Here is a 56,807-nt window from a genome sequence, read left to right as displayed (position 1 = left end):
GCCGTCACTCGATATACCCGTCGACACCCTCATCCTGCCCGGCCTCAACGGTTCGCCGGAAACGCACTGGCAGCGCCATTGGGCACGGGACAATCCGGATAGCCGGGTCGTCGATCAGCACGACTGGACCTGCCCCAGACGCGAACAGTGGCTTACGGAACTGGAGCGGCAGGTCGAGATGGTAGGAAGGGACGTCTGGCTGGTGGGGCACAGCCTCGGCTGTGTCCTGGCGGCGCATTTCGCCGAAAGCCGGCTCGCCTCGCGCATCCGCGGCGCGCTGCTCGTCGCTCCCTGCGATCTCGATGCGACCGAAACCTTGCATCCCTGCATCGTCAGGTTCGGCGCCATGCCGGACACGCATCTGCCGTTTCCCTCCCTCGTCGTCGGCAGCCTCAACGACCCCTATATGCCGCTCGACCGGCTGCGCCGGACGGCGCATGCCTGGGGCAGCGGCCTCGTCGATATCGGCGCGGCGGGCCATATCAACGTCGCGAGCGGCTTCGGCCGCTGGACCGCCGGCTATGACTTCCTGGAGATCCTGAAAGACCGCGCGTCGCAAGCCGAGACGCCGGACCGCCGCCTCTTCACCGCGGCCGTCGCCCATTCCGGGTTGGCGCTCACTTGAATATCCTCGCGGGCTCTCAGAACCGGTAGTGGAGCCTGACGCACCCCTTGTCCAACGCCTGCGCGCTGACGAGCGTCGGGCAGGGCGTCCACGCCTCCACAAACGTCGGGCGGGGAATGGAGGCGCGCTGCGAAATCTGCTATGGCTCTTGCCAGCGGTCCGTGCCTGCGACGATAGTGTCCGGCGGAACGGTTTGGGAGGTCTGATGGCGCTGGATGTTCGGACATCGAAGGAGATAAGCGGAGCGGCGGCGCCCAAGGCGTTGCGCGTCGGCTTCATCCTGTCGAAGAGCTTCACCCTCTCGGCCTTCGCGCTGTTCGTGGATACCCTGCGCCTTGCCAGCGACAGCGAGGACCGTTCCCGCCGCGTCAACTGCGATTGGGACGTCATCAGCAGCACGCGCAACTTCATCTCCTCGTCGGGCGGCATCCAGGTCGCCCCGACCGCGCCCTTCGCCGATCCGTCCTGTTTCGACTATATCGCCGTCGTCGGCGGCCTCCTGAGCGTCGACGAACCGATCGACAGCTATGCGACGGCCTATCTGCGCAAGGCGGCCAATGCCGGCGTCGGACTGATCGGGCTGTGTACCGGCAGTTTCATCCTCGCCGAAGCCGGGCTGCTCAAGGGCCATACGGCCTGCGTGAGCTGGCTGCACCACCGCGAATTCCGCGGGCGCTACCCCGACATCGATGCGACCTCGGAGCAGATTTTCCGCTTCGACGGCAAGGTCGCCACCTGTGCCGGCGGCAGCAGCGTCGCCGATCTTGCCGCGACACTCGTGCGCCATCATGTCGGCGAGGCGGCCGAGCGCAATGCGCTGGAAATCCTTCAGATCCGCCACCGGCGCGACGCCACCGACCTCCAGCCGCGCAATCCGCTCGGCCTCGAAGCACGCGACCGCCGCGTGCATCTCGCCATCATGATGATGGAGCAGCACACGGAAGACCTGCTCTCCATCGACAGCATCGCCACCATGACCAACGTCTCCCGCCGTCAGCTGGAGCGGCTGTTCGAGAGCGACATGGGGGCCTCGCCGAGCGCGATCTACATGAAGATCCGCATGGCCGCCGCGTACAACATGGTGGTGCGCACCAACAAGCCGCTGATCGAGATCGCGCTGGAAACCGGTTTCGAGAGCCTCTCGCACTTCACTCGCCGCTTCCGCGCCGCCTTCGGCGACACGCCCTCGCAAATCCGCCGCGACGGGCGCCGCCAGGCGGGCTGATCGCGTTTCTTACCGCCGCTTGGAACCAAGCTGCCTGCCATCCGTTCGGTCTTGATTGCAGACAAGGAGACCGCAATGGCAAGCACTGACGTTCAATCCCAGATTTCCGCCCTGCGCGCCGAAATCGCCCAGCTCCAAAAGGATATCGGCGACAAGGGCACCGAGGCCTACGAGACGATCCGCGACCGCGCCGGCAATGCCATGGAGGCCGCCCGCCCCGCCGTGCGCTCTGCAAGCAAATATGTCCGCAACGAAGGCGCCGCCGTCGCCCAGGCCGCACGCGAGCATCCGGCCGCCCTTTCGACGGTCGTGCTTACGGCCGGACTTGCCGGCATCGTCATCGGCTATCTGCTCGGCTCGCTCGAAAGCGAACCGCCCCGCCGCCAGCGCTGGTTCTGACACGCAAGAAAGCCCGGCATTGCCGGGCTTTTTCATGGCATGATGGGCAAGGCTCTACCGGTGGCGAAGGCCGAAGAGGTAGCCGATGAAGGCGGCGCTGGCGAGGGTGGCGAGCGGGTTGGCCTGAATGGTCTGGCGCAGTTCTTCGCGCAGCGATTCCGCCTTGGCGACCGCCAGGTTGCCCGTGCCCTCGGCGATCAGGCCCGCGGATTCCTTCAGCCGGCTGATTTCCGATTTCAGCGCCTCGATCTGTTCGCTGACCGTGGCTTCCGCGGCCGCGGCGCGGGCTTCCTCAGAGATGTTGTCGCGACCTTCAACGACGCCGAGCGTGCGCTTGCCGGTGCTTTTTTCGTCAGCCATGGACATGTCTCCTGAATTTGATGACCAGAATTTGCTGGAATGGCGTGAGGGAGAACTTCCGCCGCGCCCGTTGGTTCCCGAGGATGATTCAAACTGTGATCTTTCCGGCGATTGACTCTGGGGAAGAATGAGAACAAATAAAGAACATTCATTCTTCGACCAGGAGCCCGCCAGCCGATGTCCGCCTCCGCCAATGCCGTTGTCGCCGACCTGCGCGACCGCATCCGGCAGTTCGACGGCCGCGCCCTGCGCGACCGGGCGGTGCTGCCCTTCGGCGTGCCGGAAATCGACAGCCGGCTGCCCGGCGGCGGGCTGGCGCTGGCCAGCCTGCACGAGGTCTGCGGCGGCGGCAACGATGCCGTCGAGGGCGCGGCCGCCATGCTTTTTGCCGCCGGCATTGCCGCCCGCACCAGGGGACAGGTGCTCTGGTGCCTGACGCGGCCCGATCTCTTCGCCCCCGCGATGGCGCAGGCAGGGCTCGCCCCCGGGCGCGTCCTCTATGTGGAAGCGGGCGACGAGAAGAGCCTTCTCCTCTGTTTCGAGGAGGGGCTGCGCCATGGCGGGCTGGGCGCGGTGGTGGCGGAGGTCGCGCGCCTGTCGATGACGGCCTCGCGCCGCCTGCAGCTTGCTGCGGAAGCCGGGGGCACGCTCGGCATCGCCGTGCGCCGCTTCAGGCATAGGCGGGAAGCCGGGGCTTTCCTGCTGCCCACGGCCGCCGTCACGCGCTGGCAGGTTTCCGTGCGGCCGTCCGTGCCGCTTCCCGTGCCGGGCGTCGGCCGGGCGCAATGGCTGCTGGAACTCACCCGCTGCCGCTCCGGCGAGACGGCGCAATTCGAAGTGGAGGCATCCGATGCCGAGGGTCGTATCGCTTTTTCTTCCCGGCTGGCCGATCGATCGCCTGCGACGGTCCCTTGGCGCTTCGGCGCCTCCGCCTGACCGGCGGCTCGTTCTGGTCGGCAAGGAGGGTTCGCGCCGCATCGTGACGGCGGTGAGCCGGCCGGCCGAGCAGGCGGGCCTTCGCGTCGGCATGCCGCTCACCAAGGCCCATGCGCTGCTGCCCGATGTCCTGACCATGCCCGCCGACCCCGCGGCCGATGCGGCGGCGCTCCGGCGCCTTGCTCTCTGGGCCCTGCAGCACTACGCCCCCATCGTCGCGCCGGACCCGCCGGACGGGCTCGTCATCGACACGACCGGCGCAGACCACCTGCACGGCGGCGAGGCACGCATGCTGACCGGCCTCGTCAACCGCCTCGGCGCCTCCGGCATTTTCGCCCGCGCGGCCATTGCCGATAGCTGGGGGGCGGCCTATGCCGCCGCCCGTTTCCATGCCGATCCGGTCTGCATCATTCCGCCCGGCGCGGCGGGGGAGGCCGTCGCGCCGCTGCCGATCCCCGGCCTGCGCATCGCGCCGGAAACCGTGACGGGCCTGCATGTGCTCGGCTTTGCCACGATCGGCGACGTGCTCGCCGTGCCGCGCGCGCCGCTCGTGCTGCGCTTCGGCCCGCTCCTCGGCCGCCGGCTCGACCAGATCGAGGGCAGGATTTCCGAACCCGTCGATCCGCTGCGCGATCCGGAGCTCGCCACGGTGCGAAAGGTCTTCGGCGAACCGATCGGCGCACCGGAGACTATCGCCCGCTATACGGCCGGCCTCGTGCACGATCTCTGTCACGCACTGGAAAAGCGCGGCCTCGGCGCGCGCCGGCTCGATCTTCTCTTCCACCGCGTCGACAATTCCCTGCAGGCGATCCGGGTCGGGACGGCACGCGCCGTGCGCGATGAAAAGCGGCTCATCCGGCTGCTCTGCGACCGGATCGAGACGATTGATCCGGGTTTCGGCATCGAGATCATGGATCTGACCGCGACGCTTGCCGAACCGCTTGTCCTGCAGCAGGCCGCGTCTTCGCTGATAGAGGAGGAGCAGGCCGACCTTGCCGGCCTCGTTGACGTCATCGCCAACCGCATCGGCGCCGCACGCCTATACCGTATCGCCCCGGTCGAAAGCGACGTGCCGGAGCGGTCCTTCCGCCGCATTCCGCCCCTGGCGCCCGATGTCGGGACGAGCTGGCAGGAGGGCTGGCCGCGCCCGGCGCGCCTACTTGCCCGGCCGGAGCCGATCGAGGTCATGGCGCTCCTGCCGGACCACCCGCCGGCGTCCTTCACATGGCGCGGCGTGCGGCGGCTGGTGAAACGGGCGGACGGCCCGGAGCGCATCTTCGGCGAATGGTGGAAGCGCGACGCCGAGCTTGCCGCCGTGCGCGACTATTTCCAGGTCGAGGATGCGGAGGGCGAGCGCTTCTGGCTCTTCCGCTCGGGCAACGAGGCCGAGGCGGCAAGCGGGGCCGGCCGCTGGTTCCTGCACGGGATATTCGCATGAAACCGCGTTATGCCGAGCTTCAGGTGACCTCCCATTTCTCGTTCCTGCGCGGGGCGAGCGGCTGTGCAGAACTGGTCGCGCAGGCCGGCGCGCTCGGCATCGAAGCTCTCGCCGTCGTCGATCGCAACAGCCTCGCCGGCATCGTGCAGGCCCACAGGGCGGTGAAGGAACTGCCGGAAGGGGAGACAATGCGTCTCGTCGTCGGCTGCCGGCTGGACCTTGCCGATGGCATGTCGATGCTCGCCTATCCGACGGATCGCGCCGCCTATGCCCGCCTCTGCCGCCTGCTGACCATCGGCAAGAAGAAGGCCGGCAAGGGCAAGTGCCATCTCGACTGGGCCGACGTCGTCGAATGGAACGAGGGGCTGCTTGCCGTGCTGGTGCCGGACGAGGCGGACGAAACCACCGCCTTTCATCTCCGCCGCCTCAAGGAAACCTTCCGCGACCGCAGCTACCTCGCTCTCACGCTGCGCCGCCGGCCGAACGACCAGCTCCGCCTCTGGCAGCTCTCCAATCTTGCCGCCCAATACCGCGTGCCGACCGTCGTCACCAACGATGTGCTCTACCACGAGCCCACCCGGCGCATGCTGCAGGATATCGTCACCTGCATCCGCCACAATGTCGTCATCGACAATGCCGGTTTCCTGCGCGAGCGCCACGCCGACCGCTACCTGAAGCCACCAGAGGAGATGCACCGCCTCTTCACCCGTTATCCGGAAGCGCTTCGCCGTACGCTGGAGATCGTGGAGCGCTGCCGGTTTTCGCTAGACGAGCTGCAATACCAATATCCCGACGAGAAGGAATATGCCGACCTCACGCCGCAAGAGGCCTTGGAGAAATATACGTGGGAGGGGGCGGCCGTGCGGTATCAGGACGGCGTGCCGGAGGTGGTGCGTAAGAAGCTGCGTTATGAGCTGCGGCTCATCGAGAAGATGAAATACGCCCCCTACTTCCTGACGGTGAACTCGATCGTCCGGGAGGCGCGCGAGATGAAGATTCTCTGCCAGGGGCGCGGGTCGGCGGCAAACAGCGCGGTGTGCTACGTGCTGGGAATCACCGCCGTCGATCCTCAGGACAACGGCCTCCTTTTCGAGCGCTTCGTCTCCGAACAGCGCGGCGAGCCACCCGATATCGACGTCGACTTCGAGCACGAGCGCCGGGAGGAGGTGATCCAGTGGATTTACAATACGTATGGGACGGATCGGTCGGCGCTTTGCGCGACAGTCATCCGCTACCGCTCGCGCGCGGCCATGCGCGATGTCGGCCGGGCGCTCGGCATGCCGGAGGATGTGCTGAAGGCACTGTCCTCGCAGGTTTGGGGCTGGTCAAACGACGTTCCGCAAAGCCATGCCCAATCGGCGGGCCTCAATGTGGACGACCGGCGCATAAAGCTGCTGCTCGAACTGGCCCGCCAGTTGATCGGCGCACCCCGTCATCTTTCGCAGCATCCCGGCGGCTTCGTGCTGACGCGTGACCGGCTGGACGACTTGGTGCCCATCGAGCCCGCGGCCATGGACGGCCGGCAGGTGATCGAATGGGACAAGGACGACATCGAATCCCTGCATTTCATGAAGGTGGACGTGCTGGCGCTCGGCATGCTCACCTGCATGCGCCGCGCCTTCGACTTCCTGAAGGAACACAAGGATGAGGTCTACGAACTCGCCACCATTCCGCAAGGGGACGATGAAACCTACGAGATGATCTCGAAGGCCGACACGATCGGCACGTTCCAGATCGAGAGTCGGGCGCAGATGTCCATGCTGCCACGCCTCAAGCCGAAGGAATTTTACGACATCGTCATTCAGGTGGCGATCGTGCGGCCGGGGCCGATCCAGGGGGACATGGTGCATCCTTATCTGCGGCGGCGGCAGGGGCTCGAAAAGGTCGAGTATCCCAAACCGGAATTCGAGATGGTGCTGAAGCGAACGCTCGGCGTGCCTTTGTTCCAGGAACAGGCGATGCAGGTGGCGATCGAATGCGCCGGTTTCACGCCGGGGCGAGCCGACCAGTTACGCCGGGCGATGGCCACGTTCAAGCAGACGGGCGGCGTGGACAAGTTCCGGGACGAACTGCGCGATGGCATGGTCGAAAGAGGTTATGCCCGGGAATTCGCCGAACGCATGTGCCGCCAGCTCGAGGGCTTCGGCTCCTACGGCTTCCCGGAGAGCCACGCCTATAGCTTCGCCATCGTCGCCTATGCTTCCGCCTGGATGAAATGCCATCATCCGGATGTCTTCTGCGCCGCCCTGCTCAATTCCCAGCCGATGGGTTTTTACGCCCCGGCACAGATCGTGCGCGACGCACGCGACCATGGCGTGGAGGTGCGGCCGGTCTGCATCAACCAGAGCCGGTGGGACTGCACGCTGGAGCCGACGGACGACAAGGGGCGGTTTGCCGTGCGTCTCGGCCTCAGGATGGTCAAGGGATTGAAGAACCGGGAGGGCAGCGACCTCGTTTCGGCTCGGGCGGACGAGCCCTTTGGCTCCGTCGACGATTTCTGGCGTCGCGCCGGCCTTTCGGTCGAAACACTTGTCCGCCTTGCCGATGCGGATGCCTTCCTGCCGTCGCTCGGGCTTTCCCGCCGCGCGGCCTTGTGGGCGATCCGCGGCCTGCGGGACGAGCCCCTGCCGCTCTTCACGGCGGCGGCGAAGCGGGAGGCGGCGCTGGTGCCGGAATTGAGCGAGCCGGCCGTGGCGCTGCGCCCCATGGCGACGGGCGGCGAGGTAGTGGAGGATTACGGCCATGTCGGCCTGACGCTGCGCGCCCACCCGGTGAGCTTCCTGCGGGAAAGCCTTACGCGCCGCCGTATCCTCACCTGCGCCGAGGCGACGCGGCTGAAGGACCGGCAGAAGGTCGAGACGGCCGGCATCGTGCTCGTGCGCCAGCAGCCGGGCTCGGCCAAGGGCGTCATCTTCGTGACGATCGAGGACGAGACGGGCATCGCCAATCTCGTCGTCTGGCGCAAGATTTTCCTCGCCTATCGCCCCATCGTGATGGGCGCGCCGATGCTCGGCGTCAAAGGCTATGTCCAGCGCGAGGGCGAGGTGGTGCATCTCGTCGTGCAGCACCTCACCGACCTTTCCGCCGACTTCTCCACCATCGGCCGGCGTGGAGGCCTTTCAGGACAGGAGGACGCGGGCCGCATCGAGGCGATCCGCGTCAAATCCCGCGACTTCCACTGATCCGCCGGCATTCCTACATGAAGTCGCGCGGGATCGTCTTTTCGAACGTCTTCTCGAAGACCTGCTGCTCGCCCTCGAAGGCGCGGATGGAGGCGGAGATCAGCCAGTCCGTCGCGGTGCAGGCGATGGTCGCGGTCGAGACCGTGCGCACGAACCAGCCGGGGCGCTGCATGTCGCAGGTCCAGACGGCCGTGCCGGTCATCGACAACGGATCGTTTTCGGCGATCGACCAGAGTTCGTCCCGCACCTGCCGCGTGGCGAGCCCCGTGCCGGGATGCTCGTTGAGGCCGGTATCCTCGTAGATCGAGTATTCGGTCAGGCCATTCGTCAGGTCGCGCTCCACACCGCGGGCCGTCTCTCCCTCTGTCAGCACCGTATATTTCGGCAGCGGATCGGGATTTTCCGGCTCCGGCAGCGAGACGACCTTATGGGCGCCGAGCTTGGGCAGCGAGAAGCCGAGCGAGGCGAGATCGATGGTCACGCCTGCATCCACCGGCGGCGGCAGAACCATCGGCCAGTAGGCGGTCGACAGCGACAGGCGGATGCGATGGCCGGCCTGGAAGCGGTAACCCATCGCATCGAGCACCAGGCGGATACGCGTCTTCCGGCCCTTCGGCATGGCCCTCGGCGCGGCATTGCCCTCGCGATGCGCAAGGTTCACGACGCCGAAGGTGACGCGCGTCGCCGTACCATCAGGGTGGATGTCGACCAGGCGGGCGCAGAGATTGGCGATATCGGCATCCGTCGCGACATCGAGTTCCAGCACGGGCTGTCCGAGGAAATCCTGGGCCTCATCGAGCGGCGCCGTCTCGACGACCAGCGAGCCGGCATCGTCGAGGCGCTGGTCGAGCGCCATTTCCGCATCCGGTTTCAGGGTGAACCACTCGCCGGCCATGGTGCCGGTATCGAGCGGGGATTTGAGGTAGCGGTCATTGCCCGAGGCGCCGGCTATCGGCATGCCGGGCACCAGCGCGCCGTACTGCTCGACATAGAAGGTCGCCATCTCGGGCGTTTCCCAACTGTCCTTGGCGATCCAGAAGCCGGGGTCGGCCTCGCGGCGCAGAGACGGACGGGCGGCGTCCTGGATATAGGCGCGCACTTGCGGGATCTTCTCCGCGCCGTTCTCCTCGCCGCGCAGCCAGCGGTTCCACCAGGCGATGGCCTCGGCGTGGAAATCCATTCGAGGCTTCGGCCAGGCGAAGTGCGGGTATTTGTGCACCCAGGGGCCGATCAGAGCCTTGGCCCTGTCGCCGAGCCCTTCGACGGCCTTCAGCGGCGTGCTGCGATAGCCGTCCGCCCAGCCGGCGATGACGAGGGCGGGAATGGGAAAGCCGCCGAAATCCTCGCAGATCGAGCCGTGCTTCCAGAAAGCGTCGCGGCGCTGGTGCTGCAGCCATTCCTCCATGAAGAAGGGTTCGTTCTCCAACCGCTCCAGCCACATGGCCTTCCAGCGGTCGCCGACGATCTCCGGGTCCGGCGAACGGGACTGGTAGGCGAGCATGGTCGCGGCCCAGGAGAGCTGGGCGGAAAGATGCGTGCCGTTCTTGTAATGGATGTCGTCGTTGTAGCGGTCGACGGTGGAGGCGATGGAGATGACGGCCTTCAGCGCCGGAGGCTTGAGGGCGGCGACCTGCAGGCAGTTGAAGCCGCCCCAGGAGATGCCCATCATGCCGACCGAACCGTTCGACCAGGGCTGGGCGGCGATCCATTCGATGAGTTCGCAGGCGTTCGCCAGCTCCAGCGGCGTGTATTCGCCGTCGATCACGCCGTCGGATTCGCCCGAGCCGCGGATATCGACACGCACGCCGGCAATGCCGGCGGCGGCGAAGACGGGATAGGTCGATTCATCGCGAACGCTCGTCCCGTCGCGCTTGCGGTAAGGTAGGAATTCGAGCACGGCGGGCACGGGATCGCTCTCCGCCCCGTCCGGCATCCAGATGCGGGCGGCAAGCCGCGTGCCGTCGGCAAGCGTGATCCATTCGTTTTCGATGACGGTGAAGGCGCGAGACATGAGAAGGTCCGTTCAGCAGGAGGCGGATTTGACCGGACGCGGCGCGACGGGCCGCTTCCGGTCAGGAACATGGAGCCGGGGCGTCAGGCGTCAAGCCAGACACGGCTGGCGACGTAACCGTTGGAGACGTCGTTGCCGATGTCGTGCACATAGCCCTTCACCTGCTTGGAGCAGGCGTTGAGGTAGTCGTTGAAGACGGGCAGGATCAGGCCGCCCTCGTCGCGCACGATGAGCGCCATGGTCTTGTAGAGTTCGCGGCGCTTGGTTTCGTCGAGCTCGGCCCTTGCCTGGAGAACCAGCTTGTCGAAATCCTCGCGCTTGAAACGCGTGTCGTTCCACTCGGCATTGGAGACATAGGAGGTGGAATAGCGCGAATCCTGCGTCGGGCGCCCGCCCCAGTAGGAAGCGCAGAAGGGCTGGACGTTCCAGACATTCGTCCAGTAGCCGTCATCCGGCTCGCGCTTGACATCGATGGCGATGCCCGCCTTCTTGGCGCTTTCCTGGAAGAGCACGGCGGCATCCACCGCACCGGGGAAGGCGGCTTCTGCTGTGCGCAGGACGACCGGGCCGGAATGGCCGGATTTCTTGTAGTGGAAGGCAGCCTTGTCCGGATCGAAGGCGCGCTGCTCGATGCCCTCGGGGGCAAGCGCATAGGCCGCGTTGACCGGATAGTCGTTGCCGAGCGTGCCGTAGCCGCTGAGCGCCCGGTCGAGGATTTCCTGACGGTCGACGGCATATTTCAGCGCGAGGCGCAGGTCGTTGTTGTCGAACGGCGCCGTGTCGCAATGCATCAGGAAGCTGTAGAAGCCCTTGCCGCCGGTCTGGAGGATTTCGACGATCGGCGCGCGCTTCAGGAGCTCCACGGTCTTCGGCTCGACCGAACTGATGAAGTGGACCTGGCCGGAGGAGAGCGCCGCGATGCGCGCGGTCGTATCGTTCATGACGATGATCTCGACGCTGTCGACGAAGCCGCGGTCGGAACGCCAGTCGTTCGGGTTCTTCTCGAAGGTGGTGCGCACGCCGGCCTCGAAGGAGGTCAGTTTGTAGGGGCCGGTGCCGACCGCCGCGTTCGGGTTCTCCACGCCGCCGGCGGGCTGAATGACGAGATGGTAGTCGGACAGGATCAGCGGAAGGTCGGCATTGCCTTCGGCCAGCGTGATCACGAGATCGCCGGCCTTGTCCTCGAAGCTCTTGATCGAGCCGAGAAGGCCGAGCGCGCCCGACTTGGAGTTCGCATCCGAATGCCGCTTCAGCGTGGCGAGCACGTCGGCGATCGTCATCGGGCTGCCGTCGTGGAACTGCACGCCCTTGCGGATCTTGAAGGTCCAGGTCGCGGCGTCGGCGGATGCCTCCCAGGATTCGGCGAGCGCCGGAACGGCGACGCCCGTATCGGGATGGGATTCGACCAGCGTATCGCCCCAGCAGCGGCCGGTCACGAAAGCGACGCCGGCGCTGTAGCCGGCGGGGTCCAGCGTGTCCGTCGCCGCGCCGCCCTTCAGGCCAAGCTTCAGGTGCCCGCCGCGCTTCGGCTCCTGGGCGGATGCGCGGCCCGGGGCAAAGGTCGTCGCCGTTGCGGCCAGCACACCGAAGGCGGCGGCGCTGCCGAGGAATTCCCGGCGGTTGAGGCCGCCGGCGGAATTTACATCAGGCTTCCAAATACGCGTCATGTCGTTGGTTCCCCATTTTTGCACCCCGGAGACGACCGGAGCCGTATGACAAGTCGTAGCGAACATATGGCCGGGTGAGAATTTCACGACTTGACGCGGATTTACGCTGCTTTACGCTCTCCTCCATTCTGGAGTGAGCCATGCAATCGACGCCCTTTTCCATCAATCTCCGGCACGCCTGCAGCATGCGCAAGTCGGTGTCGGAAATCTGCCGCCAGCTCGGCATCAACCGGCAGCAGTTCAACCGCTATGTGAACGGCGAGGCGGCGCCTTCGCCGCACAACCTGGCGCGGATCGCCGCCTTCTTCGGCGTCCGGCCGGCGGATTTCTCGCTCGACCCGGCATTGTTCGAGCAGCACCTGGTGAACGCGGCGGGCGGGTCTTTCGGGACGGACGTGCTGCACGCCTGCTTTCCCGGCAACCTGCAATCCCTGCGCCGGCATCTCGGCTACTACCAGACCTATCATGTCTCCCTGTCGTGGCCGGGCATGATCGTCTGTTCGTGCGCCCGGCTGGACGAGCATGAAGGCGCGGTGCGCGTGAAATCGATCGAACGCATCCAGGACCGGCCGCACGAAATCCGCCAGTTCTCGAAATATGTCGGGCTCGCCTCCTTTCTTCGCAATCGCATCTTTATCGTCGAGCGCAGCACCGGGCCGGAGCCGATGATCGCGCAGACGATCCTGACGCCGTTCGAAACGCACCAGCGCCTCTACCTGAAGGGCATGACGCTCGGCGTTTCCTGGCGAAAGCAGAACCTTCCCTATGCATCGCGCGTCATCTGGCGCCATCTCGGCACGGATACCGACCGGCGGCAGCTGCTTTCCCGCTGCGGCGTGCTGCAGCCGGGCTCGCGGCAGCTTCCCCCGACGGTGCGCGAATTCCTCGACATGAGCGAAAACCCGGCGGCCTCCATTCCCTTCAGCGACGCATAGGCCGCCGGCACGCCGCTTGCCGGTCCCGGAAAACTCGCCTACGAAAGAACGAGCAGGGAGGGGCGCCATGCAGGATCGAGAAGCGGCTTCGGACGATGCGGCACGGCCGGAGGATCCGCAACGCGCCTATAAGGTGCTGATCGCCGACCTTGTCGGCCTGCGGTTCGATCCGGAGGGCAAGCCGGACCCCGGCGAGGTGCGGGCGCATATCGAGGCGCGGGGCGGGACGTTCCATGAGGGCGCGTACGAGAAGGAAGAGCTGCCGCCGGGCATCCATTTCTTCTACCAACCCGATCTCAGCGCCGAGGCCGAGATCATCGCGCAGACGGCCGACGGCCGCTACGACGCGCTGATCGCGGCCGCGACCTTCATCCCCAAACAGGCGATCTTCCCGCTCGGCGGCGTGCGCATCGGCGCGGGCACCGGCAATATGGGCTCGGCCTCCTGGGGCGGCGGCGACGGAGAGGGCGGCGCGGCGCCGCTGATGAACACGCCCGGCATTAACAGCCGCGCGACGGCGCAGATGGTGATGAAGGCGATGCTGAAGGTGACGCCCGACCTGCCGGTCGATCTCCTGCACCAGCGCGTCGCGGCCGGCGATTTCGATACGGGCCGCGACCTCAAGTCCTATCCGACCGCCAAGCTCGAGGGCATGCGGATGGCGGTGCTCGGCTACGGCAATATCGGCCGCGAGGTGGCGAAACTCGCGCACGCCTTCGGCATGCGGGTGGTGGTCCATGCCCGCCCGGGACATCGGCAATGGATCGAGGCGGAGGGCTTCGACTATGCCGAAACGCCGCTGGAGGCGGCGTCGGGCGCCGATGTGCTCTCCGTGCATGTCGGCCTCGGCCGGCTGGATGAAGCGACGCGGCGCTATGCCAATGCGGGCATTGTCGATGAAACCGTGCTTTCGGCAATGAACCGCGGCGCGGTCGTCGTCAACTACGATCGCGGCGAGGTGGTGGATGTGCCCGCGCTCGACCGGGCGCTGACCTCGGGGCAGGTGCGCCATGCGGCCATCGATGCCGACCTCTTCAAGAGCGCGGCGAGCGGCGTGCTCAGCGGGCCGATGCTGCCCTATCTGAAGCTCGCCGAGCAGCATCCGGGCAAACTGGAGCTGCTGCCGCATGCGGCGGCCGATACGGACCATCCCTCCCGCGTCGCGGGCGCCTGCCAGGCGGTGGACCAGATCATCGACGTGATCCTTCATCGCCGCGTCACCAATCTCAAGGGCGACCTGCCGGAGGGTTATGCCGATGCCGGCCCGAAGGTGCCGCAAGGTATCGGCCGGGTGAGCATCGCGACGCTGGCCGCGGCCGCCGTCGATCCACGCTTTATCGAACTGCATGCGCTTTCCCGCGAGATATCCGATACGCTCGAGGCGATCGTGGAAGCGGTCGCGGAGGGCATGACGCACCAGCCGGCAAAGGGCGACGTCGCCTCGCTCACCCATCTCCTGCTGCGACAGCGCCGTCTCATCGAAGCACTGGGGCTGGACGGGCCGGCGGAGGCGTGAGCGCGGGAACTTTCATGCCGACCGCAAGTTCCTTCCCTGACACGATCTTCAGGGAGTTCAGCCATGACCCACCAGCAGGACGAACGCGGCGATCCGCTGACCCGCACCCATGAACCGGCCCGCAAGGACTATGCGGCGCGGGAAACCCGGCAGGGCGGCCTCGGCCGGCCGGTGCTGAAAGTTCTCGGCATCAGTCTCGCCCTTGCCTTCCTCGTCTGGGGGGCCGTCGAAATCTGGGGCGAGCGGGTCGATCCCACCAGTCCGGTCGACAGCTCGCAAACCTCCTCGACCACGAACGGCACCCAGACGCCGACCCAGGATACGATCGACGACAGCGTACCGGGCGGCGGCCAGACGGTGCCGACGGACCGTGATCCCACGCAGCAGTCCGGCACCGGCGGCGACAGCCAGCGCGTGACGCCTGACGGCACCGCGAACTGACGACGCCTGCGGCCGGTCCTAAAGGCGCCGGCCGTATTGCTGCATGACGGCCATCAGCGCGTCATGCCTGATGGCATCAACGCGCAGACGGTCATGCGGTGTGCCGCCGGCATCTTCCGCCGCCAGCATCGCATTCACCACGGCCTCCTCGACGCTCTCCACCGCCGCCAGATAGGCCGGATCGAGATATTCGTCGTTGACCATTTCAAGCCTGAGCATTTCCGGCGCGCGATGGGGTATCGGCTGCGGATTGGCGGTGGAGAAGGCGAGGAAGATGTCGCCGGAATTGTTGCCGCCCGGCGTGCCGCCCCGGCCGATGCCGATGGCGGCGCGGCGGGCAAGGCGTTTCAACTGGTGGGGCGCCATCGGGAGGTCCGTGGCCATGACGACGATGATCGATCCGCGTTCCTTGAGCTGGCTTTGCGGTGTGTTGTCCTGCAGGTGCTTGCCGACGGGAACGCCGCAGATCGTCAGCCAATCGCGCTGGCCATGGTTGGCCTGGACGAGCGTTCCGATCGTATAGTCCTTACCAGCATAGGTGACGACGCGGGAGGAGGTCCCGGTGCCGCCCTTGAAGCCATAGGCGATCATGCCGGTGCCGCCGCCGCAATTGCCTTCCGAAACGGGACCACGCGAAAGGTTTTCGAGCGCCGCGCGCGCATCCGCTTCCGTCACCGGCATGCCGTTGATGTCGCTGAGCGCCCCGTCATAGGTTTCGGCAATGACGGGCATCAACCAGAGGTGGTCGCCGACCTCGTAGGTCGAGGCGTAGCGCTCCAGCATCCAGCGGATCGTCGCGTGATGGGTGATGCCGACGCCGTGGGTGTTGGTGATCATGACCGGCCCGAGGAAGGTGCCGCCGTCCTCGATCCAGTGCGTGCCGGTCATCTCGCCGTTGCCGTTGAAGCGGTGCACGCCGGCATAGACGGGCACGGGCGTTTCGCACCCGCTGTGCGGCAGGATGGCGGTGACGCCGGTGCGCACCGGCAGCTTGCGGCCGGGGCGCGGGGTCTCTTCCTGGAGGGTGCGGAAGCCGACGGCGATGCCCTCGACATCGGTGATGGCGTTGAGGGGGCCGGTGGGTCCGGTGAAGGGCAGGCCGAGATCGCGGGCGCGGGGTTTTGTCTTTTGGGTCATGTCATTTCTGCCGGGAGCGAAGGTAGAGGCCGAGCGAGGCGACGACGAAGGAGAAGGTCAGCATCATCACGGCGATGGCGTTGATCTCCGGCTTGATGCCGCGCCGAAGCATGGCGAAGATGAACATCGGCAGGGTCGTGACGTCGACGCCGGCGATGAAATAGGTGATGACGAGATCGTCCATCGAGATGATGAAGGCGAGCAGCGCGCCGCCGATTATGCCGGGCAGGAGCTGCGGAAAGACCACCCTGCGGAAGGTCGTCCATTCGTTGGCGCCGAGATCCGCCGAAGCGTGCTCCAGCGTGCGGTCCATGCCGGCAAGCCGCGCGGTGACGACGATGAAGACATAGGACGTCAGGAAGGTGCACTGGCCGATGATAATCGTACCGATGCCGAGGCTGACGCCGGCATTAACGAAGAAGATCAGGAGCGCGATGCCGAGCACGATATCCGGCATCAGCATCGGCATGAACATGACAACGCGGTAGAAGCGCCGGCCGAAGAAATCGAAACGGTAGAGGGCGATCGCCATTGCCGTGCCGAGCACGGTGGCGATGGCGGTGGTGGAGGCGGCGATCCTCACGCTGTTCCACACGGCCTGAACGAGCTGGTCGGTGGATTCGAGATAAAGCGCGTTTTCCGAGATCTTCGTCTTGAAGCCGAGGACCTGGGCGTACCAGTCCGTGGTGAACCCGGTCCAGGTCATCATGTTGACCGGGTTTGCATTGAACGAATAGACCGCGATCAGCGCCAGCGGGATATAAATGAAGGCGAAGAACAGAGCGGTATAGGCAAGGAGGCTACCGCGGGCGAGGGTGGCGAAAATCTTCATGGCCCTCTCCTCAGCGACCGGGCGCGGCGTCGAGGCCGCGGCGGCCGGAAACGACCACATAGATGAAGAGAAGCACCAGCATGACGCTCATCACCATCATGGCGAGCGCCGAGCCGAAGGGCCAGTTGCGCGCGGCAAGGAACTGCTGCTCGATGAGGTTGCCGAGCATCATCACCTTGGCGCCGCCGAGGATGGTCGGGACGATGAAATTGCCGAGCGCGGGAATGAAGACGATGACCGCCCCGCCGGCAATGCCCGGCGCCGTCAGCGGCAGGATGATGCGCCAGAAGGTGCGGACCGGCCCCGCGCCGAGATCGAGCGAGGCACGCACCAGCGTCCAGTCGAGCTTTTCGACGCTGGCATAAACTGGCATGAACATGAAGGGAATGAAGACATAGACCATGCCGAGGATGATCGCGCCCTCGGTATAGATGAGGTCGAGCGGCCGGGCGATGAGGCCGGTCTTCAAAAGCACACCGTTGGCAAGCCCGGTCTGGCGCAGGATCAGCACCCAGACGAAGAGCCGCACGATGAGGCTGGCGAAGAAGGGCAGCGTGATGAGGAAGAGGCAGAAGTTCTTCCAGCGCTCAGAAAGACGGCTGATACAGAAGGCGGCCGGGTAGCAGACGAGAAGCGTTGCGACCACCGTCAGCGCCGCGATCCGCAGCGAGCGGAGGAAAATCGCGATATAGACCGGGTCGAAATCCTCGAACATGGGATCGGCAAAGCCGAGGATGCGGCCGTAGTTATGCGGATACCAGACCCATTCCACGCCGCCGTAAAGGCCGGGCGCGAGGAAGCTCGTCACGATCATGATGGAGAGCGGGCCGAGGAAGAAGACCGCGAGGAAAAGCGAGACCGGCCCGAGCAGGACGGCAAGCTGGGCACGGCGGCGGGAGGCGATGGACGACATGTCAGGCAGCCTCCGCCGGAATGAGGTGCACGGCCGCCGGATCGTAGGCAAGGCGCGCGCGGCGCGACTGCTCGACCGCGCCGACGAGGCCGCGGCGCGCGGCGGGAATTTCCGCGATGACGCGCCGGCCCGTCGCCGTGCGACCGAAAAGCTCGAAGGTCGAGCCGACGAAGACGATCTGCTCCAGGTCGACATCGAGCGCCGGCGTGTCGCCGGCCGTCTCGGTGAGGAAGAACTGTTCCGGGCGGATGAGCGCGGTCGCGGCACCGGTCGCGCCGGGGCAGCCGTGGGCGATGGCGATGCCGTCCTGCGTCAGGAGCTGTCCGTCGCTGACCTCTCCCTCGAAGAGATTGCTGGCGCCGACGAAGTTGGCGACGAAGCTGTTCCTCGGCTGGTCGTAGATGGCGCGCGGCGTGTCGAGCTGCTGGATGCGCCCGCCCGAGAGAACGGCGACGCGGTCCGACATGGTCAGCGCCTCCTGCTGGTCGTGGGTGACGAAGATGAAGGAGATGCCGAGCTCGTTCTGCAATGTCTTCAATTCGATCTGCATGGCCTGGCGCAGGTTCTTGTCGAGCGCCGAAAGCGGTTCGTCGAGCAGGAGCAGTTTCGGGCGGGCGATGATGGCGCGGGCGAGCGCCACGCGCTGCTGCTGGCCGCCGGAAAGCTGGCGCGGCTTGCGGCTTTCCAGCCCTTCCAGGCCGACCATCGCGAGCGCATCAGCCACGCGCCTCATCCGCTCGGGCTTGGCGACGCCGGCGACTTCCAGCGCATAGCCGGTGTTCTCGCCCACCGTCATATGCGGGAAGAGCGCATAGTTCTGGAACACCGTGTTGACAGGGCGGCGATAAGGCGGCCGGTCCGTCATGTCCTCGCCGTCGATCAGGATGCGGCCGGAATCGAGTTCCACGAAACCGCTGATCGCCTGGAGCAGGGTGGTCTTGCCGCAGCCCGACGGCCCCAGCAGGGTCAGGAATTCGTTGCGCCGGACGTCGAGGTCGATGGCGTCGAGCGCCGTCACCGCCTGTCCCTCAGGCGTGGCAAAGACCTTCGCCGCCTTCTCCAGGCGGACTATGGATTCTCGCATCGTCGTTCCCCAATTTGTTATAAAAATAACGCTTGTGCGATTTAGATATGTGGATACCATTTACCCATCCAAGTCAACGGCCGAAAGAAGCCGGGACGGGAACAGGCGGCGCAAAGGAAAGCGCCGGGGCCAGAACGGCCGAACCACCAGAGGAGAGTATTCAATGACGAAATCAGATCGTGCCGGCGCATCCGGCCTTCGCGCCTTGACGCGCCGCACCGCCCTTTCCCTCGCCGCCCTCCTGGCGGCCGCCGGTGTCGCCGGCGCCAGCGAGCTCAACGTCTACAACTGGGGTGAATACATCAATCCGGAAGTGCTGAAGAAATTCGAGGAGGAGACCAAGATCAAGGTCAACCTCTCGACCTATTCCTCCAACGAGGAGATGCTGGCGAAGATCCAGGGCGGCGCGACGGGCTATGACGTGGTCTTCCCGTCCGTGCACATGCAGGACATCATGGCCAAGCTCGACCTCCTCGAAAAGACCGACATCAATACCTATGAGGGCTTCAAGAACATCGATCCGGCCTTCCTGCGCGCAAAGAGCGACCCGAACGGCGAATATTGCCTGCCCTATGCGTGGGGTTCTGTGGGCATCATGTATAACCGCAAGATCCTCGGCAAGGACATCACCGGCTGGAAGGACCTGATCGAGACGGTCAAGGCCAAGGGGCTGAAGTTCACCCTGCTCGACGACATGCGCGAAGTGCTGGCCGTCGGCCTCATCCTCAACGGCCACAAGATCAACTCGACCGATCCGGCCGAACTCCAGCAGGCCGCCGATACGATCATCGCCATGAAACCCGACATCGCGGCCTTCACCTATGACGAACGGCCTATGGTGCAGGCGGGCGACGTAGCCGCCGGCCACGCCTTCGTCGGCGCCATGATCGACGTCTTCGGCAACGAGAAGGACCTCGGCTACGTGATCCCCGAGGAGGGCGCGACCATGTACCAGGAGGACATCTGCGTGCTGAAGAGCGCGCCGAACAAGGAGAACGCCATCAAGTTCCTCCAGTTCTATACGCGTCCGGAAATCGTCGCCCTCAACGTCTCGCAGCAGACCAACGGCACGGCCAATGTGCCGGCGCGGGAATTGACCGTCGAAAAGATCAAGAATAGCAAGGAAATCAACCCGCCGGCCGAGACGATGGCGCGTCTCCAGATATTCGAGGATCTGGGTCCGGCGCTGCGTCAGGTGGACCGCGTGTGGACGCGGGTCAAGACGGCCCAGTGAGCGCGGTGTGAGCGCGGTTGATCCCCGCCCGTCTCCGGACGGGCGGGAGCTTGAAGAGAGGGGCGACGTGTCGAAACGCATTGTGAAGCTCGTTCAGTCCGACGACCTCCGGCGGTCGAAATCCGACAAGCTGATCGCCCATTACATCGAGCGCAACCTCGCCGAGCTTCCCTTCGAGACGGCGCGCTCCATCGCCCAGCGGCTCCAGCTCTCGCCGATGACCATCGGCCGGTATCTGCGCCGCATGGGCTTCGACGGCCTCGACGAATTGAAGAACGAGTTGCGCCACGGCAGTTCCAATCCCGCCTGGCAGGTCAAGGGCCAGGTCGATCGGCTGGAGCAGGACCGCAAGGAAGGCAAGCTGCTCGCCGGCCTCATCCAGCAGCAGATCGACAATCTCGGCCAAATCTACGCCATCACCAATGCGCCCGAATGGCAGCAGACGATCGACGCGCTGATCGGGGCAAGCGAAGTCTATGTCGCCGCATACCAGAACGTGCGCGGCATCGCGCAGTATTTCGCCAGCCAGCTTTCCTACACCCGCCCGCGCGTGCAGTTCGTCGATGGCCTCAACGGCACCTATGCCGAGCTTCTCGACGGCTCCGTCGACGGGCGTCTGCTGTTCCTGCACGATGTGCGCCGCTTCGCCGCAAAGGCCCGGCCGCTGGCGCTGGAGGCGCGGCGCGCCGGCGTCAAGGTCGTGCTGCTGACCGACGAATTCTGCCCCTGGGGACCCGAAGTCTCCGACATCTGCCTGATCGTGCCCGGCTCGCACGGCCCGCTCTGGGACGGCGCCGCCACCATGACGGCCGTCATGGACCTGATGCTCAGCAATGTCATCGTCGTCATGGGGGACGCCGTCAGTGAGCGCGTCGATACGCTGACGCGCCTGCAGGACGTCTTCGGCGATTTCGAGACCTGATCGCCATCCCTGCCTTGACGCTGCCGCGCGGCGCGGACTAAGGATGGGCCGACGGTTCCCTGAAGGATGACTCCCAGGGGATTAATAGGGAACACGGTGCGGACGACCCAACAGGGACCCATTCCGTGGCTGCCCCCGCAACTGTAGGCGGATTGCCGCCTGTCCTTGGACGCGTTCGGCGTCATGCCACTGCGGTTTCCGCGGGAAGGCAGACAGGTCGCAGATATCCGTGAGCCAGGAGACCTGCCGTCAGAGCAACAATCCCAGTCACGGGCGGGGATGCCCGGAACAGGAGACGCCATGACGATTCCGGCTGCCGCCTACGGCAGGCTTCCCTTCGTTTTCTCCCGACCGAACGCGCCTGGCCCTTCGCGGCCTGTCGCCTGAGCCCGCACGCTTTCATCTTTCCGGGAGAAATCCATGACCATGTTCCCCGCGGCCACTCGCGCCGCATCCTTCCTTTCCGCTCTTGCCGGCGCCGCCGCCCTTCTTGCAGCCGGCGCGGCCCAGGCCGCCGAGACGCAGTATCCGCTGACATTCGAAAATTGCGGCCGCCCGGTCACCTTCCAGAAGGCGCCGACGCAGACCGTTTCGATCGGCCAGAGCTCCACCGAAATCCTCTATATGCTCGGCCTTGCCGACAAGGTCGTGGGCACGGCCCTCTGGGTCGGGCCGGTGCTCAAGGGCTATGAGGAGGTCAACGCCAAGATCGACCGCCTCGCCGACAACGAGCCGAGCTTCGAAAGCGTGCTCGCCAAGAACCCCGATATCGTCACCGTGCAGTTCCAGTGGCAGATCGGGCCGGAAGGCGTCGTCGCCAAGCCCGAGCAGTTCGAGGAACTCGGCATCCCCGTCTATACCTCGCCGTCCGATTGCGTCGGCAAGGAGAACAGCGCGGCAAGCGATGGCGTGCGCCACCAGGTCTTCACCATGGAGCTCGTCTATCAGGAGGTCCGCGAGCTGGCCGCGATCTACAACGTCAAGGAAAAGGGCGAAGAGGTCGTCGCGGCGCTGAAAAAGCGCGAGGAGGCGGCCCGGACGAAGGTTGCCGCTGCCGGCGGCAAGCTTTCGGCCGTCTTCTGGTTCTCCAGCGCCGCCGATGCCGATCCCTATGTCGCCGGAAAGAACGGCGCGCCGGGCTACATCATGTCGGCGCTCGGCATCGAGAACATCATCAAGACCGACGACGAATGGCCGACCGTCGGCTGGGAGACCATCGCCAAGGCGTCCCCGACGATGATCGTCGCCGGCTCGATGGAACGCCGCCGCTATCCGCTCGACAGCCTCGAAGCCAAGCTCGACTTCCTGAAGACCGACCCGGTCGCAAGCCTGATGCCGGCCGTCACGAACGGCCATGTCTTCGACATGGACGCGCAGGCGATGAACCCGACGATCCGCACGATCGAGGGCATCGAGCTTCTTGCCGATGCGATCGAGAAGGCTGGCCTCGCAAAGTGACCGCCGATCACCCCCTTCTGCTCCGCACGGGCGCCGCTTCCGCGGCGCTCGTGCTGCTGCTTTTCGCGCTCGGCATCGGAGCGGCAGTGGGCGAGACGGCGATACCGCTCGACGTGGTGGGAAAGACGGTGGCCAACCGCCTCTGGCATGCCGGCTATCCGCTGGAGCCCATCGACGAGGGCATCATCTGGAACTACCGGCTGAGCCGGGCGGTGGTGGCGGCCTGCTGCGGCTCCGCGCTCGCGCTGTGCGGCGTCGTGCTGCAATCGCTCCTGCGCAATGCGCTCGCCGATCCCTATATCCTCGGCATCTCGGCAGGCGCCTCTACGGGCGCGGTCAGCGTCGCGATCCTCGGCGTCGGGGCCGGCGCGCTGACGCTGCCTGCCGGGGCGTTCGTCGGCGCGCTGGTCGCTTTCGGCCTCGTCAGCGCGCTTGCCGTCCGCGCGGGGCGGGGAACGGGCGCGATCATCCTTGCCGGCATCGCGGGCTCGCAGCTCTTCAACGCGCTCACCTCCTTCATCGTCACCAAGGCGGCGAGCGCGGAACAGGCGCGCGGCATCATGTTCTGGCTGCTCGGCAATCTCTCCGGCGTGCGCTGGCCGGATGTCTGGCTGGCGCTTCCCGTCGCAATCGCCGGCCTCATCGTCTGCCTCTGGCATGCGCGCGCGCTCGATGCCTTCACCTTCGGCGCGGAATCGGCCGCCTCGCTCGGCATCCCGGTGCGCCGCGTCTATGTCGTGCTGATCGCCATCTCCGCGCTGATGACCGCGACCATGGTCTCCATCGTCGGCTCGATCGGCTTCGTCGGCCTCGTCATTCCCCATGCCGCGCGCATGGTGGTCGGCGTCCGGCATGGGCTCCTGCTGCCCGCTTCCGCCCTGATCGGCGCCATCTTCATGATCGCCGCGGACGTCCTGTCGCGCGTCATCATCCCGGGCCAGGTGCTTCCGATCGGCGTCATCACGGCGCTGTTCGGCGCACCGGCCTTCGCACTCATCCTCAGCCAGAGGAGAACGGCGCGATGACGCTTCTGGCAACGGGTCTCCACTGGTCGGCCGGCGGCACGACGATCCTGTCGGATGTGTCGCTCGACGTGCGCCCCGGCGAATTCCTCGGCATCATCGGCCCGAACGGTTCCGGCAAGACCAGCCTGATGTCGCTGCTGGCCGGCATCCGCAAGCCGCAGGCCGGCGCGGTGACGCTCGACGGTGAGCCCTTGTCCGTTCACGGCCGGCAGGCGATCGCCCGGCGCATCGCCTTCGTGGAGCAGCAGGCCGAGACCACCGAGCGCATCACGGCAAGGCAGGCGGTCGAACTCGGCCGCACGCCGCATCTCGGCGCGCTGACGCCCTGGTCGCGGACGGACGACGCCATCGTCGACCGCGCCCTCGAAGAGGTCGACATGGCGCATTTCGCCGGGCGGCTCTGGCACACTCTCTCCGGCGGCGAGCGGCAGCGGCTGCACATCGCCCGAGCGCTCGCCCAGCAGGCGCCGATCCTGCTGCTCGACGAGCCGACCAACCACCTCGACATCGGCCACCAGCTCGGCCTGCTCCAGCTCGTGCGCGAACAGAACCTTACCGTCGTCGCCGCCCTGCACGACCTCAACCACGCCGCCATGTTTTGCGACCGCATCGCCGTCATGCGCGGCGGGCGCATCGTCGCCCTCGGCGCACCCGCCAAGGTGCTGGAGCCCCAGCGATTGCAGGAGGTCTTCGGCGTCACGGTCGATGTCGAGCGGGACGGCGCGGGCGGCTGCTTCATCCGCTATCGCCGGCCGGAACCGCGGCCGCCTCGGCTGAAGCTCGTCGCGAACGAGGGGAAATGATGCACGGCCGGCTTTCCAACAGCCATCTCAAGGAAGACATCCGCGACTACTGGTCTAGCCGGTCCGAAACCTTCGACCTCGCCTTCGGTCACCGCATTCCGCAAGGCCCGGAATTCGACGCCTGGGCGGCAGCGATCCGCGAGCGCCTCGGCCCCGAGCCGCGCCGGGTGCTGGAGCTTGCCTGCGGCACGGGGGAGGTGACGCGGCTGCTGCTCTCACTTGGCCATGATGTGACGGCGCTCGATTTTTCAGAGGCGATGCTGGCGGTCGCACGCCGAAAGCATGCCGGGGCGAGGGGACTTCGTTTCGTGCTTGCCGATGCGGAAAACCCGATGGAGCCGGACGAGAGCTACGACGCCATCGTCTGCCGCCATCTCGTCTGGACGCTGACGACGCCGGAGCAGGCATTCCGCGAGTGGCATCGCATGCTGAAGCCCGGCGGCACACTGCTGTTCTTCGATGGCGACTGGGCCGCACCCACCCGGCTCGGCCGGCTGGCCAGCCGCGCGATCGCGGTCGTCGACAGGTTCATCGGCACCGATCCGCATTATGACGGCGCGATGAGCGATCGCCACGCCAGCATCATGGAGCGTCTGCCCTTCGGCGAGGGGCTGACGGTCGAGCGCGTGCTGCCGCTGCTCGAAGCAGCCGGCTTCCGGGACATGACGATCGGCTCGCATGCGCCGATTGCGGCCGCGCAGCGCCGCACGGCGGATCTGCGCAACAAGCTGCGCACGCTGCTCTATCGCCGCTTCATCCTGTGCTGCCGGAAATAGCCTCTGCTTCCGGCTCGACCGTCAGCTTGACCCGGTCGGCGGCAAAGCGCGTGCGGGAGAACTGGATCGGCGTGCCGTCGAGATCGGTGTTCACCGCCGCCGCGACGAGAATGATCGCGCCCGGCGAAAGCTTCAGGTGCCGCATGTCTTCGCCCTCGGCGTGAATGGCCGATATCTCCGTCGACCGGCGCACATAGTCCGGCACGCCGAGTTCGCGGAAGGAGGCGGTGATCGATCGCGTCCGGTCGTAAACGGCGGCGATGTCGCCGAAGCGCTCGGCCGGAAAGTAGTGCGTCCCGCAGGATATCGGCCGCTTGTCGGCGCTGTTGACCGTTTCGAGGCGCACGCAAAGCGAACCTGTCGCCAACCCGAGCGCTTCCGCCACGAGGGCAGGCGCAACCTCCGTCGCCGACCCCAGCAACTTGCCTTCGAGGTCGCGCGTCTGGTTGCCGAGGCCCTGCGAGAAGCGGGTACGGCGCGAGATGGGAAAGCGCAGGCGGTCGCGGCGCTCGATGCGCGTGCCGATGCCCTGGATGGGCCGGACGATTCCTTCCTCCGCCAGCGCCGCCATGGCGCTGCGCACCGTATGGCGGTTGACGCCGAAGCGGCTGGCCAGCGCCATTTCCGGCGGCATCATGCCCGTCTGGTCGAAATCGCCATTGTTTATCGCAAGGCGCATGCGGTCCGCGATCTGCCGCCAGAGCGCCACGCCCGATTGCCGTTCCACCATTTTCGCCCCCGCGATTGCCCTCTGTCACACCCTTGTCATCCCGACCGATTAAGACCAGACTTAGATGTTTAGTTGTCTAGACTAATAGACATTTGGAGATGAGGCAATGACATCCTTTCAAAAAACTGCCGAAGCGGCCGCGGCGAGTGCGGCTACCGACCGGCAGAAGGCGATGGGCCTGCTGGCGAAGGCGAGCCGGGCCGAATTGCAGGCGGCGTGGGACGCGCTCGGCGACAAGCCGACAGTGCAGCCCGTGCGCGGACCGGAAACGGGCCTCGTCATGGTGCGCGGCCGCATCGGCGGCGGCGGTGCGCCGTTCAACCTCGGCGAGGCGACGGTGAGCCGCGCCAGCATCCGCCTGGAGGACGGCACGGTCGGTCATGGCCAAGCGCTCGGCACGGACGGCGCCAAGGCGAGGCTGGCGGCGATCTTCGACGCGCTGTTCCAGCGGCCGGACAGCAAGGCCGCGGTGGAAACCCTGCTTGGCGCCATCGCCACGCGCGTAGCGGAAGAGGATGCGGCCACGGCCCGCCAGACGGCCGCCACCCGCGTCGATTTCTTCACCATGGTTCGCGGAGAGGACTGATGACAGACACACTTGCCTTTGCCGGCGGTTTCCAGGAGCCGGTGTTCGAGGCCCAGGCGGTCTTCCGCACGCTGATGGACTGCATGGCCCGCCCCGGCACGGTCGGCCACGTAACCGCAAGCGTCCTGCCGCCCAAGCCGCTAAGCCCGGCCGCCGGCGCAGTCGCGCTGACGCTCTGCGATCATGACACGCCGGTCTGGCTGACTCCGGCGCTCGCCGCCTCGGCACTGCCCGGCTGGCTTGCCTTCAATGCCGGTTCGCCCGTCACCGACGAGCGCCAGAACGCCCGCTTCGCCTTCGTGGAGCAGGGCGCGATGTTGCCCAATCTCTGCCTCTTCGCGCAGGGCACGCAGGAATATCCGGATCGCTCGACGACGCTAATCGTCGAGATCGCCTCCTTCGAGGGCGGGCGTCCGCTGGTCCTGACCGGGCCCGGCATCCGCAGCCAGGAGGAGATCGCACCCGTCGGCCTGCCGGACATGTTCGCGCATTTCTGGTCGGAGAACCACCAGAGCTTCCCGCGCGGCGTCGATCTGATCCTCGTTGCCGGCGACAATATCCTGTGCCTGCCGCGTACCACCGTTCTTCGCGTGAAGGAGGCCTGACCATGTATGTTGCCGTCAAGGGTGGCGAAGCCGCCATCTCCAACGCCCACCGCCTTCTCGCCGACCGCCGGCGCGGCGACCGCTCGCTGCCGGCCATCGGCATCGAGCAGATCGTCGCCCAGCTCGGCCTTGCCGTCGACCGCGTGATGGCGGAAGCCTCGCTCTATGACCGCGCGCTCGCGGCGCTTGCCGTCCGGCAGGCGCGCGGCGACATGATCGAGGCGATCTTCATCCTGCGTGCCTACCGCACGACGCTGCCGCGTTTCGGCTATTCCAAACCGGTCGAGACCGGCGCGATGCTGGTCGAGCGCCGCGTGTCCGCGACCTACAAGGACCTGCCGGGCGGCCAGCTTCTCGGGCCGACCTTCGACTATACCCACCGCCTGCTCGACCCGTCGCTGCTGACGGACGAGGCGGTCGATGCACCGCTGGAGCGCGGCGAGGCCGGCGAGCCGGTCATGCGCGTTTCCGACATTCTCGCCGGCGAAGGCCTTGTCGAGGACGATGGCAGCATGCCCGAGGGCCATATCGCTGGGGATATCACGCGCGAGCCGCTGGAATTCCCGATGGCGCGGGACTTGCGCCTGCAGGCGCTTGCCCGCGGCGACGAGGGCTTCCTGCTGGCGCTCGGCTATTCCACCCAGCGCGGCTACGCCCGCACCCATCCCTTCGTCGGCGAAGTGCGCATCGGTGAGGTCGAGGTGGAGCTGGACATGCCGGAACTCGGCTTTTCCGTCTCGCTCGGCCGCATCCAGGTCACTGAATGCCAGATGATCGCCCAGTTCAAGGGCTCGGCGAAGAACCCGCCGCAGTTCACCCGCGGCTATGGCCTCGTCTTCGGCCAAAGCGAGCGCAAGGCCATGGCCATGTCGCTGGTCGACCGGGCGCTACGCGCGGAGGAATTCGGCGAGGACGTCGTGGCGCCTGCGCAGGACGAGGAATTCGTCATCTCCCATTCCGACAACGTGCAGGCGACCGGCTTCGTCGAGCACCTGAAGCTGCCGCACTACGTGGATTTCCAGGCCGAGCTCGACCTCGTGCGCCGCATGCGCCGCGAATACGAGGTCGCACAGAATATCGAACTTCCGGAGGCCGCAGAATGAGCACGGCAGAACTGGCGACCTACAACTTCGCCTATCTCGACGAACAGACGAAACGCATGATCCGCCGCGCGATCCTGAAAGCGATCGCGATCCCCGGCTATCAGGTGCCCTTCGCCTCGCGCGAAATGCCCATGCCCTACGGCTGGGGCACCGGCGGCGTGCAGGTGACGGCGGCGATCCTCGGCCCCGCCGATGTGCTGAAGGTCATCGACCAGGGCGCGGACGACACGACCAACGCCGTCTCCATCCGCGCCTTCTTCCAGAAGGTCGCCAATGTGGCGGTGACGACGAAGACCCGCGAGGCGACGATCATCCAGACGCGCCACCGCATCCCCGAGGAAACGCTCGCCGCCGGCCAGACGCTCGTCTACCAGGTGCCGATCCCCGAACCCTTGCGCTTCCTCGAGCCGCGCGAGACCGAGACGCGCAAGATGCATGCGCTGGAAGAATACGGCCTGATGCACGTCAAGCTCTACGAGGACATCGCGCGCAACGGCCATATCGCGACGACCTACGCCTATCCGGTGAAGGTGGAGGGCCGCTACGTCATGGACCCGTCGCCGACGCCGAAATTCGACAATCCGAAGATGCACATGTCGGAAGCGCTCCAGCTCTTCGGCGCCGGCCGCGAAAAGCGCATCTACGCCGTGCCGCCCTATACAGAGGTCGTCAGCCTCGATTTCGAGGACCACCCCTTCGAGATCCAGACCTTCGACAAGCCCTGCGCGATCTGCGGCGCGGAGAATGTCTATCTCGACGAAGTGGTGCTCGACGACAAGGGCGGGCGGATGTTCGTCTGCTCGGACACCGACCATTGCGAGGAACGCTGCGCCAACGGCCATCGCGGGCACTTGGCGTATGACAAGGAGGCCGCCGAATGAGTCGTGCTCACCCCCCTCTGCCCTGCCGGGCATCTCCCCCTCAAGGGGGGAGATCGGCAAGCGGCAAAAACCTCACTCAGACAGCAACGTTAGAGATGGACGAAACGGTGCTCCACCCAATCTCCCCCCTTGAGGGGGAGATGCCCGGCAGGGCAGAGGGGGGTATTGCCGCCTCCCGCACCATGGAGGCTACCCGATGACCGACACCCCCCTTCTCAAGGTCCGCGACATCTCGAAATTCTATGGCGCACGCATCGGCTGCCAGAACGTCTCCTTTGATCTTTGGCCGGGCGAAGTGCTGGCCATCGTCGGCGAATCCGGCTCCGGTAAGACGACCCTGCTCAACTGCCTTGCCACCCGCCTGATGCCGACCTCCGGCTCGGTCGAATACCGCATGCGCGACGGCGGCATGCGCGACCTTTCCCGTATGAGCGAGGCGGAGCGTCGCTTCCTGATGCGCACGGACTGGGGCTTCGTGCACCAGAACCCGGCGGACGGCCTGCGCATGGCCGTGTCGGCCGGCGCCAATGTCGGCGAGCGGCTGATGGCGGTCGGCGAGCGGCACTACGGCAATATTCGCGAGACGGCCGGCAACTGGCTCGGCCGCGTCGAGATCAGCGTGGACCGTATCGACGACCAGCCGCGCGCCTTTTCCGGCGGCATGCGCCAGCGCCTGCAGATCGCCCGCAACCTCGTCACCTCGCCGCGCCTCATCTTCATGGACGAGCCGACCGGCGGCCTCGACGTCTCGGTGCAGGCGCGCCTGCTCGATCTCTTGCGCGGCCTCGTGCAGGATCTTGGCCTTTCGGCGATCATCGTCACGCACGACCTTGCCGTCGCCCGCCTTCTCTCCCACCGCATGATGGTGATGAAGGACGGCCTCGTCATCGAGCAGGGCCTGACGGACCGCGTGCTCGACGATCCGCGCGAAGCCTATACCCAGCTCCTCGTTTCCTCGATCCTGCAGGTTTGAAAGCATGATCCCGAAAAGTGGACCCCGGTTTTCGGACAAGACCATGCGTCAAAAGGAAAAATGACATGCCCACACCCCTCGTCGTTTCCGAAGTGGCGAAGAGCTTCACCATGCATCTTCGCGACGGCATCCGCCTGCCGGTGATGTCGAATGTCGCCTTCTCGGTGAAGGCAGGCGAATGCGTCGTGCTGGGCGGCCCGTCCGGCATCGGCAAGAGCTCGCTGCTCAAGATGGTCTATGGCAACTATGCCGTCGACAGCGGCCAGATCCTCGTCGAGCACGAGGGCAGGCTGCTCGATCTTGCCACCGCCGATCCGCGCACCATCCTTGCCGTCCGGCGCGGCACGCTCGGCTATGTCAGCCAGTTCCTGCGCACCGTGCCGCGAGTCGCGGCCGTCGATGTCGTCGCCGAGCCGTTGCAGGCCCGCGGCGTCGAGGCGGCGGAGGCCAAGGCCGCGGCCGAGACGATGCTGGCCCGGCTCAACCTGCCGCGCGAACTCTGGCAGCTTCCGCCCGCCACCTTCTCCGGCGGCGAGCAGCAGCGCGTCAACATCGCGCGCGGCTTCATCACCGACCACCGCATCCTCCTGCTCGACGAGCCGACCGCCTCGCTCGACGCGAAGAACCGCGCCGTCGTGGTGGACATGATCGCGGAAAAGAAAGCCGCCGGCGTCGCGCTGCTCGGCATCTTCCATGACGAGGACGTGCGCGAAAAGGTCGCCGACCGCATCATCGACGTCTCCGCTTTCTCGCCGCGAAAGGCCGCCGCATGACCCGGCTTTCCGAAACGCCGTTGATCCATCCGACGGCAACCGTCTCCGACACGGTGCTCGGCCGTTACACCGAGATCGACGAGAACTGCCGCGTCAGTGAGGCCGAGCTCGGCGACTATTCCTACCTGATGAACGGCACCTCCGTCTGGTGCGCGATCATCGGCAAGTTCGCCAACATCGCCGCCTCGGTGCGCATCAACGCGACCAACCATCCGATGTGGCGCGCCACCCTGCACCACTTCACCTACCGCGCCAACGACTACTGGCCGGATGCCGAGCAGGAGGCCGATTTCTTCTCCTGGCGGCGCGGGCATCGGGTGACGATCGGCCACGACGTGTGGATCGGCCACGGATCGACGATCCTGCCGGGTGTCACGATCGGCAACGGCGCTGTCATAGGCTCGGGCGCGGTCGTCACGAAAGACGTCGAACCCTACATGATCGTCGGCGGCGTCGCGGCGAAAGTCATTCGCGAACGTTTCCCGCGAAGCATTGCCGAACGCATGGAAAAACTCGCCTGGTGGGACTGGGATCACGCCCGGCTTCGCGCCGCGCTGGACGACTTTCGCAAACTTGACGCAGAAGCCTTCCTCAGCCGTCACGACGGCTGAGACCACCTTTCGAATGCCGGAATTCCAGGCCTGTGGACTGTTATTTTTCCGACACGAAAGTGACATCGCCCCTTCATCAACAGCGTTTAGAGCCAGTTCCGAAAACGACAGGACCCAACCCCGGGCCAAGTGTTAAGGAAGAGGGATCCGCCATGTTCCGACTGAAGAATATTACCCGCCGCTTCGGCGCGCGTGTCGCGGTCGCCGACGTGACCTTCGACATCCCGCAGGGCCAGATGGTCGGCGTCATCGGCCGCTCGGGCGCCGGCAAGTCCACCCTGCTGCGCATGATCAACCGCCTTGCCGATCCGAGCGAGGGCACGATCCATTTCAACGACGTGGAAGTCTCGTCACTGCGGGGCGCGGCCCTGCGCAACTGGCAGCGCGACTGCGCGATGATCTTCCAGCAGTTCAATCTCGTGCCGCGCCTGGACGTGCTGACCAACGTCCTGCTCGGCCGCCTCAACCACCGCTCGACGGCGCTCAGCATCCTCAATCTCTTCACCCGCGAGGAGCGCATCATGGCGATCGCGGCGCTGGAGCGGCTCGGCATCGAGCAGACCGCCCTGCAGCCGGCCGGCACGCTCTCGGGCGGCCAGCAGCAGCGCGTGGCGATCGCCCGGGCGCTGATGCAGAACCCGAAGATGCTGCTCGCCGACGAGCCGATCGCCTCGCTCGATCCGCTCAACGCCAAGATCGTGATGGACGCGCTGCGCGACATCAACGAGCGCGAGGGCATCACCGTCGTCACCAACCTGCACACGCTCGACACGGCGCGCGCCTATTGCGAGCGCATCATCGGCATGTCCGCCGGCCGCGTCGTCTTCGACGGCCCGGCGCGCGAGCTGGATGCCGAGGCGGTGCGCACGATCTACGGCACCGGCGCCGACGGCGCGGAAATCGACGAAAGCGTCACCTCTACGGCGATCCGCAACCCGGCCCGCCAGGACAACACCAAGGAATCCGCCAGCCCGACACCGCTGGCACTGGCTGGGCTCTGAGCCCCGCCGGGATCGCACGACCCGCGTAAAGGGTCAGACAACTTCCAGTCCGGCAAGGCCGGTCAACCAGGAGAAAGATCATGCTGAAGAAAGTTCTTCTCGGCGCCGTGGCGCTCATCGCGCTTGCCGGCCACGTCCAGGCCGAAGACCTCAAGGAATTCCGCGTCGGCATCATCGGCGGCGAGAACGAAGCCGACCGCCTGCGCAATTACCAGTGCCTCGGCGATCACCTGAAGGCCGAACTCGGCTTCGAGAAGGTCTCCTTCTTCCCGGCCGCCGACTATGACGGCGTCATCCAGGGCCTGCTCGGCGGCACGCTCGACTATGCCGAACTCGGCGCTTCCGGCTTTGCCAAGATCTACCTCGCCAAGGCAGACGCCGTCGAACCGATCCTGACGACCGTGCAGACCGACGGCTCGACCGGCTACCACTCGATCATGGTCGCCCGCAAGGATTCAGGCATCACCAAGCTGGAAGACCTGAAGGGCAAGAAGCTCGGCTTTGCCGATCCGGACTCCACCTCCGGCTACCTCGTCCCGCTCGTCACCCTGCCGGAATCGATCGGCGGCCCGGTCAAGGAATACTTCGCTGAAACCGGCTTCGGCGGCGGCCACGAAAACCTCGTACTCGAAGTGCTGAAGGGCACCTTCGACGCAGGCACGACCTTCGGCTCGGGCGTCGGCGAATGGAAGGACGGCTACACGTCCGGCAACCTGCACAAGATGGTCGAGAAGGGCATTCTCGACATGAACGATCTCGTCGAACTCTGGAAGTCGCCGCTGATCCCGAACGGCCCGATCGTCGTTCGCACCTCGATGGCCGACGAGACCAAGGCGAAGTTCAAGCAGTTCATGCTCGACCTGCCGAAGAAGGACGCCGCCTGCTTCTCCGCCGTCATGGGCGGTGACTTCACGGCGTTCACGGAAGTCAACGTCGACTTCTACAAGCCGATCATCGACGCCCGCAAGGCGACCATCGGCGGCTGATAGCCGCGGCGACATCGGCGCCGGCCGCATCCCGGCCGGCGCCTCCGTTTTTCCGGATGCCGAATTATCTGTGGCGTCCTTCGTACCCTGGCGGAAAAGTCCATGGCCATGAACACGCTTCACGACGGCTTCAGCGAGAAGGGCGCTCTGATCGAGCGGCACTGGCAGGAGCTGAATGCGCGCCGTCGCCTCTATACATGGCTGGGCCTTGCCATTCTTGCGCTCGCCCTTTCCGGTTCGCTCTGGTTCGCCAACGAGACGAATGCCGGCAAGTTCTTCGACCGCTTGCCCTATTTCTTCGATTTCATCGGCGACATGGTGCCGCGCGACGGCCTTGAGGTCTTCCGCGCGCTCTTCGACCTGCCGTCTCCCTATGACGATGGCAGCTTCAAGTACAATTACCCGGAAGGCCGGCTCTACATCACCGAGAGCCTCTACGTGCCGGAATATTTCCACAAGATGCTGGAGACGCTGAACATCGCGATCTTCTCCACCGTCATCGGCATGGTCTTCGGCTTCCTGCTCTGCTTCCTTGCGGCAAAGAACCTCGTCGCCAACCGCCTGCTACGCGGCTTCGTGCGCCGCTTCATGGAAATCCTGCGCGCCTTCCCGGAGGTCGTGCTCGCCGGGTTCTTCCTCGCCATCCTCTCGCTCGGGCCGCTGCCGGCCGTCATCGCCGTGTCGATCCACACGGTCGGCGCGCTCGGCAAGCTGTTCTTCGAGGTGGTCGAGAATGCCGACATGAAGGCGGAGGAGGGGCTTCGCGCGGTCGGCGCGAGCTGGGTCGAGCGCGTCTGGTTCGGCATCGTGCCGCAGGTCCTGCCGAACTTCATGAGCTACTTCCTGCTGCGCCTGGAGATCAACGTGCGCGCCTCGACCATCATCGGCGCCGTCGGCGGCGGCGGCATCGGCGAGTTGCTGCGCCTGTCCATCGGCCAGGGCCACCAGGCCAAGACGCTGGCGATCGTGCTGCTGCTGCTCGTCACCATCATCGCCGTCGACCAGTTTTCCGCCTGGCTGCGCCGCAAGCTCGTCGGCGACCATGCCTTCCGGCCTGCCCAATAGGAGTGCGCCATGACGACCCTCAATCCCGCCCAGATGGATGAGATCGCGGCACGCCACCCGGCCGTCTTCCACCGCTCGTTCTGGCAGCGCTTCCGCGTCGCCATCCTCACCGGCGCCTTCGTGCTCTATGCGCTCTACTGCTGGTGGTTCTTCGCCATCGGCCATGTGCTCGGCACGGCCAACTGGAACATCGCCGGCACCTATCTTGCCGACTGGGTGTCCTACGAGGTGCGGCCGGAAGTGACGATCGCGCCCGATGGCGCGATGAAGCTTACCTATCCGCGCTTCTCGCCGCTCGGGCCGAATGCCGAGCCCGACTGGGTGGAAATCGAGCGCGGGACGATGACCCGCACGACGCCGGCCGCAGGTACGGCGACCACCACCGCCAAGAAGCCCGCATCGATGGGCTTCATGGGCGAGGGCGCCGTGGTAGGCGGCTCAGCCGCCGCCATCGAAAACCTGGCGGCCGCAACGACGCGGGAAGAGGAGGTCGTCAAACGCGCGAGGATCACCCTCAACTCCTCGACGAGCGTCGAGGTCGTGCCGGACCGCGTGACGGTGCGGCATGCCGGGGAAATGCTGGCCGTCGATCTCGACGGCGCCGACATGAAAGTCGAGGGCGCGCTGCCAGTCTGGGCGACGCAGAAGGCGCCGGGTGAGAAGATCACACTTTCCTTCGGCTTTGCCGGCTGGGGCGAGATCGAGGCTGATGATATCAGCATCCGCAAGCGCTTCCTTGGCTGGGCGAATTTCCTGTTCGACACGAACTCGCCGTTCCATGGCAAGTCGACATCGCAGGTCGTCTCGCTGATTACGTCGGGCGAGCGCATCGATCCCAAACAGTCGAACCTCTCGCTCGCCTGGGACAATATCCTCTACAATGCGGAATGGCAGCATCTCGACGTCTGGACCAAGCTGCTCCAGACGATCGTCATGGCCTTCGTCGGCACGCTTTTCGCCATGCTGCTTGCCTTCCCGCTCGCCTTCCTCGCGGCACGCAACATCACGCGCAACTGGATTTCCAACCAGGTGACGAAGCGGCTCTTCGATTTCCTGCGCTCGGTCGATATGCTCATCTGGGCGCTGTTCTTCACCCGCGCCTTCGGCCCCGGACCGCTCGCCGGCATGTCGGCGATCTTTTTCACGGATACCGGCACACTCGGCAAACTCTATTCCGAGGCGCTGGAGAATATCGACGACAAGCAGCGTGAGGGCGTGAAATCAGTCGGCGCGGCGCCCATCGCCGTGCAGCGTTACGGCGTGCTGCCGCAGGTCATGCCGCTCTTCGCCTCGCAGGCGCTTTACTTCTGGGAATCGAACACCCGTTCTGCCACCATCATCGGCGCGGTCGGCGCGGGTGGTATCGGCCTGAAACTGTGGGAGGCGATGCGCACCAATTCGGATTGGGAGAACGTTGCCTATATGGTGCTGCTGATCCTCATCGTCGTCTTCGTCTTCGACGGCATATCGAATGCGCTGCGCTCGCGCCTGATGGGCAAGCCGGCGCACTGATATCGTGGTGGCGGCATGATGCTGCCACACGAATCCCCTTATGGTCGCGCGCCGCCTTCCGGCGGCGTCGATAGACTTTTACAGGAATGAGCCCTTGCGTTACGCCCTCTATTTCACCCCGCCCGCAAGCGACCCGTTGACCCTTTCCGCCCAGCGCTGGCTGGGGCGCAATGCGTTTACGGGCGCCGCTCTGGAGCAGCCGACCGTAGCTGGCTTCGATGCCGCTGCGCTCGCGGGCCTGACGGCGGACCCACGCCGTTATGGCTTCCACGCCACGCTCAAGGCACCGTTCACGCTTTCGGAAGGCCGCAGCGAAGCCGAGCTCATCGCCGAGATCGGCCGTTTCGTCGCCGAGACCGATGCGTTCGACATTCCCGAAGTCGTCGTCGGCCGCCTCGGCTCCTTCTTCGCGCTGGTGCCCGGCGACCATTGCGATGCGCTGCAGGGTTTCGCAGCCGAGGTGGTGCGCCGTTTCGAGCGCTTTCGCGCGCCGCTGAGTTCCGCCGACATCGCCCGCCGCAAGCCGGACGAACTGAACGCGGACGAACGCCAGAACCTCGTGCAGTGGGGTTATCCCTACGTCTTCGACGAGTTCCGCTTCCACATGACGCTGACCGGACGCGTCCCCGCCGAGCGGCGCGACGCCGTCGAGACCGTCCTGCTTGACCAGTTCGCCGAGTTCCATGGCCGTCCGCTGCCCGTCACGGGGCTGGCGCTTTTCCGGGAGCCCTCGCGCGGCGCCGATTTCACCGTCCATTCGCTCTTCCCTCTGGGCGGAGCCGCCAACAGAAAGATCGCATGACATGACCCGCGAAACCGTTCTCTCCAATGCCCGTATCGTGCTCGAGGACCGCATTCTCGACGGCACGCTGGTGCTGCGCGATGGCCTGATCGCCGACATCTCCGAGGGTTCTTCCGCTGCCGGTGAGGAGATGGAAGGCGACTTCCTCATTCCCGGCCTCGTCGAGCTGCACACCGACCATCTCGAAGCCCACTATTCGCCGCGTCCCGGCGTGCGCTGGGGCAAGACGGCGGCGATCCAGGCGCATGACGCCCAGGTCGTCACCTCCGGCATCACCACCGTCTTCGACTGCCTGCGCCTCGGCTCGGACGAGGACGGCGGCTTCGAGAAGGGCGAGATGCGCGCCATGGCCGACGCCATCGCCGAAGCGCAGAGCGAGGATCGCCTGCGCGCCCAGCACCTCATCCACCTGCGCTGCGAAGTCTCGACCGACAACGTGCTCGATCACTACGAGGAATTCGAGGAGGAGCCGCTCGTCCGCCTCGTCTCGCTGATGGACCACGCGCCCGGCCAGCGCCAGTTCCAGACGATGGACCAGTACGTGCTCTACTACCAGAAGAAGCGCGGCCTCTCGGATGCCGAATTCGCGGAATTCTGCAAGCGCCAGCAGGAGCTTTCCGCCCGCTACGCCAAGCCGCACCGCGACGCGCTCGCCGCGTCCTGCGCCGCCCGCAACATCTCGGTGGCAAGCCATGACGATGCGACGCTGGAACATGTAGAGGAGGCGATCGGCTACGGCATCCGCCTCGCTGAATTTCCGACCAGTTTCGAGGCTGCGAAAGCCTCGCACGGCGCCGGCATGAGCGTGCTGATGGGCGCGCCGAACATCGTGCGCGGCAAGTCGCATTCCGGTAACATCGCTGCCCGCGATCTCGCCGAGATGGGCGTGCTCGACGTGCTCTCGTCGGACTACGTGCCCTTCAGCCTGATGCATGCGCCGTTCATCCTCGCCGACGAGGGCATGAGCCTGGCCAAGGCGATCGCCATGGTCTCGACCACGCCGGCCCGCACGGTCGGCCTCGACGATCGCGGCGCCATCGCCAAGGGCCTGCGCGCCGACATCGTCCGCGTGCGCCGCCCCTCCGGCGTCCCGGTCGTGCGTTCGGTCTGGCGCCAGGGCAGGCGGGTGGCGTGAGCATGGAGAGGAACGCCACCGCTGCGTCGCCGGTGGTGACCACGGCCGGCACCATGGTCGTCGTGGTCGGGCCGAGCGGTGCGGGCAAGGACAGCGTCATGTCCTATGCCGCGCGGCATTTTACCGACGAGACGCGCGTGCGCTTCGTGCGCCGCGTCATCACCCGTCCGGCGGATGCCGGCGGGGAGGCGCATGAAGCAGTCGATGTGAACGGCTTTCGCGAGCGCGAGGCCGCCGGCGGCTTTGCCGTTTCCTGGGAGGCGCACGGATTGCGCTACGGGATTCCGCGCGAGACACTGGATCAGCTCGCCAGAGGCGCAACCCTCGTCGCCAATGGCAGCCGCTCCGCGCTGCCGGCGTTCGCCGCTGCCTATGCTGACCTCAAGGTCGTGCTGATCACCGCCCGGCCCGACATTCTCGCCACACGCCTCGCCGCGCGCGGCCGGGAAAGCGCCGAGGCCATCGCCGGGCGGCTCGATCGCGCGGTGCCGGAAATCGTTATTGGCGCTGACACCGTGGTTATCGACAACAGCGGCGCGCTCGAAGAGGCGGGGGAGGCTTTCGTTTCCCTGCTCGCCTCGACGCTTGCGCAAGATGATTGAATCAGCCGTCCTTCAGTGACTTGTAGGCGGCAAGGGCGCGTTCGCGCGCCTTGCCGTGATCGACCATCGGCTTCGGATAGGTCCTGCCAAGCTCCACGCCCGCCTTGCTCAGCGCGCTTTCGGGCGCATCGAAGGGCTTGTGGATCCACTTCGCATCCAGTTTCTCCAGTTCCGGCACGAATGTGCGGACATAGGTGCCTTCGGGATCGAACTTCTCGCCCTGCAGGATCGGGTTGAAGATGCGGAAGAAGGGCGATGCATCTGCCCCGGACCCCGCCACCCATTGCCAGTTCGCCGCATTCGACGCGGCGTCCGCATCGACCAGCGTGTCGCGGAACCATTTCTCGCCGCGCCGCCAGTCGATCATCAGGTGCTTGATGAGGAAGGAGGCGGTGATCATGCGCACGCGATTGTGCATCCAGCCGTGCTGCCAGAGCTGCCGCATGCCGGCATCGACGATGGGATAGCCCGTCCTGCCGCGCGTCCAGAGCGCGAAATTCCTGCCGGACGCTTCCCAGGGAAAGGCATCGAAGCGGTCGTTCCAGTTCCTGTCCGAAAGTTGCGGGAAATGGAAATGCAGGTGGTAGCAGAATTCCCGCCAGGCCAGTTCCTTGCGGAAGTGGATCACGTCCTCCGTCGGCATCTTCAGTCCGCGTGTCGCGTGCCAGATGCGGGCAGGGGAGATTTCGCCCATCGCCAGATGCGGCGAGAGCATCGACGTCGCATCGATCGCCGGACGGTCGCGGTTCGTCCTGTATCCTTCGATCGCACCGTCGACGAAATCGTCGAGCCGTTCGCGGGCCGCTGCCTGTCCGGGTGTCCAGATATCCTTGAATGCCGTCGCCCAGTCCGGCCTTGCCGGCAGCAAGGCCCAGTCATCCAGCCGTTCGGAGTGCAGCACCCCGGAAAATGATCTCAGGCTTTCCGGCGCGTCGATCGGCTCGTGCGGTTCCCCCTCGCGCTCCAGAGCCTTCCAGAACGGCGTGTAGACCCGGTACGGTTTCTTCTCGCCGGTCTGGAGACGTGCCGGATCGTGCAGCAATTGCCCGGCAAAACTCCTGGCCGTGATGCCGCGCGCCTTCAGCGCCGCCTTGATGTCCGTGTCGATGGCGATGCCCGCGGGATCGTGCCGGCGGTTCCAATGGACGCTTCCCGCTCCGGTTTCCTCGATGAGGGTATCGAGGACGTCGGCAGCCGCACCGCTTCTCAGGATGAGCGGCGTTCCGAGTGCCCTCAGCGTCTTGCCGAGCGATGCCAGCGAATGATGCAGCCACCAGGCTTGCGCCGCCCCCAGCGGGCCGGTTCCCGCGCCGTCCGGCTCGCGGATATAGAGCGCGATGACGGGAAATCCGGTTTCGGCCGCGGCGGCGAGGGCCGCGTGATCGTCCGTGCGCAGGTCCTTGCGGAACCAGACGATGACAGGGGCGCCGTGCTTTTCCGTCATGGGTCGATGCCTTTCGGCAGCGGACGCGTCAGGATGAAAAGGGCGCTTCCCGACAGCACCAGCCCTATGATGACGGCGAGAAGCGGCGAGGGCTGCGTGCGATAGAGGAAGAAGCCGTAGCTCGCGACGATCAGGCAGATGGCGACGACCTTCGTGCGGCCGGCGATCGCGCCTTCCCGTCGCCAGTTGCTCAGCGGCGGGCCGAGCGTGCGGTGATTGAGGAGCCAGTGTTCGAGGCGCGGCGAGGAGCGCGAGAAGCACCAGACGGCGACAAGCAGGAAAGGCGTCGTCGGCAGCAGCGGCAGGAAGGCGCCGACAATGCCGAGCGCCGTCATCAGCAAGCCTGCCAGCATATAGATCGAGCGCACGGGACATCCTCGTCGAAAAACGCAGTGAACGCTGAGATAGAGTGCTTTTCTTCCGCCTCCAAGGGGCCAAGGTGCCGCGGCCGGTGGAACGAACATCTTCCTCGGGCATTCCTTGCCCACTGGAACAAACGGGGCGGAGCGAATGCTGGAAAATGCCGAGCACGAAGACAATCATCTGTGGTGGACGGCGCAGCGCGGTGCTTCGCCCGTGATCGGCACGGCCATCCACGACGGTCATGCCGTGCGTGCAAATCTCCTGCGGAAGATGGCGCTCGAAACCGATGAGCGGCTGCGTGAAGAAGATCCGTTCACCGCGCATACCATTCTCGATCTCCCCAATCGCATCGTCTTTCACCGTTCGCGCTTCGAGGTCGACCTCAACCGCGCCCGCGACGGCGCCGTCTACCTGCGGCCGGAACAGGCCTGGGGGCTGAAGGTCTGGCGCGAACAGCCCTCGGATGCCGAGGTCCAGCAAATTCACTCCGTGCACGATGCCTATTACGAGATGCTGGAAAGCTATCTTCGCGGCGTGGAGGCACGCTACGGCCGCTTCGTCGTTCTCGACATTCACAGCTACAATCATCGCCGCGCCGGCCCCGCCGCACCATCGACGGCCGGCAGCGAGGCGCCCGAGATCAATATCGGCACCAGTTCCATGGATCGCGCGCGCTGGGCGCCTGTCGTCGATGCCTTCATGGCCTTCGCCGCCGATTTCGATTTTCTCGGCCGCCGGCTGGACGTGCGCGAGAACGTCGCCTTTCAGGGGCGCGGCGAGCAGACGCGCTTCATTCACGAGCGCTTTGCCGAAAACGGCTGCGCCATCGCCGTCGAATTCAAGAAGGTCTTCATGGATGAATGGACCGGAGCGCCGGACTGGCAGGCCATCGCCGCGCTTCGCGGCCTCATCGCCGCTTCGGTGCCAGTGCTCGAACGGGCGCTGCGGGAGGTCGCATGACCTCAGCGAAGGCAGCGCGAAAGCCGCGCCGGAAGAAGGAAAAGACGCTCGCCGAAGACGTCATCGAGGCGCTTGAGGCCGGCAAGCCGGTGCGGCGCGATTTCGAGGGCGGTCGCCTGCATATCGACCGTCCGCTGCCGTTCCTCTGCCTGCACATCGGCGACCCGGAAAAGCATGTCGTCGCGCGCGAAGTGGCGGCGGCAAATGCCTCCTACCTGCTCGCAAGCCGCATGGAGGACGCCGTCGCGCTTCTTGCTCCGATCGCGCAACTGCTGCACAGGAAATTCGGCGCCTTCCTGCTGATGGATGTCGACGAATTCGACCGAGATCGGCTTCTGTCCGACGACGCCCCGTTTCTCCAGCCCTTCGAGGTGATGCTGTCGGCAACGCGCGGCGCGGCGGCCAAACGTGCGGTGGACGCATTCGAGGCGGCGGTGGAAGACTTCGAGGCCCGTTTCCGCACGCCCCATGTCGAAACCTGCGCGGCAGAGGACGACCCCCGCGTTCGGCCGGAACTGCTGGCATTGCGCTTTCCGCTGCTGACCCTGCGCTTTGCGCCGATCTACCGCGTGCCCGGTTCGGACGACATGTACCCGGAATTGCGCGAGCGCCTTATCGACAATTTCCTCGATGCGGGCCTGCGCGCCTTCGCCGCCTTCCTTGAAAGGGACGGGTTCCCCAAGCCCGTCACGTACCGCGCCTTCGGCCGCAAGGCGTTCGTCGATGCGGTCGAGCGGGCGGATCGCGGCATGGACGAGGTCGCCTCCAGCTTCGATTTCCTGCTTGCCGTCACGCCGATCAACGCCAACGCCGCCTGGCAAGAGTTCAAGGCGAACGATTACGGCAAGCCGCCGCGGTTCCTCTACCGCCCGCTCAGCCTTCTGGTGGAGCGGGAGAAGCGACGCCTCTACGCCATCGTGCTCGATCGCCTCGAAGACCCGGTTCTCCACCAGATCTACCGCGAGAAGCAGCAGGAGCTCGACCTGCAACTGACCCTCATCGCCGAAAGGGAGAAGGCGCGTTTCGTGGAGTTCGGCCGCGCCCTCTATGGCCCCGTCGAGCGGTCCCTGCTCAAGGCTGCCTCCGAAGTTCTCGAAGATACGGCCGACGCCAGGCGCATGCCGTCGCTGGCGCCCGACAATGACGAGGTCGTGGATTGCTTCTATGTCGAGCGCCGGGCGCGCTCCATGATGATGAACTATCACGAGCGCTATGACGGTTTCGACGCGGCGATCGAGCTGCGCGACGACGTGCCGGCGGGACTGCTCGTCTCGGGCCGCCGGCTTCTCATCTCCCGCCGCACGCGCATGATGCGCCACCGCGTCGATGCGCTGCTCAGCCATGAGGTGGGTGTGCATCTCCTCACCTATTTCAACGGATCGGCGCAGGGCCTGCGGGTCTTCCGTACCGGGCTTTCAGGCTACGAGGGCATGCAGGAGGGGCTTGCCGTCTTCGCCGAATACCTCGCCGGCGGCTTCACGCCGGAGCGCCTTCGCCTGCTTGCGGCCCGCGTCGTCGGCTGCGATTTAATGCTGGCCGGCGCGTCCTTCGTCGAGAGTTTCCGGCTGCTGACGCGCGAGCACGAACTGGATGCGGAGACCGCCTTCGGCCTGCTGCTGCGCGTTTTTCGCGGGGGAGGGCTTGCCAAGGATGCGATCTACCTGCGCGGCCTCCTCTCCCTGCTCAGCCACCTGAAAGCCGGCGGGGCGCTCGATCCGTTCTGGATGGGAAAGATTTCCGCCGCCCATTTCAGCGTGATGGAGGAACTCGGCGCGCGCGGCCTGCTGAAGCCGCCGATCCTTCGCCCGCTGTGCCTCGAAACCGAACGCGGGCGCGCAAGGCTGGAGCGCGCCCGGACAGGCCTGTCACCCCTTGCCATGCTCCAAGCTTGAGGAGAGCGACCATGCGTATCGCCTTTTTCGTCAATTCCATCGAGGGGGAAACCCCGACCTACACCACGACGGCGCTCGCCATGGCGGCGCTCTCGCGGGGGCACGACATCTGCTACGTGACGCCGGGCGATTTCGTGCTGCGTGCCGACGACAGCCTCTGCGTGCGCGGCCGCGTGCTGCCCGGCAAGCGCTACAAGAAAGCGGAGAGCTTCCATTCGGCCCTGCAGGGAGACGACACGACGGTCGAGACGATGGATGTGCGCGACGTCGACGTGCTCTTCCTGCGCAACGACCCCTCGCTGGATGCGGACGGAAGGCCCTGGGCGGCACATGTCGGCGCCATGTTCGGGCGGCTCGCCACGGCGCGCGGGACCATCGTCGTCAACGACCCGGACGGCCTGGCGTTGGCGCAGAACAAGCTCTATTTCCAGGGCTTTCCGCGGGCCGTGCGGCCGGAAACGCTGATATCCAAGAGCATCGACGAGATCCGCGCCTTCCTCGATGCGCACAAGGAAGGCGTCATCATGAAGCCGTTGCAGGGCTCCGGCGGCAAGAATGTCTTCAAGATCGGCTCGCCGGACGAGGCGAACCTCAACCAGATTTTCGAGGCGGTGAGCGGGGAGGGCTACCTGATCGCCCAGAACTACCTGCCGGCGGCGACGGAAGGCGATATCCGGCTCTTCCTGATGAACGGCCGCCCGCTGGAGCGCGACGGCAAATATGCCGCGATCCGCCGCGTGCCGGCAAAGGGCGAAGTGCGCTCGAACATCCACGCCAGCGGCACGGCCGAGGCCGTCGAGATCACGCCGGAAATCCTCGCCATCGCCGAGATGGTGCGGCCGAAGCTCGTCGAGGACGGCATGTTCCTCGTCGGCCTCGATATCGTCGGCGACAAGATCCTCGAGATCAACGTCTTCACGCCGGGCGGGCTGAGCACGATGTTCGATCTCTACGACGCCGATTTCTCCGACAGCGTCATCGCGGCGCTGGAAGACAAGGTCTCCCAGCGGGATGCCTATGCCGGCGTGATCGCCAACAGGACGCTCGCCACCTTGTAGGAAAGTCAGATCGGCTTGCTGTTTGCCGCCGTCTTGGCCGATTTCGCCTTGGCGGCGGCCTTGGCGGCCAGCGGCTTTTCGGCCGCGGCCTCCGCCTTCTTCTTCGGCTTGGCCGTTTCGGCCTTCTTCGCTTGCGCCTTCGTGGAGATTTCGATCAGCGGCTTCTTCGCTGCTTTCGTTTCCGGTGCAAGCGCCACCTGCTCGAATTCGTCACGCTCGCGCGCTGCCTGCTCCCAGTGCTCGCCGTCATGACCGTGCGGCCGGCCGGCTTCCTCCCAGATCGAATAGGCCCTTTTGCTGATCCATTCCCGTCGCGCATCCGTCATCGTCGATCCCCATTGAAGAGTGAACTGATGCCATGCCGATTGCTGCGCACAGGAACCGGACACGGAACTCGCCGGACGACCGGAAAAGGCCGGCAGTCCAGATATTTGGCGCACCTTGCGCTCCGGGCGAGACCCTCGTCGGAGCCAAGTCTGCTTCAAACGATTCGCACCGTTAGAATGCGCCCAAAGAAACGGGGCTTCAAGGCAAGCCGCGTGCGACAGCTTGGCCATTTCGGCATGGCTTGAGAAAATTCATCCTTCCCGCGTGGCAAATCGGCGTGATTTTGGAAAAGTTTCATGCTTGCGGGTGGACAGTGCCGATCCCGCCAACGTATTGTCCGAATGAAAGAATCTTCAGAACGGACGACGGCAACGAGAGGCAGGGCGTTTGATAGCATCGAGGCAACAGGATCGGCCGTTTTGTCGGGCTTTCCGCCTTCTTTGCACTGCGCTGACCTGTCTTTTGCTGTTGATGACGACGCTCTCGGTGCCTTCGGTCACCACGGCCACGTCGAAAGTGCTTCGCTACAGCACGCAGAAGACTGCGGGATATCCATCGGCGCCTGCCGACATGGAAGTCCGCAAGCGTGTCGTCGCGGGCAAGGTGACGCCGCTCCACAGTGACGGAAGCGATCTTGCCTGCCTGCTGGCGACAGCAGATGGCCTTCCCCGCCAGACAGGCATCGCGACGGCCATGGTTCCGCCTTGCCTTTCAGGCAATGGCCGCATCGATACCCGCGGGGCGCGTGCCCCTCCGTTGAGTTTCGCCTGACGACCGCCCCGATCCCCGTCGATCGCGCGCGGTCTTCCCGATGCCGCCGGCGCGCCGGCGTGAGAGAAGCCCTGACGTTCGAAAGCGATCGATCAAACGATGACAGGTGAAACTATTCTGGTCCTGCTGGTCTGCCTTCCCTTCGCGGGAAGCCTGGCTGCGATCATCCTGCTGCGCACGGATTCCCGCGTCCTGGCCGCGCGCATGTCCGGCCTCGTGGCCTTTGCCGCCCTTCTCATGACCGCCGCGCTCTATCCCGCGGTGCGCACCGGCGGCAAGGTTCGGCTGGATCTCGAATGGCTGCCCCAGCTCGGCCTGAATTTCACCCTGCGCATGGACGGCTTCGCCTGGCTGTTCACCATGCTGATCACCGGCATCGGTTTCCTCGTCGTGCTGTACGCACGCTACTACATGTCCGAGGAAGATCCGGTTCCGCGCTTCTTCTCGTTCCTGCTCGCCTTCATGGGCTCGATGCTCGGCATCGTGCTGTCGGGCAACATCATCCTGCTCTCGGTGTTCTGGGAATTGACGAGCATCTTCTCGTTCTTGCTGATCAGCTACTGGCACAACAATGCGGCAGCCCGTGACGGCGCGCGCATGGCGCTGACGATCACCGGAATCGGCGGCTTCTGCCTGCTCGCCGGCCTTCTCGTGCTCGGCCACATCGTCGGCAGCTACGATCTCGACGTCGTGCTGGCATCCGGCGACATGATCAAGGCGCATCCGCTATACCTGACGGCGCTGGTGCTGATCCTGATCGGCGCGCTGACGAAGAGCGCGCAGGTGCCGTTCCACTTCTGGCTGCCGAACGCCATGGCCGCGCCGACGCCGGTCTCGGCCTACCTGCATTCCGCCACCATGGTGAAGGCCGGCGTCTTCCTGCTTGTGCGCTTCTGGCCGGCGCTTTCCGGCACCTATGAATGGTTCATGCTGGTCGGCATAGCCGGCATCAGCACGCTGCTTCTCGGCGCCTACTTCGCCATGTTCCAGCAGGACCTGAAGGGGCTGCTCGCCTATTCGACGATCAGCCATCTCGGCCTCATCACGACGCTGCTCAGCCTCGGCAGCCCGGTCGCCGCCGTCGCGGCGATCTTCCACATGATGAACCACGCCACCTTCAAGGCCTCGCTGTTCATGGCCGCCGGCATCATCGACCACGAGACCGGCACGCGCGACATGCGACGATTGAGCGGGCTCTTCAAATACCTGCCGATAACCGGCACGCTCGCCATGGTGGCGAGCGCGGCCATGGCCGGCGTGCCATTGCTCAACGGCTTCATCTCCAAGGAGATGTTCTTCGCCGAGGCGGTCGAGACGCATGCCGATTCCGTGCTCGACCGGGCGCTGCCCTATATCGCGACGCTCGCCGGCGCCTTCTCCGTCGCCTATTCGATCCGCTTCATCCACATGGTCTTCTTCGGTCCCGAACCGACCGACCTGCCGAAGCCGAAGCCGCACGAACCGCCACACTGGATGCGCTTTCCCATCGAGTTCCTCGTGCTCGCCTGCCTCGTCGTCGGCATCATCCCGAGCCTGTCGATCGGCCCGTTCCTGCATTCGGCGGTGGTCTCGGTGCTCGGCGACCGCACGCCCGAATACAGCCTTGCCGTCTGGCACGGCATCAACACGCCGCTCATCATGAGCCTGATCGCGCTGATAGGCGGAGCGGCGCTCTATGCCGTGCTGAAGGACTACCTCGCCAAATGCGACGACGGCCCGCCGATCTTCCGGCATCTTGCCGGCCAGCGCATCTTCGAGCGCGTGCTGGTCACGGTGTCCTGGAAATGGGCACGCTGGCTGGAAAGCCGTTTCGGCACCCGCAATCTCCAGCCGCAACTGCGCCTCGTCGCGGCCGCCGGCCTCCTTGCCGGCGTCGTGCCGCTCTACATGGCGGGCTTCGCACCGACACCGCTCGCCTTCGGCGAGGTCGATCCGATCTTCGCCGCCGTGTGGTGCATCGGCGCCTTCTGCGCGCTCGGCGCGGCCTATCAGGCGAAATACCATCGCCTTGCCGCGCTCGTCCTGCTCGGCGGCGCCGGCATCACGACCTGCATCACCTTCGTCTGGCTGTCGGCACCGGACCTTGCCATCACGCAGCTCGTCGTGGAGATCGTCACGACGGTCCTTCTGCTGCTCGGCCTGCGCTGGCTGCCGAAGCGCTCGGAGAAGGTCGATAATTCGGTGACGCTCGCCGCGCGCAGCCGCCGTTTCCGCGATTTCCTGCTCGCCGTCTCCTGCGGCTTCGGCATGTTCGTCTTCTCCTACGCGATCATGAAGCAGCCTGTGCCGGACGCGATCGCCAGCTATTTCCTGGAGAAGGCCTATACGGAAGGCGGCGGCCGCAACGTCGTCAACGTCATCCTCGTCGACTTCCGCGGCTTCGACACGATGGGCGAGATCGCGGTCCTGGCCATCGTGGCGCTGACGGTGTTCGCGCTGCTCCGCCGTTTCCGCCCGGCGCCCGACAGCATCGAGAAGCCGGAGCAGCAGCGCATCCAGGCGGCCTACGACGCCGAACGTCCCGAGCGTTCGGCGGGCGATACGGTGCGCGACTACCTGCTCGTGCCCTCGGTCATCATGCAGTGGATGTTCCCGGTCATCATCACCTTCGCGATCTATCTCTTCCTGCGCGGGCATGACCTGCCGGGCGGCGGCTTTGCCGGCGGCATCACCATGGCGATCGCCTTCCTGCTGCAATATCTCGGCGGCGGCGTGCGCTGGGCCGAAGACCGTATCCGCATCCTGCCGCTGCGCTGGATGGGCTTCGGCCTTCTGATGGCGGTCGCCACAGGCATCGGGGCGTGGCTGTTCGGCTATCCGTTCCTGACGACCCATTCGCAATACATAGAGGTGCCGTTGATCGGCAAGGTGCCGGCGGCAACGGCCCTGTTGTTCGATCTCGGCGTGTTCTCGCTCGTCGTGGGCGCGACCGTGCTGATCCTCATCGCACTCGCCCACCAATCCATCCGCACGCATCGGGTCCGCAATCTCGAAGCCCCCAAGGCGGAGGAAGCCTGATGGAACTCGTTCTTTCGATCGGTATCGGCATCATGACAGGGTCCGGCGTCTGGCTAATCCTGCGCCCGCGCACCTATCAGGTCATCATCGGCCTTTCCCTGCTTTCCTATGCGGTCAACCTCTTCATCTTCGGCGTCGGCGGCGTGAAGTCCAATGCCGCGCCGCTGCTGGAGGAGGGCGTGGACATCTCGACGATGACCGATCCCGTGCCGCATGCACTTGTGCTCACCGCCATCGTCATCGGCTTCGCCACCACGGCGCTGTTCCTCGTGGTCCTGCTCGCCGCGCGCGGCCTGACCGGCACGGACCATGTCGACGGCAGGGAGCAGCCGAAATGAGCGGCTGGCAGCAACACCTCATCATCGCGCCGATCATCGTCCCGCTTGTCGCGGGCGCGCTGCTCCTGTTCTTCGACGAGCGCCAGCGCGTCGTGAAGGCCATGATCAGCGTCGTCTCATGCCTGGCGCTCGCCGCGCTCGCCATCAGCCTGCTGCGGCTGGCGAGCAACGGCGCGGGCAGTTTCGAGGGCGTCTACATGCTCGGCAACTGGCCGGCGCCCTTCGGCATCGTGCTGGTAGTCGACCGCCTGTCGGCCCTGATGCTCGTACTGGCCTCGATCCTCGCCATCCCGACGCTCGTCTATTCGCTCGCCCGCTGGCATACGGCCGGCGCGCATTTCCACTCGTTGTTCCAGTTCCTGCTGATGGGGCTGAACGGCGCGTTCCTGACCGGCGATCTCTTCAACCTCTTCGTTTTCTTCGAGGTGATGCTCGCCGCGTCCTACGGTCTCCTGATGCACGGCTCCGGCTCGATGCGCGTCAAGGCCGGCATGCACTACATCGCCGTCAACCTCGCCGCCGCGCTCTGCTTCCTCATCGGCGTCAGCGCGATCTACGGTTCGGCGGGCACGCTCAACATGGCCGACCTTGCCTTGCGCATCGGCGAGATCGAGGGCCAGCGGCGCATGCTGCTGGAGGCGGGCGCCGGCATTCTCGGCGTGGTCTTCCTCATCAAGGCCGGCATGTGGCCGCTGAACTTCTGGCTGCCAGGCGCCTACAGCGCCGCGACGGCGCCGGTCGCAGGCATCTTCGCCATCATGAGCAAGGTCGGCATCTACGTCCTCCTGCGGCTGTCGCTGCTGGTCTTCGGGCAGGGAGAATCCGCCGGCCTCGGGCTCAACGTGCTGCTCTACGGCGGCATGGCGACCATCGCCTTCGGCACGATCGGCGTGCTCGCCTCCCAGGCGCTCGGCCGGCTCGCGAGCTATTCCGTGCTCGTCTCCTCCGGCACGCTTCTCGCCGTGCTCGGCCTCAACAACGGCGTGGTCACGGCTGGCGCGCTCTTCTACATGGTCAGCTCGACGCTGACGATCGGCGCGTTCTTCCTGCTCATCGAACTCGTCGAGCGCGGCCAGGACGCCGGCGCCTCGGTTCTCGCCGTGACGATGGAAGCCTATGGCGATGCGGACGAGGAAGAGGAGGAGGTCGAGATCGGCGTCACCATGCCGGGCACGATCGCCGTACTCGGCATCTGCTTTGCCGCCTGCGGCATCCTCCTGTCCGGCCTGCCGCCGCTGTCCGGCTTCGTCGCCAAGTTCGCCATGCTGACCGGCATGATCGGCGCTGGTGTTGAGGGCGAAGGGCCGATTGCCGCGTCCGTCTGGCTGGTCGTCGGCCTGCTCATCCTCTCGGGGCTCGCGGCCCTCATCTCCATGACCCGCGCCGGCATCCGCACCTTCTGGGCCTCGATGGAAGGCACGGTGCCCCGCGTCCTCGTCATGGAAATGGCGCCCGTCATGCTGCTGATCGCGCTGACGCTGACGCTGACCGTCAAGGCCGGCCCCGCGATGAGCTACATGGAAGAAACCGTGCGCAACCTGCAGCAGCCGGCATCCTACATCGATGCGGTGGTCAATGCCCGCCGCGCCGGGGTGTCCGAACCAAGCGGGCCCGATGGCGGGGGAGGGATCTGACATGCTGCCCTATCCGCTGCTCAGTGCCTCGCTCGTCCTCATGTGGCTCGCCCTCAACGGCTTCACGCTGGGGCACCTCATCCTCGGCTGCATCGTCTCCGTCTTCGCTTCCTGGGGCATGGCCTCGCTGAGACCGGCTAAGCCGCGCCTGCCGAAATGGTACCTGCTGCCGAAGCTCGTCGGCATCGTGCTTTACGATATCGTGCGCTCGAACATCGCCGTCGCCTCGATCCTGATCGCGGGGCGCCGGAAGCGGTTCCAATCCGGTTTCATGACCGTGCCGCTCGACCTCGAAAACCCGACGGCGCTCGCCGTGCTCGCCGTCATCGTGACGAGCACGCCGGGAACCGCCTGGCTCGAATACAACTCGTTGAACCGGACGGTGCTGATCCATGTGCTCGACCTCGTCGACGAAACGGAGTGGCGCACGCTGATCAAGGGACGCTACGAGGCGCTGCTGATGGAGATATTCGAATGAGCCAAACCATCCTCGTCTGGTCCATCACCTTCGCTCAGGTCTGCCTGGTGCTCGCCATGGCGCTGGCGGCGCTGCGCATGTCCCGCGGGCCGCGCGCACAGGACCGCGTCCTCGCGCTCGATACGCTCTACGTGAACTCGATGCTGCTTCTCCTGGTGTTTGGCATCCGCACCGGTAAGGTCATCTATTTCGAGGCCGCGCTGGTCATCGGCATGCTCGGCTTCGTCGCGACTGTCGCACTCGCCAAATTCCTTATGCGCGGGGAGGTGATCGAATGAGCACGATCGAACATGCCGGCGACCTGCCCGCCTGGGCCGCGTTCCTCGTCTCCTTCTTCCTCGTCGTCGGCGCAGGGCTGACGCTCATCGGTACGATCGGCTTCTCGCGCCTGCCAACCTTCTACGAGCGCATCCATGCGCCGACGCTCGGATCGAGCTGGGGCGTGGGCGGCATCGTCATGGCTTCGATGATCTTCTTCACGGTGCTCGCCACGCGTCCCGTCGTGCATGAAATCCTCATCGGCATCTTCGTGACCGTCACCACCCCCGTCACGCTCATGCTGCTTGCCCGCGCCGCCTTGCATCGGGACCGGGCCGAGAGCAATCCGGACGTGCCCGCCGAGGCTCCGGTTGAGCCCGACGCGGCAGAAGGTCAGCCCGCCGCCGGCGAGTGATTGCAAGCGCCGCCAGCCGCCAAATTTCACCAAAGTTTTTTTGGCGTTTCCTGTCTCGGCCAAATGGCCTGCCGCCGGCGGTTTGCCACGCCCGCCGGGCAGGAAACAAAGTGATTTGAAACGGGATCGTGAAGAGGAATTTCCGGCCGTCCAAAGACATTGTTAACCTTCATTTCCTAACCATCTACGCATCCCTATCGGCAATGATCGTCGAGTTTTCAGTTCATGCGTATTTCCAGAACAAACTTCTATCCCATCCTCGAGACCGAAGGGGAGAACGACGAGCAATCGTTGCAATACTCCTATGAAAACAACACCCTGCCGGAGGAGGTTCCCGAGGCAGACGATTGGCATGCCGCCCATGAGCCGGTCGCCAACGACGAAGACTATCGCCCGCGGTTCCGCTCGCCGGCGCTGCGCGGCTACGACCCCGGCCAATATACCGACGGAAGCTGGGAGAGCCATTTCTACATGGCGCCGAATGTCCGCTTCACACGTACCCCGGACAAGGTCGCCGCGAAGATCGAGGAGGCCGCTGCCGAAGAGGTCCTGACGATCGAGCCCGCCGTCACCGAGCCCGATCCGGTGCAGCCTGTCCAGACCGCATCGCCGCAGACCACTCCGGCCCAGCCGTCGCAGTTCTCCCAGACGGAACTACTGCAGCGCCTGCGCGACGCCCTCGAGGACCGCCGCCGCCGCGACCAGCCGGTCGCCACGCCCCCTGTCGATCCGGTCCCGCAATTCGTCCAGTCCGTCGTTGCCGCCGCCAGGAACACGGTTCCGGCCGATGCCGCCGTCGTGTTCAAGCCGGCCACTCCGGTCCAGGCGCCCGTCGCCGCGCCGGAACCGGCCGTGGCGCAGGTCGTCCCCGCCGTCCGGCCGGCCGTAAAGGCCGATATCCGCGAGGCGATCAGCCGCTTCGCCCACCTTTCCGACCACGCCTTCTTCGAGACGCTGGCCCCGGCGGTGGAGATCGCCGACGTGCCGGTAAAGCCGGTCGTCACCGTCGTGCGCATGCCCGCCCCGACGCCGGTTCCCGCACCAGTGGTCGTCGCGACCCGCCCGCCCGTGGAAGAAAGACGCGTGGACCCGGCATCTATCGCGTCGCACTTCCGCGTCGTCGAATGCCGCCCGGCCCTGACCCGTCCGGCAGCCGTCGAGACGTTTGCGGCCATTCCCGAGATCAAGGCCGAGCCGGTCGCCGCCATCGCGACGCCGGTTGTCGAAGCCGTCGCGGAGCCCGTTTCGGCCGTCATCGAGATCAAGCCCGCGGCGGTGGCCATCACCCCGGCCGCCGTCGTGGAGCCGGTACGTGAGACGCCGTCGTCGGTGCTGTCGCGCGCCCGGCCGTTCCAGGTCACCATGGCGACGCCCGCTGGCGACACCTACGAATATCCGCCGCGCGAACTGCTGCAGGAGCCGCCGCGCACCGTCGGCTTCGTGCTGACGCAGGAACAGCTCGAACAGAATGCCGGCCTGCTGGAAAGCGTGCTGGAAGATTTCGGCGTGCGCGGCGAGATCATCCACGTTCGCCCCGGCCCGGTCGTCACGCTCTACGAATTCGAGCCGGCGCCCGGCGTCAAATCCTCGCGCGTCATCGGCCTTGCCGACGATATCGCCCGCTCCATGTCGGCACTTTCCGCCCGCGTCGCGGTCGTGCCCGGCCGCAACGTCATCGGCATCGAGCTGCCGAACACGACCCGCGAAACCGTCTATTTCCGCGAGATGATCGACTCGCCCGATTTCGCCAAGACCGGCTTCAAGCTGCCGATCTGCCTTGGCAAGACCATCGGCGGCGAGCCCGTCATCGCCGAGCTCGCCAAGATGCCGCACCTGCTTGTCGCCGGCACCACCGGTTCGGGCAAGTCCGTTGCCATCAACACCATGATCCTGTCGCTGCTCTACCGGTTCCGCCCGGAAGAATGCCGCCTGATCATGGTCGATCCGAAAATGCTGGAACTGTCGATCTATGACGGCATCCCGCACCTCCTGACCCCTGTCGTCACCGATCCCAAAAAGGCCGTCATGGCGCTGAAATGGGCGGTGCGCGAGATGGAGGACCGCTACAGGAAGATGTCCCGCCTCGGCGTGCGCAACATCGACGGCTACAACAACCGCGTCGCCCTCGCACGCGACAAGGGCGAGACGATCGCGATCAGCGTGCAGACCGGCTTCGACAAGGGAACCGGCGAGGCGATCAACGAGGAGCAGGAACTCTCCCTCGAGCCGATGCCCTATATCGTCGTCATCGTCGACGAGATGGCCGACCTGATGATGGTCGCCGGCAAGGAGATCGAAGGCGCGATCCAGCGGCTCGCCCAGATGGCCCGCGCCGCCGGCATCCACCTCATCATGGCGACGCAGCGTCCCTCGGTCGATGTCATCACCGGCACGATCAAGGCGAACTTCCCGACCCGCATCTCCTTCCAGGTGACGTCGAAGATCGACAGCCGCACCATCCTCGGCGAACAGGGGGCAGAACAGCTGCTCGGCCAGGGCGACATGCTGCACATGGCCGGCGGCGGACGCATCTCCCGCGTCCACGGCCCCTTCGTCTCCGACGAGGAAGTGGAAAAGGTCGTGCTGCACCTCAAGGCGCAGGGCCGTCCGGAATATCTGGAGACGGTCACCGCCGACGAGGAGGAGGAAGAGGACGAGAAGCCGGCGGCCGGCGGTGCGGTGTTCGACAAGGGCGACATCGCGGCCGAGGACGGCGACGACCTCTACGAAAAGGCCGTCAAGGTCGTCATGCGCGATCGCAAGTGCTCGACCTCCTATATCCAGCGGCGCCTGGCCGTCGGTTACAACCGTGCCGCGTCCCTGGTCGAGCGCATGGAGAAGGAAGGGCTCGTCGGCCCCGCCAACCATGTCGGCAAGCGCGAGATCATCACCGGCGAGCGCAGCAGCTTCCCCGCTCCGGAAACCGGCGACGAGGACTAAGGTTTTCCCACCGGCGATTGCCCGCGCGCCGGGCAATTGTCCTACTTATTTGAAATGGATGGATTTTCCGGATCCGGCCCGCACCCGCGGGCCGGATTTTTACCATGTCCACGGGAAATTTATTTCCGCCGCTCCATTTAATCGATTTGGCTCGCGACCGGGTCTTTGAGTGCTGTTGCATATGGCGGGCGATGCGTGAATAGTGCCTGCGACCCCGTGAGAAACTGCTTTCAAAGGAGGATAGGAATGGCATTGATCACCATGCGGCAATTGCTCGATCACGCAGCGGAGAACGACTACGCACTGCCGGCATTCAATGTGAACAACCTGGAGTATGTCCAGGCGGTCATGCGTGCGGCGGACGCGACGGACTCCCCGGTGATCCTGCAGGCGAGCCGCGGTGCGCGCTCCTATGCGGGCGATGCGTTCCTGCGCCACCTCATCCTCGGCGCCGCTGAAGAATATCCGCACATCCCGGTCTGCCTGCATCTCGATCATGGCGACCAGCCGTCCACCTGCATCTCCGCCATCACCAACGGCTTCACCTCCGTCATGATGGACGGCTCGCTGCTCGCCGACGGAAAGACCGTCGCCAGCTACGACTACAATGTCGACGTGACGGCGGAAGTCGTGAAGATCGCCCATGCGGCCGGCGTCTCGGTCGAAGGCGAGCTTGGATGTCTCGGCAACCTCGAAACCGGTGCCGGCGACAAGGAAGACGGCCATGGCTTCGAGGGCAAGCTTTCGCGTGAAGAGCTGCTGACAGATCCGGACCAGGCGCTGGACTTCGTCTCAAGGACAGGCGTCGACGCGCTCGCCGTCGCCATCGGCACCAGCCACGGCGCCTACAAGTTCACCCGCGCGCCGGATGGCGACATCCTGTCGATCGAGACGATCGCCAACATCAACAGGAAGCTGCCGAACACGCACCTCGTCATGCACGGCTCCTCCTCGGTGCCGCAGGACCTGCAGGACCTCTTCACCGCCTATGGCGGCGAGATGAAGCAGACCTGGGGCGTCCCGGTCGCCGAAATCCAGAAGGCGATCCCGCTCGGCGTTCGCAAGGTCAACATCGACACGGACCTGCGCCTCGCCATGACCGGCACGATCCGCAAAAACTTCAAGGAAAAGCCGGACAATTTCGATCCGCGCACCTACCTGAAGCCGGCAACCGCCCGCATGACGGAAGTCTGCAGGGAGCGCTTCGAAGCCTTCCGTACCGCCGGCAAGGCCTCCAGCATCCGCATCAAGCGCCTGCCCGCCATGGCGAAGTTCTACGCCACGAAGTAAGGCCGTTCCTGCATTGCCCGACGCCCTCCCGAGTTGATCGGGAGGGCGTTTTCTTTGCGCGGCTTCGGCGCGGTTCGAACAAAGGCAGGCTTAAAAATTTTATCAGCAAATAGTCCATTCATATCGGATTGTTCGGCGGCGACCCTTGCCGGCCACCCATCCTGCTCTTAAAGATTGCCTATCCCCCAAGGAGCGGAACGTCGTGGCTGCGGCCCGACCGGTGCGAGGACATGATGAGCGTAATGCAGGCCCTGACGATCGCCGAATTGAAGGAACAGGCGCGCCGCCGCGTGCCGAAGATGTTCTTCGAATATGCCGATTCCGGTGCCTGGACCGAGGGGACCTACCGCGCCAACGAGGACGACTTCCACAAGATCAAGCTGCGCCAGCGCGTGCTCGTCGACATGTACAACCGGTCGCTGGCAAGCGAGATGATCGGCGAGACGGTGTCCATGCCCGTCGCCCTGGCGCCGACCGGGTTTACCGGCATGCAGCATTCCGACGGCGAGATGCTCGCCGCGCAGGCGGCGGAAGAGGCGGGCGTTCCCTTCACGCTCTCCACCATGAGCATCTGCTCGATCGAGGACGTGCGCTCCGTGACGACGAAGCCATTCTGGTTCCAGCTCTATGTGATGCAGGACAAGGAATTCGTCCACAACCTCATCGACCGCGCCAAGGCCGCCGGCTGCTCGGCGCTCGTCCTGACGCTCGACCTGCAGATCCTCGGCCAGCGCCACAAGGACCTGCGAAACGGCCTTTCGGCTCCGCCGCGCTTCACGCCGAAACATCTCTGGCAGATGGCGACAAGACCGTTCTGGTGCCTCGACATGCTCGGCACCAAGCGCCACACCTTCGGCAACATCGTCGGCCATGCCAAGGGCGTGACGGACCTCTCCTCGCTCTCCTCCTGGACCTCGGAGCAGTTCGACCCGCAGCTGTCCTGGAAGGACATCGAGTGGATCCGCGATCGCTGGGGCGGCAAGCTGATCCTCAAGGGCATCCTCGACGAGGAGGACGCGCGCATGTCGCTCGACAGCGGCGCGGATGCGATCATCGTCTCCAATCACGGCGGCCGCCAGCTCGACGGCGCTGCTTCCTCGATCAGCATGCTGCCGCGCATCGTCGATGCCGTCGGCGACCGGATGGAGGTCCATCTCGACGGCGGCATCCGCTCCGGCCAGGACGTGCTGAAGGCGCTCTGCTACGGCGCCAAGGGCACCTATATCGGCCGCCCCTTCCTCTACGGCCTCGGCGCCGGCGGCAAGGCGGGCGTGCGCCGCGCGCTCGAAATCATCCGCAAGGAACTCGACATCACCATGGCGCTATGCGGCGAACGC

General features: G+C 65.6%; 52 protein-coding genes, 1 pseudogene and 1 riboswitch (2 of these 54 cut by a window edge). Of the genes and pseudogenes, 42 read left to right on the top strand and 11 right to left on the bottom strand.

The window, feature by feature from the left end; all coding sequences use genetic code 11:
* The 3 genes from Q9316_RS21260 to Q9316_RS21250 form a co-directional block, all read left to right on the top strand.
* Positions 1-625, top strand: partial view of an RBBP9/YdeN family alpha/beta hydrolase gene (locus tag Q9316_RS21260; RefSeq protein WP_306035734.1) — the 3' portion only. The gene continues 2 nt to the left of window position 1, outside the view; 625 of the gene's 627 nt are visible here — the last part of the coding sequence; only part of the start codon is in view: it crosses the left edge, with 1 base visible at position 1; it ends in the stop codon at positions 623-625.
* A 205-nt stretch (positions 626-830) separates the two neighbouring features.
* Positions 831-1,850, top strand: a complete 1,020-nt coding sequence (locus Q9316_RS21255; RefSeq protein WP_306035733.1) for a GlxA family transcriptional regulator — start codon at positions 831-833, stop codon at positions 1,848-1,850.
* 75 nt (positions 1,851-1,925) lie between these two features.
* Positions 1,926-2,249, top strand: a complete 324-nt coding sequence (locus Q9316_RS21250; protein ID WP_306035732.1) for a hypothetical protein — start codon at positions 1,926-1,928, stop codon at positions 2,247-2,249.
* 54 nt (positions 2,250-2,303) lie between these two features.
* Here the strand turns inward: Q9316_RS21250 and Q9316_RS21245 are convergent, their stop codons facing one another.
* A complete protein-coding gene (locus Q9316_RS21245) occupies positions 2,304-2,609 on the bottom strand; it encodes a hypothetical protein (protein WP_306035731.1) in 306 nt (101 codons plus the stop codon).
* A gap of 177 nt (positions 2,610-2,786) precedes the next feature.
* Here Q9316_RS21245 and Q9316_RS21240 point away from each other — a divergent pair, with 177 nt between their 5' ends.
* From Q9316_RS21240 to Q9316_RS21230, 3 genes are read left to right on the top strand one after another with little or no spacing between them, the layout of a single operon-like run.
* The gene (locus tag Q9316_RS21240; protein ID WP_306035730.1) at positions 2,787-3,545 is read left to right on the top strand and encodes an ImuA family protein; all 759 of its coding nucleotides are present in this window, start codon (positions 2,787-2,789) and stop codon (positions 3,543-3,545) included.
* Entirely contained in the window at positions 3,460-4,983 is a 1,524-nt protein-coding gene (locus Q9316_RS21235; protein ID WP_306035729.1) for a DUF6504 family protein, read from the top strand. Before Q9316_RS21240 ends, Q9316_RS21235 begins: the two co-directional genes overlap by 86 nt.
* Positions 4,980-8,165, top strand: a complete 3,186-nt coding sequence (locus Q9316_RS21230; protein WP_306035728.1) for an error-prone DNA polymerase — start codon at positions 4,980-4,982, stop codon at positions 8,163-8,165. Before Q9316_RS21235 ends, Q9316_RS21230 begins: the two co-directional genes overlap by 4 nt.
* 13 nt (positions 8,166-8,178) lie before the next feature.
* Here the strand turns inward: Q9316_RS21230 and Q9316_RS21225 are convergent, their stop codons facing one another.
* Both Q9316_RS21225 and Q9316_RS21220 read right to left on the bottom strand, forming a co-directional pair.
* On the bottom strand, positions 8,179-10,176 hold the full coding sequence (locus tag Q9316_RS21225; RefSeq protein ID WP_306035727.1) for a CocE/NonD family hydrolase: 1,998 nt from the start codon (positions 10,174-10,176) through the stop codon (positions 8,179-8,181).
* Between the two features lie 83 nt (positions 10,177-10,259).
* Complete coding sequence (locus Q9316_RS21220) at positions 10,260-11,843, bottom strand: ABC transporter substrate-binding protein (RefSeq protein WP_306035725.1); 1,584 nt, start codon at positions 11,841-11,843, stop codon at positions 10,260-10,262.
* 140 nt (positions 11,844-11,983) lie between these two features.
* Between Q9316_RS21220 and Q9316_RS21215 the strand changes: the two genes are divergently transcribed.
* The 3 genes and pseudogenes from Q9316_RS21215 to Q9316_RS21205 all read left to right on the top strand — a co-directional run bounded on the left by Q9316_RS21215 (position 11,984) and on the right by Q9316_RS21205 (position 14,735).
* Entirely contained in the window at positions 11,984-12,778 is a 795-nt protein-coding gene (locus Q9316_RS21215) for a helix-turn-helix domain-containing protein (protein ID WP_306035724.1), read from the top strand.
* An 88-nt stretch (positions 12,779-12,866) separates the two neighbouring features.
* Positions 12,867-14,294: pseudogene (locus tag Q9316_RS21210) on the top strand (NAD(P)-dependent oxidoreductase); the annotation flags it as partial.
* Positions 14,295-14,357: 63 nt separating this feature from the next.
* Entirely contained in the window at positions 14,358-14,735 is a 378-nt protein-coding gene (locus Q9316_RS21205; protein ID WP_306035723.1) for a hypothetical protein, read from the top strand.
* Between the two features lie 18 nt (positions 14,736-14,753).
* Here Q9316_RS21205 and Q9316_RS21200 read toward each other — a convergent pair whose 3' ends face one another.
* From Q9316_RS21200 to Q9316_RS21185, 4 genes are read right to left on the bottom strand one after another with little or no spacing between them, the layout of a single operon-like run.
* Positions 14,754-15,872 carry a DmpA family aminopeptidase gene (locus Q9316_RS21200; protein WP_306035722.1) on the bottom strand — a complete coding sequence of 373 codons (1,119 nt, stop codon included), beginning with the start codon at positions 15,870-15,872 and terminating at the stop codon, positions 14,754-14,756.
* A gap of 1 nt (position 15,873) precedes the next feature.
* Complete coding sequence (locus Q9316_RS21195) at positions 15,874-16,704, bottom strand: ABC transporter permease (protein ID WP_306035721.1); 831 nt, start codon at positions 16,702-16,704, stop codon at positions 15,874-15,876.
* A 10-nt stretch (positions 16,705-16,714) separates the two neighbouring features.
* Complete coding sequence (locus Q9316_RS21190) at positions 16,715-17,617, bottom strand: ABC transporter permease (RefSeq protein WP_306035720.1); 903 nt, start codon at positions 17,615-17,617, stop codon at positions 16,715-16,717.
* Position 17,618: 1 nt separating this feature from the next.
* Entirely contained in the window at positions 17,619-18,701 is a 1,083-nt protein-coding gene (locus Q9316_RS21185; RefSeq protein WP_306035718.1) for an ABC transporter ATP-binding protein, read from the bottom strand.
* A 163-nt stretch (positions 18,702-18,864) separates the two neighbouring features.
* Here Q9316_RS21185 and Q9316_RS21180 point away from each other — a divergent pair, with 163 nt between their 5' ends.
* From Q9316_RS21180 to Q9316_RS21155, 6 genes are all read left to right on the top strand, one after another.
* Positions 18,865-19,935, top strand: coding sequence for a polyamine ABC transporter substrate-binding protein (locus tag Q9316_RS21180; RefSeq protein WP_306035717.1), 1,071 nt, complete (start codon positions 18,865-18,867; stop codon positions 19,933-19,935).
* Positions 19,936-20,002: 67 nt separating this feature from the next.
* Complete coding sequence (locus Q9316_RS21175; RefSeq protein ID WP_306035716.1) at positions 20,003-20,857, top strand: MurR/RpiR family transcriptional regulator; 855 nt, start codon at positions 20,003-20,005, stop codon at positions 20,855-20,857.
* A gap of 35 nt (positions 20,858-20,892) precedes the next feature.
* Positions 20,893-21,122: riboswitch (cobalamin riboswitch) on the top strand.
* A 155-nt stretch (positions 21,123-21,277) separates the two neighbouring features.
* Complete coding sequence (locus Q9316_RS21170; protein WP_306035715.1) at positions 21,278-22,315, top strand: ABC transporter substrate-binding protein; 1,038 nt, start codon at positions 21,278-21,280, stop codon at positions 22,313-22,315.
* A complete protein-coding gene (locus Q9316_RS21165; protein ID WP_306035714.1) occupies positions 22,312-23,340 on the top strand; it encodes a FecCD family ABC transporter permease in 1,029 nt (342 codons plus the stop codon). The genes Q9316_RS21170 and Q9316_RS21165 overlap by 4 nt, the downstream gene beginning before the upstream one ends.
* Complete coding sequence (locus Q9316_RS21160; RefSeq protein WP_306035713.1) at positions 23,337-24,143, top strand: ABC transporter ATP-binding protein; 807 nt, start codon at positions 23,337-23,339, stop codon at positions 24,141-24,143. The genes Q9316_RS21165 and Q9316_RS21160 overlap by 4 nt, the downstream gene beginning before the upstream one ends.
* Positions 24,143-24,919 (top strand): class I SAM-dependent methyltransferase, encoded by a 777-nt coding sequence (locus Q9316_RS21155; protein WP_306035836.1) that lies wholly within the window; start codon positions 24,143-24,145, stop codon positions 24,917-24,919. Before Q9316_RS21160 ends, Q9316_RS21155 begins: the two co-directional genes overlap by 1 nt.
* Here the strand turns inward: Q9316_RS21155 and phnF are convergent.
* Positions 24,897-25,664, bottom strand: a complete 768-nt coding sequence (phnF, locus tag Q9316_RS21150; protein WP_306035835.1) for a phosphonate metabolism transcriptional regulator PhnF — start codon at positions 25,662-25,664, stop codon at positions 24,897-24,899. The genes Q9316_RS21155 and phnF overlap by 23 nt on opposite strands.
* Before the next feature lie 91 nt (positions 25,665-25,755).
* On the opposite strand from phnF, the gene phnG reads away from it, so the two are divergent.
* From phnG to phnN, 14 genes are all read left to right on the top strand, one after another.
* Complete coding sequence (gene phnG, locus Q9316_RS21145) at positions 25,756-26,235, top strand: phosphonate C-P lyase system protein PhnG (protein WP_306035712.1); 480 nt, start codon at positions 25,756-25,758, stop codon at positions 26,233-26,235.
* A complete protein-coding gene (gene phnH / locus Q9316_RS21140; protein WP_306035711.1) occupies positions 26,235-26,840 on the top strand; it encodes a phosphonate C-P lyase system protein PhnH in 606 nt (201 codons plus the stop codon). The genes phnG and phnH overlap by 1 nt, the downstream gene beginning before the upstream one ends.
* A gap of 2 nt (positions 26,841-26,842) precedes the next feature.
* The gene (locus Q9316_RS21135; RefSeq protein WP_306035710.1) at positions 26,843-27,943 is read left to right on the top strand and encodes a carbon-phosphorus lyase complex subunit PhnI; all 1,101 of its coding nucleotides are present in this window, start codon (positions 26,843-26,845) and stop codon (positions 27,941-27,943) included.
* The gene (locus Q9316_RS21130) at positions 27,940-28,824 is read left to right on the top strand and encodes an alpha-D-ribose 1-methylphosphonate 5-phosphate C-P-lyase PhnJ (protein WP_306035709.1); all 885 of its coding nucleotides are present in this window, start codon (positions 27,940-27,942) and stop codon (positions 28,822-28,824) included. The genes Q9316_RS21135 and Q9316_RS21130 overlap by 4 nt, the downstream gene beginning before the upstream one ends.
* A gap of 196 nt (positions 28,825-29,020) precedes the next feature.
* A complete protein-coding gene (gene phnK / locus Q9316_RS21125; protein WP_306035708.1) occupies positions 29,021-29,797 on the top strand; it encodes a phosphonate C-P lyase system protein PhnK in 777 nt (258 codons plus the stop codon).
* A gap of 65 nt (positions 29,798-29,862) precedes the next feature.
* Positions 29,863-30,570, top strand: coding sequence for a phosphonate C-P lyase system protein PhnL (phnL, locus tag Q9316_RS21120; RefSeq protein WP_306035707.1), 708 nt, complete (start codon positions 29,863-29,865; stop codon positions 30,568-30,570).
* A complete protein-coding gene (locus tag Q9316_RS21115) occupies positions 30,567-31,181 on the top strand; it encodes a DapH/DapD/GlmU-related protein (protein ID WP_306035706.1) in 615 nt (204 codons plus the stop codon). The genes phnL and Q9316_RS21115 overlap by 4 nt, the downstream gene beginning before the upstream one ends.
* Positions 31,182-31,333: 152 nt before the next feature.
* Positions 31,334-32,182, top strand: coding sequence for a phosphonate ABC transporter ATP-binding protein (gene phnC, locus Q9316_RS21110; RefSeq protein WP_306035705.1), 849 nt, complete (start codon positions 31,334-31,336; stop codon positions 32,180-32,182).
* An 80-nt stretch (positions 32,183-32,262) separates the two neighbouring features.
* Entirely contained in the window at positions 32,263-33,168 is a 906-nt protein-coding gene (gene phnD / locus Q9316_RS21105) for a phosphonate ABC transporter substrate-binding protein (protein WP_306035704.1), read from the top strand.
* A gap of 102 nt (positions 33,169-33,270) precedes the next feature.
* Complete coding sequence (phnE, locus tag Q9316_RS21100) at positions 33,271-34,233, top strand: phosphonate ABC transporter, permease protein PhnE (protein WP_306035703.1); 963 nt, start codon at positions 33,271-33,273, stop codon at positions 34,231-34,233.
* 9 nt (positions 34,234-34,242) lie between these two features.
* Positions 34,243-35,745 carry a phosphonate ABC transporter, permease protein PhnE gene (phnE, locus tag Q9316_RS21095; protein WP_306035702.1) on the top strand — a complete coding sequence of 501 codons (1,503 nt, stop codon included), beginning with the start codon at positions 34,243-34,245 and terminating at the stop codon, positions 35,743-35,745.
* Between the two features lie 94 nt (positions 35,746-35,839).
* Positions 35,840-36,547, top strand: a complete 708-nt coding sequence (locus Q9316_RS21090) for a DUF1045 domain-containing protein (RefSeq protein ID WP_306035701.1) — start codon at positions 35,840-35,842, stop codon at positions 36,545-36,547.
* Between the two features lies 1 nt (position 36,548).
* Positions 36,549-37,682 (top strand): alpha-D-ribose 1-methylphosphonate 5-triphosphate diphosphatase, encoded by a 1,134-nt coding sequence (locus tag Q9316_RS21085; RefSeq protein ID WP_306035700.1) that lies wholly within the window; start codon positions 36,549-36,551, stop codon positions 37,680-37,682.
* A gap of 2 nt (positions 37,683-37,684) precedes the next feature.
* Positions 37,685-38,284, top strand: coding sequence for a phosphonate metabolism protein/1,5-bisphosphokinase (PRPP-forming) PhnN (phnN, locus tag Q9316_RS21080; protein ID WP_306035834.1), 600 nt, complete (start codon positions 37,685-37,687; stop codon positions 38,282-38,284).
* A gap of 1 nt (position 38,285) precedes the next feature.
* Here the strand turns inward: phnN and Q9316_RS21075 are convergent, their stop codons facing one another.
* On the bottom strand, positions 38,286-39,728 hold the full coding sequence (locus Q9316_RS21075; protein ID WP_306035699.1) for a cryptochrome/photolyase family protein: 1,443 nt from the start codon (positions 39,726-39,728) through the stop codon (positions 38,286-38,288).
* Entirely contained in the window at positions 39,725-40,096 is a 372-nt protein-coding gene (locus Q9316_RS21070) for a YbaN family protein (RefSeq protein ID WP_306035698.1), read from the bottom strand. Before Q9316_RS21070 ends, Q9316_RS21075 begins: the two co-directional genes overlap by 4 nt.
* Positions 40,097-40,238: 142 nt before the next feature.
* Here Q9316_RS21070 and Q9316_RS21065 point away from each other — a divergent pair, with 142 nt between their 5' ends.
* The 3 genes from Q9316_RS21065 to Q9316_RS21055 are packed head-to-tail and all read left to right on the top strand — an operon-like array spanning position 40,239 to position 44,001.
* The gene (locus Q9316_RS21065; RefSeq protein WP_306035697.1) at positions 40,239-41,051 is read left to right on the top strand and encodes an N-formylglutamate amidohydrolase; all 813 of its coding nucleotides are present in this window, start codon (positions 40,239-40,241) and stop codon (positions 41,049-41,051) included.
* Positions 41,048-42,943, top strand: coding sequence for a flavohemoglobin expression-modulating QEGLA motif protein (locus Q9316_RS21060; protein WP_306035696.1), 1,896 nt, complete (start codon positions 41,048-41,050; stop codon positions 42,941-42,943). The genes Q9316_RS21065 and Q9316_RS21060 overlap by 4 nt, the downstream gene beginning before the upstream one ends.
* Before the next feature lie 11 nt (positions 42,944-42,954).
* Entirely contained in the window at positions 42,955-44,001 is a 1,047-nt protein-coding gene (locus tag Q9316_RS21055) for a glutathione synthase (protein ID WP_306035695.1), read from the top strand.
* A gap of 5 nt (positions 44,002-44,006) precedes the next feature.
* Here Q9316_RS21055 and Q9316_RS21050 read toward each other — a convergent pair whose 3' ends face one another.
* A complete protein-coding gene (locus Q9316_RS21050; RefSeq protein ID WP_306035694.1) occupies positions 44,007-44,327 on the bottom strand; it encodes a DUF2934 domain-containing protein in 321 nt (106 codons plus the stop codon).
* A gap of 469 nt (positions 44,328-44,796) precedes the next feature.
* Here Q9316_RS21050 and Q9316_RS21045 point away from each other — a divergent pair, with 469 nt between their 5' ends.
* The 10 genes from Q9316_RS21045 to Q9316_RS21000 all read left to right on the top strand — a co-directional run.
* A complete protein-coding gene (locus Q9316_RS21045; protein WP_306035693.1) occupies positions 44,797-45,099 on the top strand; it encodes a hypothetical protein in 303 nt (100 codons plus the stop codon).
* Positions 45,100-45,198: 99 nt separating this feature from the next.
* Positions 45,199-48,117, top strand: coding sequence for a monovalent cation/H+ antiporter subunit A (locus Q9316_RS21040; protein ID WP_306035692.1), 2,919 nt, complete (start codon positions 45,199-45,201; stop codon positions 48,115-48,117).
* Entirely contained in the window at positions 48,117-48,455 is a 339-nt protein-coding gene (locus Q9316_RS21035) for a Na+/H+ antiporter subunit C (protein WP_306035691.1), read from the top strand. Before Q9316_RS21040 ends, Q9316_RS21035 begins: the two co-directional genes overlap by 1 nt.
* Entirely contained in the window at positions 48,452-50,089 is a 1,638-nt protein-coding gene (locus Q9316_RS21030; protein WP_306035690.1) for a monovalent cation/H+ antiporter subunit D, read from the top strand. The genes Q9316_RS21035 and Q9316_RS21030 overlap by 4 nt, the downstream gene beginning before the upstream one ends.
* A 1-nt stretch (position 50,090) precedes the next feature.
* On the top strand, positions 50,091-50,567 hold the full coding sequence (locus Q9316_RS21025) for a Na+/H+ antiporter subunit E (protein ID WP_306035689.1): 477 nt from the start codon (positions 50,091-50,093) through the stop codon (positions 50,565-50,567).
* Positions 50,564-50,845 carry a K+/H+ antiporter subunit F gene (locus Q9316_RS21020; protein WP_306035688.1) on the top strand — a complete coding sequence of 94 codons (282 nt, stop codon included), beginning with the start codon at positions 50,564-50,566 and terminating at the stop codon, positions 50,843-50,845. Before Q9316_RS21025 ends, Q9316_RS21020 begins: the two co-directional genes overlap by 4 nt.
* On the top strand, positions 50,842-51,240 hold the full coding sequence (gene mnhG / locus Q9316_RS21015; RefSeq protein WP_306035687.1) for a monovalent cation/H(+) antiporter subunit G: 399 nt from the start codon (positions 50,842-50,844) through the stop codon (positions 51,238-51,240). The genes Q9316_RS21020 and mnhG overlap by 4 nt, the downstream gene beginning before the upstream one ends.
* A 225-nt stretch (positions 51,241-51,465) precedes the next feature.
* A complete protein-coding gene (locus tag Q9316_RS21010) occupies positions 51,466-54,180 on the top strand; it encodes a DNA translocase FtsK (RefSeq protein WP_306035686.1) in 2,715 nt (904 codons plus the stop codon).
* A 246-nt stretch (positions 54,181-54,426) separates the two neighbouring features.
* On the top strand, positions 54,427-55,470 hold the full coding sequence (gene fba, locus Q9316_RS21005; protein ID WP_306035685.1) for a class II fructose-bisphosphate aldolase: 1,044 nt from the start codon (positions 54,427-54,429) through the stop codon (positions 55,468-55,470).
* A 233-nt stretch (positions 55,471-55,703) separates the two neighbouring features.
* Positions 55,704-56,807: the 5' portion of an alpha-hydroxy acid oxidase gene (locus Q9316_RS21000; protein WP_306035833.1), read on the top strand. It continues 42 nt past the right edge of the window; the window shows 1,104 of its 1,146 coding nt (coding positions 1-1,104); its start codon is at positions 55,704-55,706; its stop codon lies beyond the right edge, outside the window.

This window comes from Shinella zoogloeoides, assembly GCF_030733845.1.
Lineage (GTDB): Bacteria > Pseudomonadota > Alphaproteobacteria > Rhizobiales > Rhizobiaceae > Shinella > Shinella zoogloeoides_C.
This window is presented reverse-complemented; position numbering and strand designations above follow the sequence as displayed.

Coding starts and splice junctions, on each gene's coding strand:
- Q9316_RS21255 (WP_306035733.1), top strand. CDS start 831: ATGGCGCTGGATGTTCGGACATCGAAGGAGATAAGCGGAGCGGCGGCG.
- Q9316_RS21250 (WP_306035732.1), top strand. CDS start 1,926: ATGGCAAGCACTGACGTTCAATCCCAGATTTCCGCCCTGCGCGCCGAA.
- Q9316_RS21245 (WP_306035731.1), bottom strand. CDS start 2,609: ATGGCTGACGAAAAAAGCACCGGCAAGCGCACGCTCGGCGTCGTTGAA.
- Q9316_RS21240 (WP_306035730.1), top strand. CDS start 2,787: ATGTCCGCCTCCGCCAATGCCGTTGTCGCCGACCTGCGCGACCGCATC.
- Q9316_RS21235 (WP_306035729.1), top strand. CDS start 3,460: ATGCCGAGGGTCGTATCGCTTTTTCTTCCCGGCTGGCCGATCGATCGC.
- Q9316_RS21230 (WP_306035728.1), top strand. CDS start 4,980: ATGAAACCGCGTTATGCCGAGCTTCAGGTGACCTCCCATTTCTCGTTC.
- Q9316_RS21225 (WP_306035727.1), bottom strand. CDS start 10,176: ATGTCTCGCGCCTTCACCGTCATCGAAAACGAATGGATCACGCTTGCC.
- Q9316_RS21220 (WP_306035725.1), bottom strand. CDS start 11,843: ATGACGCGTATTTGGAAGCCTGATGTAAATTCCGCCGGCGGCCTCAAC.
- Q9316_RS21215 (WP_306035724.1), top strand. CDS start 11,984: ATGCAATCGACGCCCTTTTCCATCAATCTCCGGCACGCCTGCAGCATG.
- Q9316_RS21205 (WP_306035723.1), top strand. CDS start 14,358: ATGACCCACCAGCAGGACGAACGCGGCGATCCGCTGACCCGCACCCAT.
- Q9316_RS21200 (WP_306035722.1), bottom strand. CDS start 15,872: ATGACCCAAAAGACAAAACCCCGCGCCCGCGATCTCGGCCTGCCCTTC.
- Q9316_RS21195 (WP_306035721.1), bottom strand. CDS start 16,704: ATGAAGATTTTCGCCACCCTCGCCCGCGGTAGCCTCCTTGCCTATACC.
- Q9316_RS21190 (WP_306035720.1), bottom strand. CDS start 17,617: ATGTCGTCCATCGCCTCCCGCCGCCGTGCCCAGCTTGCCGTCCTGCTC.
- Q9316_RS21185 (WP_306035718.1), bottom strand. CDS start 18,701: ATGCGAGAATCCATAGTCCGCCTGGAGAAGGCGGCGAAGGTCTTTGCC.
- Q9316_RS21180 (WP_306035717.1), top strand. CDS start 18,865: ATGACGAAATCAGATCGTGCCGGCGCATCCGGCCTTCGCGCCTTGACG.
- Q9316_RS21170 (WP_306035715.1), top strand. CDS start 21,278: ATGACCATGTTCCCCGCGGCCACTCGCGCCGCATCCTTCCTTTCCGCT.
- Q9316_RS21160 (WP_306035713.1), top strand. CDS start 23,337: ATGACGCTTCTGGCAACGGGTCTCCACTGGTCGGCCGGCGGCACGACG.
- Q9316_RS21155 (WP_306035836.1), top strand. CDS start 24,143: ATGCACGGCCGGCTTTCCAACAGCCATCTCAAGGAAGACATCCGCGAC.
- phnG (WP_306035712.1), top strand. CDS start 25,756: ATGACATCCTTTCAAAAAACTGCCGAAGCGGCCGCGGCGAGTGCGGCT.
- phnH (WP_306035711.1), top strand. CDS start 26,235: ATGACAGACACACTTGCCTTTGCCGGCGGTTTCCAGGAGCCGGTGTTC.
- Q9316_RS21135 (WP_306035710.1), top strand. CDS start 26,843: ATGTATGTTGCCGTCAAGGGTGGCGAAGCCGCCATCTCCAACGCCCAC.
- Q9316_RS21130 (WP_306035709.1), top strand. CDS start 27,940: ATGAGCACGGCAGAACTGGCGACCTACAACTTCGCCTATCTCGACGAA.
- phnK (WP_306035708.1), top strand. CDS start 29,021: ATGACCGACACCCCCCTTCTCAAGGTCCGCGACATCTCGAAATTCTAT.
- phnL (WP_306035707.1), top strand. CDS start 29,863: ATGCCCACACCCCTCGTCGTTTCCGAAGTGGCGAAGAGCTTCACCATG.
- Q9316_RS21115 (WP_306035706.1), top strand. CDS start 30,567: ATGACCCGGCTTTCCGAAACGCCGTTGATCCATCCGACGGCAACCGTC.
- phnC (WP_306035705.1), top strand. CDS start 31,334: ATGTTCCGACTGAAGAATATTACCCGCCGCTTCGGCGCGCGTGTCGCG.
- phnD (WP_306035704.1), top strand. CDS start 32,263: ATGCTGAAGAAAGTTCTTCTCGGCGCCGTGGCGCTCATCGCGCTTGCC.
- phnE (WP_306035703.1), top strand. CDS start 33,271: ATGGCCATGAACACGCTTCACGACGGCTTCAGCGAGAAGGGCGCTCTG.
- phnE (WP_306035702.1), top strand. CDS start 34,243: ATGACGACCCTCAATCCCGCCCAGATGGATGAGATCGCGGCACGCCAC.
- Q9316_RS21085 (WP_306035700.1), top strand. CDS start 36,549: ATGACCCGCGAAACCGTTCTCTCCAATGCCCGTATCGTGCTCGAGGAC.
- phnN (WP_306035834.1), top strand. CDS start 37,685: ATGGAGAGGAACGCCACCGCTGCGTCGCCGGTGGTGACCACGGCCGGC.
- Q9316_RS21075 (WP_306035699.1), bottom strand. CDS start 39,728: ATGACGGAAAAGCACGGCGCCCCTGTCATCGTCTGGTTCCGCAAGGAC.
- Q9316_RS21065 (WP_306035697.1), top strand. CDS start 40,239: ATGCTGGAAAATGCCGAGCACGAAGACAATCATCTGTGGTGGACGGCG.
- Q9316_RS21060 (WP_306035696.1), top strand. CDS start 41,048: ATGACCTCAGCGAAGGCAGCGCGAAAGCCGCGCCGGAAGAAGGAAAAG.
- Q9316_RS21055 (WP_306035695.1), top strand. CDS start 42,955: ATGCGTATCGCCTTTTTCGTCAATTCCATCGAGGGGGAAACCCCGACC.
- Q9316_RS21050 (WP_306035694.1), bottom strand. CDS start 44,327: ATGACGGATGCGCGACGGGAATGGATCAGCAAAAGGGCCTATTCGATC.
- Q9316_RS21040 (WP_306035692.1), top strand. CDS start 45,199: ATGACAGGTGAAACTATTCTGGTCCTGCTGGTCTGCCTTCCCTTCGCG.
- Q9316_RS21035 (WP_306035691.1), top strand. CDS start 48,117: ATGGAACTCGTTCTTTCGATCGGTATCGGCATCATGACAGGGTCCGGC.
- Q9316_RS21030 (WP_306035690.1), top strand. CDS start 48,452: ATGAGCGGCTGGCAGCAACACCTCATCATCGCGCCGATCATCGTCCCG.
- Q9316_RS21025 (WP_306035689.1), top strand. CDS start 50,091: ATGCTGCCCTATCCGCTGCTCAGTGCCTCGCTCGTCCTCATGTGGCTC.
- Q9316_RS21020 (WP_306035688.1), top strand. CDS start 50,564: ATGAGCCAAACCATCCTCGTCTGGTCCATCACCTTCGCTCAGGTCTGC.
- mnhG (WP_306035687.1), top strand. CDS start 50,842: ATGAGCACGATCGAACATGCCGGCGACCTGCCCGCCTGGGCCGCGTTC.
- Q9316_RS21010 (WP_306035686.1), top strand. CDS start 51,466: ATGCGTATTTCCAGAACAAACTTCTATCCCATCCTCGAGACCGAAGGG.
- fba (WP_306035685.1), top strand. CDS start 54,427: ATGGCATTGATCACCATGCGGCAATTGCTCGATCACGCAGCGGAGAAC.